We start from the raw sequence: 54373 nt of genomic DNA, 5'->3' as shown, positions 1-54373 counted from the left end.
ATGTTCTTGCTCGGTGCGGTGTACGCCGTGCCCGCGATGATCGTCATGCCGTTCAGCCCAACAGCGGGGCTCGCTCTCGCGGTCGGGGTCATCCCGGTCGCCGCATTCGATCTTCCCGGCTACCGCAGAGGTCGACGCATCATCCCCCTCGTGGGGCTCCTCAGCGCTGTGGGGTTCCTGACCGGCTCTCTCTTGACGCAGGTGCCGTTCCTTGCGGTTTGCGCCATGTTCGGCCTCGCCGTCGGCTGCACCTGGTGGGCGCGGCAAGCTCGAGCGGGCGCGCTGGCGCTTGCGGTGGTTCTTCCACTCACGGGCATCGCGTTGTCCTATCGCGATCTCGCGGAAGGTGCCCTGATTGCCGTCCTCATGCTCGCTGGATCTCTCTACGCATGGGGCGTGGCGATGCTCTGGCCGGAGAGGCAGGTCGCCCCTCCTGCGCGTCCACCTACCCCGACGCGGCAGGAGGCGCTCACATACGGCGCCCTTCTCGGTATGGCAGCCGCGATCGCCGCGCTCCTCGGATACGTGCTCGAACTGGAGCACGTCGGCTGGGCGACGGGAACTGTCCTGCTGGTGATGCGACCCGGCCGAGAGCAACTCGTCTTGCGTGGTGTCGGGCGAGCAGCGAGCGTCGTGGCCGGAGCCTTCGCTGCGGCATACCTGGCCGGACTTGATCCCCCTGCCGCAGTCACGATCGCCACCGTCGGACTGGCGATCGCTGCCCTCGCCGCAACACAGGGCAGCCGGTGGTACATCGCTCCGGCGTTCACCACCTATCTCGCGCTCACGCTCATCTTGCAGGGCGCTGGAGAACGACCAGGACTCCGCTTTGCCGAGCGGGCACTCGAAACACTCATCGGCGTCGCCCTGGCACTGCTGTTCGGCGCCGTGATTCCCATCCTCATTCGAGCGGCGCGCACCGCTTCACAGAAGCAGGTCTCCGACGGTCAAGGGTCAGGTGCCTAGCTGGCGATCACTCAGTGAGCAGATCAGCTTAGAGCTGGGCGGCGCCCGCGGCGTCAAGCGCGAGGATCTCGTCTTCGGGCACCTTCCGCAGCCGCTTGCTGAACGCCGCTTTGGCCAGGAGGACTGCCTCGCGCTCGTTGTCGTTGATGACCTGACGCAGAGCGACCAGCTCGTCGGTGTCGTGCGGGGTCGTGCTGTAGGTGGGAGCCAACGGTGTCTCCTCGAGGTCGTGTGTGGGGTGAGCGTCGAGCGCAGGTCAGTCGATCTCGCCTGCCTTCAGCGCGCGCTTGATCGCTTTCATCGACCGCCAGGGTCGACCCTTCAGTGCGTCGTCCTGCGTGATGACGAGGGCGCGGATGTGCCGGGCGGTCTTCTTGCCGATCGGTTTCGGTTCAGGCATCGGGTCACTCATTCGAGGTCAGGGGGCGGTCGTAACGAGCGGGGTGGAGGCTCGCTGAGCAACTGAGGTTTGTGAGGTTGAAAACACGAAACCCCCCGAATCACGCGGATCGACGTGGACGCCGCATAGTGAGGTTTCTGAGGTTGGCGCGCGCTACCGAGGGCGGATCGCGCCCCTCGGATGCGCTCGAAATCCCCGAGATTCCGCGGAAGTCGGATCGGGGGTCATAAGGAGTGACGCCCCGACGGCGCTTGTGACTCCCGCGCTGGCGCGTGGCTAGCCTCGAGCGGTCATCCGGCGGATCTGCTCGGCGTATCCGTCGAGGACGTCAAAGATCCCGCGGTGCTGCCAGACGCGGTTGCGTCCCTGACCGGTCGTCTCGGTGAGCACCCCGCGATCGGTGAGTGTGTCCAGCGCGCGCAGCGCCGCCATCTCGCCGAGTCCGAGCGCGCTCATGAGGTACTTCGTGTTCACAGCCGGCTGGCCCACGAGCGCGGGAAGGACCTTCCAGACCGCAGCGTCGGAGCGGACGCCCTGGAGTAGAGCGCGGGACTCGTCCAGCTGCGCGACGAGATCGTCGACCAGCTGCGTCCCCGTGGACGCGGCGATGCGACTCGCCATGGCGAACTCGCGGATGATCGGGGCAGCGTCGCCGGCTCGGAAGGCGGTCAGCGCCTGGAAGTAGCGCCCGGAGTTCACGAGCAGTCCTGCAGAGATCGGTACGGCGGTGGAGCCGACGAGACCCTTGTTGCGCAGGATCGACTGCGCGAGCGCGCGGCCGGTGCGGCCGTTGCCGTCGACGAACGGGTGGATGGTCTCGAACTGGGCGTGCGCGACAGCGACCTGAACAAGCACGGAGATGTCCTGGCGCTTCACGAATCTGACCAGGTCACCGATCGCACCGGGAATCCGGTCGTGGTGGGGAGCTATGAACTCCGCCTGGCGGGGGCCGGCGTTGCCGGGGCCGATCCAGACCGGTTCTTGGCGGTAGAGACCTGCTTCGTGCTCGAGGCCGGGTTGGTGGCGCAGCAGAGCGTGGTGCATCTGCAGGATCGACTCCTCGGAGATCTCGTCCGAGAGCGCGAGGGCTGCCTCCATGGCGCGGACGTTCCCGATCGCCGTGAGCGCATTGGCCTTGTCGCCTTCATCGATCTCGGCGAGAGCGAGCTGCTTCGCCGACGTCGTCAGCTGCTCGATCTGTGAGCTGGACGCGGACTCTGTGCGCAGCAGGATCGCCGTCATCGGGCCCAGGGCCGGATTGTCGGTGCCCAAAGTGCGCCGCGCATGCTCGTCGAACGCGACCAGCTGGCGCGTGGCGTCTTCGACATCAGCGGTGTCTTCGCTGGGAACCTGCGGGCTCCACTCGGCGATCGGTGCTGTGACCGTCGCCTCATACGGCCCGGTCTGACGCACAACCTCGGCCCGCGAGAACATCTCCGGTGCCCGCGGCTTCCAGTCCAGGGTCTCGCTCGAGATGGCATCGATGGGGATGCGGGTGCTGGGCGAAGACGTGGGCATCACACCATGATACCAACACTTATGGAACTAGGTGTTGGTAGGGGGTGGCTCAACCCGCGTCTGGCGCGAAGAGCTATCTGCGGCGAGATCATCTCGCCGGATGAACTCGAGCGTCCCTCGGTCGTGAAGGTTCTACCTCGACGTTCGGCGAGAGCCTCGATCCGAAGCTCCTCCATGCCCTGTCGGATCTCCTGGAGACGTGCGAGACGCGCCTGGTCTGGTGGGTCGATCATGGTGCCTGTCGATGACCTTGAGCGGTACAAGCCCGCGATGCGCGGCAACGCGGAGTACCTCGTCACTCGATGTCTAGTTGAGTCTTGTGGGAATGGACTCGAGCGGGGATCCTGAATCTGCCGGATGGCGCCGGGGGCGATCATCTGGCCGGAGTGACTCCGGCGGGCATCGGCGTCACTCGGGGCGCCTCGCATCAGCGTTCCTCCCTCGCGCGAGGCGTCCCACATCCGTCCTCCGCGACGAGAGGCCCGGGAGGTCACAGCGGTGATGCCGTGTGTCGACGAAGCCAGCGGATCGCTGAGCTGTCGCCGCACCCAGATCGCACCGTCGAACAGCGCCACGGGCCGAGAGGCGGCGCTCGATCGAAGAAGAGCTGGGCCGGCCCCGACTCTCCGTAGTCGCGCCAAACTGATGTGGTCTCTGTGGCGACACAAAGGCCAAGGCCGGGTCTACCGGCTCGATCGGGTGAAGGGGCGGCGGACTGTGCTGACGCGAAGATTGACCGCAGATGAAGTGCGCAGTCACGCGCCGCGCCTCCTTGAGCTTCAGCACGAGGCGTACGCTGTCGAGGCTCGGCTGATCGGTGACGACCGCATTCCGCCGCTCCATGAGACGGCGTCCGACCTGCTTTCGGCTGGCTTGGAGTGGCTGGTCTGCGTCGACGAGAATCACCAGATCGCCGGCGCGGTGGGATACGTGATCGAGAATGACGTCGTCGACCTCGACCGTCTCATGATCGACCCCACCCATCACCGGAAAGGCCTGGGCGCCGCGCTGGTGGGGAAGGTCATGTCGCTCGCGCCCCAGACGGTCGTCGCGACCGGGCGCGACAATGCGCCAGCTCGAGCGCTGTACGAGTCCCTCGGCTTCGTGCACCAGTCGGATGCCGAGCCGATTCCCGGCCTCTGGGTCAGTCGCTACTCTCGCACCGGAGCGTGAGGCAGAGGCTCGTTCCGAGCCGTCAGTCGTCGGATGGCTCCGGGCGAGTCGACGGAGGTTCTCCGCGCGGCTCGTGAGGAGAACCCGGACGACGTGGGACTGGCGCTGGGGCGGCGTGCACGGCAGCCGCCCCAGCGGGTCACTGCCGGAGCATCGCCTGGTTGACGTGCTGTTGGGCGTGGTGGTCGGCATGATCGGGATGCAGATCCGGCTGCGAGTCGAAGTCGACACGGACGATCTTGCCGGTGAACTTCGCGATCGGTCCGTACTCTTCGGAGACCGGTGAACCTTTGTCCCATCCGATGTCGAACGTCTCGTCCATCGAGTACCCCACCGTGCACGTTCGGGGGATCTCTCCCTCGCCGACGACTGTGCCGTCGACCGTGATCCGACCGGAGCCGCCGGCGCCCAATGGCTCAGGCCCTGTCTTGTCGAAGACGTAGTCGATCGTGTGGCGGCCAGGACTGAGCGCTTCTGTTCCGCGGATGTACGTGAGCTCCGGCCCGGGGAAGTTGTAGCAGAACGTCGGAACCCCGTCGTTCAGATAGAGGCTCCAGCCCGAGGAGTCGCCGCCCATCGCGGCGATGGGGCCCGTCGCGCCACCTTCGGGGATCTCGACGACCGCGCTCATCGACCACGATCGGCTCAGGGTCAGCGGCGCCTCGAACGGTTGAACACGCACGGCCCCCTCGTACCAGGTGGTCTTCGGGCTCGCCGCGTAGAGTGCCTCCCGGTCGAGTGCGCGCGCCTGGAACCGGTCATCCAGCGGGAGCACCTGGTATTTGCCGGCCTCGGCCCACCACAGCGAAACCAGGTCGATGCACTTGCGGACATCGGGGTCGTCGAGGTTGCTGGCGTCTTTCCCCTCCATGAGGTTGTGCGCCTCCGCCGGGTCTTCGGCGACGTGGTAGAGCTCCCACTTGTCCTCATCGAAGGACCAGGCGGCGGCGTTCTCCCAGGGCTTGCGGCCGTGGTAAGTGACGACCTTCCAGCCGTCGTGATAGAGCCCGCGGTTGCCGAGCATCTCGAAATACTGGGTGACGTGCGTCGACGGTGCGTCCGGGTCGGCGTCGAAGGTGTACTGCATCGACTCGCCTTCGATCTCCGCCTGTTGCACGGTGTTCACGTAGCGCGGCGCTTCGACCCCGATGGCGTCGAGGATCGTCGGCACGATGTCGGTGACGTGATGGTATTGGTGCCGCAGCTCGCCGGCGGCGCTGATGCCTGCGGGCCAGTGGACGACCATGGGGTTCCGCACGCCTCCCCAGTGCGTGTACTGCTTGCACAGCTTGAATGGGGTGTTGCCGGCGAACGCCCACCCCACGGGGTAGTGGTTGTAAGACCCGGGTTGGCCGAGTTGATCGATGCGCTCGAGGTTCCGTTCCACCGTCTCCGGCGGTTCACCACTGAAGATCGTCACCGACTGCTCGTTGAAGAGACCGTTCAGAGTTCCTTCCCCGGAGGATCCGTTGTCGCCGACGAAGACGAACAGCAGAGTGTTCTCGAGCTGCCCTGTCTCCTCGAGGAAGTCCACCAGACGCCCGATCTGCTCATCGGTGTGCTCCATGTATCCGGCGTAGACCTCCGCCATCCGCGCGAAGAGCTTCTTCTCGTCCGCAGAGAGTGTGTCCCACTCGGGTACGCCCTCCAGCATCGGGGAGAGCTCGGCGGACTCGGGGACGATGCCCATGGCCTTCTGCCGCGCGAGAGTCTCCTCGCGGTAGGTGTCCCAGCCGGAATCGAACTTGCCTTTGTAGCGGTCGGCCCACTCCGGCCAGATGTGGTGGGGGGCGTGCATCGCCCCGAACGCCAGATACGTCAACCACGGCTTCTCCGGCGAGAGCGACTTGTGCTGGGCGATCCAGCTCATCGCGCGTTCGGTCAGGTCCTCGGAGAGGTGGTAGCCCTCTTCCGGCAGCTTCGGCTGGTCGATGGCTTCTCGGTCGATGAAGAGCTTCGGGTACCACTGGTCGGAGTCGCCGCCCATGAACCCGTAGAAGCGGTCGAACCCGAACACCGGGCCCGTCGGCCACCGGTCATAGGGGCCTGAGATTCCCGTCTCCTCGGACGGGGTGTTGTGCCATTTGCCGATGCAGAAGCTCGTGTATCCGTAGTCATGCAGCATCGCGGCGATCCCGGCCTTGTTCTGCGGCTGGCGGGCGTTGTATCCGGGGAAGCCGCTGGCCAACTCAGGGATGTTCGCCATGCCCACAGAGTGGTGGTTGCGGCCGGTGAGAAGACACGAGCGCGTCGGAGAGCAGAGCGCGGTCGTCGTGAAGGAGGTATACCGCAGCCCGCCGTCGGCGAGGCGGGAGATGTTGGGCGTGTGAATGAGACCACCGAAGGCGTCGATCCACCCGAACCCGATGTCATCGATCACGATGTACAGGACGTTCGGTGCCCCATCCGGAGCAGTCGGCGGCATCGGAAAGGCCGCCTCCGACTCTTCGTACGTCCGTCCGATCCGGCCCGGGAATCGCTCGCCCTCGTGATACGTCTTCATCGTGCTCTCCGATCGTCAAGATGCCGCCGAGCGCCGCTGGCATGTGACACTCGATCCCCCGACGGTCAGCGGCAGTTCAAGTTCTACCGAAGCGACCCGGGGCGATGGGAGGACGGTCACCCCAAAGGGGTGACGACCACCGTCGTGAAGACTTCACGCGGGCCGAGAGGGCTCTGACGCTGCGGTCCCGCGCTCACGCGCAGGATTCGTACGGCGGCTCGTCGAGGGTCGTCGCCGTCACGCCCCAGATGATGTCGGTTCCGGCGGTATAGGTCAGGAAGACCGAACCGGTGCCGGCTTCCGACTCGATCGCGAGATAGCGGCGATCGCCGACGCTCTCGACTTCGACCGCGTCGGGGTAGACGGCCAGCGCCTGGTCGAGCCGGGAACCGAGACCGATCCCCTCAGCGGTCAGCGGGCCGACGGCCGGCTTGCCTTCGAGGTCGACGGGTGAGGCGGACACCTGCACGAGGTCGACCACCGCGGGGTCCTGTTCTGAGACCTCGGGGCGCTTAACGGTGAGCATGTATCCGTCGGCCTCCGTGGACGCGAGCCACGGGCAGGCGTCAACCGGAGCGGCACCCGCCGCCGCCACGGCTTCGTCGTAAGGCGCGCCGAGTTCCACGTCTCCGATGCCCGATGGGCTGACGCCCGCGGCCGGCGTGGAGGATGCGCTGGGCGACGGACTCGGCGTCGGATCAGCGGATGCCGTCACCGTCTGCGTGACCGTCGGGGTGGGGGACGCGGGGGCTGCGCATCCGGCCAGCAGCGCAGCGACGACCGCCATCCCGAACACGGGCGAGAGGATGCGTGCACGGCGAACCTGGGGTCGTCTGGTGTCGATATCCATGCTTCGACGCTATCGGCGCGGTCGCGACCAGCCCGTCGATTCTCACGGGATTCCCAGATGCCCCGGCATCCGAAAGGCGCAGGCCTTCTGCTGTCCCCCTGAGCCCGTTCAGCGCTGAGGTCCGGGTCTCCTGCGGGGCGGCGTGGGCTCGGGAAAGTAGTGCACCTCTGTGGGCTCGCCTTCGGTGTGCGCCCGCGCGGTCGCCTGGATCTCACGGTCGCGACCGGTCAGTCTCTGGGTCTGCTGTCGTCGGTACTCTCCCCAGGAGGGGACCATGAAGGACTCGAGCAGCAGGTCCTGCTCTTCGCCGCTGCGGAGGAGCGTCCATCGATACCCGCCGGTTCGCCGCCGCGAACTCTCCACCAGTCGCATGGATTCTCGGAACGCGTCGATGCTGTCGGGTCGCACGGTGTAGGTGATCTGCACGAGAACGGGGCCGTCCGTCGGCTGGGGGTCGAGGACGAGAGTCGGGGTGGGCCATGACATCGAGACGGTCCGGTCGACGGTGCTCGTGCCCGGCAGCAGCGGCAGCCACATCACACTGGCTGCGATGACGACGAGCAGCGCCGCGGCCACGGCCAGCGACGTCGCCGTGCCGACTGCTCCGGCCAGGGCACCCCAGCCGAACGACCCGACGGCCATCGTTCCCATGAAGACGAGGATGTAGATCGATGCTCCTCGCGATCGCACCCACTGCGGGAGGGTCAATTGCAGTGCGGCGTTCAGCACGGTGAGCGTGCCGATCCAGGCGACCCCGGCGAGAACGAGCAGCGGCAGCATGGGGACGAACGGCAGCCATGCCGCGGCGAGCGTGCCGGCTGCGAACAGCACAGCGCTCACCGCGATCACCGCGTTGTCCGAGAACCTCTTCCGGGCGATGGGCAGAACGAAGATGCCGAGCACGGACCCGGCGCCGAGCGCTCCGAGCAGGAAGCCGTATCCGCTCGCTGTGAGGTCGAGCCGTTTGGCGGTCACGGGAAGCAGCGCCCACAGTGCGCTGGCGGGCAGGGCGAAGAGAGCGGACCTCAGAAGGATGCGGCGCACGAGGTGGGCGGATGAGACGTACCGGACTCCTGCCCGCAGCGCGGCCGTGAAAGGTTCCCTGTCGTCGAGTCCGCTCTGCGGCGGCCGTCGCCACCACAGAAGGGCGACGACTGCTCCGATGAAGCTGAGCGCGTTGATGCCGAAGACGACGGGCGCGCCGAACAGCGACAGCAGCACGCCAGCGAGCGCGGGGCCGACGGCGCGGGCACCGTTCACCGTGACGCCGCCGAGCGCGGAGGACGCGCCGATGAGCGGGCGGGGCACGAGTTCCGGTTGGATCGCCTGCCAGGCCGGGGACGTCAGCGTGGAGGTGATACCGAGCAGGAACGTGAAGCCGAGGATCGTCCACGGAGTGAGCTCGTTCAGGGCGGCGATGACGGTCAGCGCCGCGGCGATCACGGCGCTCGCCACCGACCCCCAGATCAGCAGTCTGCGGCGGTCGAGGGAGTCGGCGAGCACCCCCGCGGGGAGGGAGAACAGCACGGCCGGGGCCAGACTCGCCGTCTGCACGAGGGCGATGATGGTCGCGCTGGCCGCGGCGTCGACGAGGTACCACTGTGCGCCGACGGTCTGCATCCAGGTGCCGATGTTGCTGCCCAGCTGCGCGAACCACAGCACCCGGAATGCCGGGATGGCCAGCGGCGCCCAGGCGGAGACGGCGGCGGATCTCGGTGCCACAGGTCGAGAGGTCATCGGGTCTGCTGACATATCCGGCTGTCCTTCCGCAGAGCACATCGAGCCTGGCGCCTCGATGCAGATCGTATAGCCGGAGAACGCAGGCGGAGGTCGATCGGTCGATCTTTCGACTTTCGTCCGAAGGTCGGCACGCAGCGTTCCTATGCGCGGTCGAGCGGCCTCAGCCCTCGGCATCCGTCGCGGAGCCGAGCTCGGACGGGTGGGTGAGCCGCCACCACTCGGTGGGCGGATCGATGGTCCCTGCGATGGTCACCGGGGCAGTGACGGTGTTCGGTCCCGCAGTCCAGGTGACGGTCCCCACGGCCGTGCCGTCGCGGTAGGTGGGAGGGGTGTCGATGTCCATCGTCAGCTCGATCGGCGTGTCCGACCAGGTGAAGATCGATGCGTCCTCGCCGATGACCAGGGTGGCGGTAGACCCCCAGGGTGTCGAGATCGTTCCGATCTCCTGGCCCTCGCTCGCGACGGGCACCTGATGGAAGCCGGAGCGGATGCTCTCGAGCTCGGCGATCACGGTGGCATTCACCGACTCGCGCGATGATCCGCCGAGGACGACGCCGGTGATCGCGAGCGGATCGGGCGCGCCCACGTCGAGCGTCGCCGTGTACAGCAGGCTGTGCGTGCCCTCGCCGAGGTTGCCGGTCTTCAGTCCCGTGATCCCGGCGGTGCCGAGGAGGGCGTTCGTGTTGATCAGCTGACCGGCGCCGGGGATCGAGACCGAGGGGGTCGCGACGATCCGAGCGATCGCCGGATGCGCGGCGGCGAGCTTCGCGATGGCCAGCAGATCGGCGGGCGTGCTCGTGTTGCGCGGACTGATGCCAGTGGGCTCGGTGACCGTCGTTCCGGTGAGGCCGTGGGATGCGAGCCAGGCGCGCGTCGCACTGAGGAAAGCGCTCCGCGACCCGAAGATCCGGGAGGACAGCGCGTCGGCGTAGTTGCTCGCGGAGGGGATGAGCATGACGGCCAGGGCATCATGCAACGACATCGAGGTGCCGGTGGGCATCGGAGCGATGGTCGCGCCCTGCACGTAGTACTGGTCGTAGAGGTCGTGATCGGCCTTGCCGAAAGTGATGGTCGGTCCGGGGTCGTCTGCGGAGGCGAGCGGTGACGCATCGAGGATGACGAGGGCGGTGATGAGCTTGGTGATGCTCGCGATCGGGAGCGGCTCGCCCGTCCCCGTCGCCGACCACGTGCCGCTCGCCCCCTCGCCCAGGTACGCGTCGGCGCCGGACACGCTGATCGCCGATGCCGCAGCCGTATGCGTGGCGACGGCAGCCGCGTCGCCGACAGGGACCTGCGGTGCGCGTGCGGTCACGGCCGGCGGATCCACCGGAGCCGTGAGTGCCCACCCGACGTACCCTCCGGTCACGGCCAGCACCAGGACCACGCAGACGGCGGTGATGATGAGTCCTCGTCGCCGGCGTCTTCTGTGCACCGCGGGGTCGACCCGATCACCGCTGAACTCCTGCTCATGCGCCATGAGCTCCGCGAAATCGGACAGCCCATCCACCGGCTGCCCGGGTGCCGTCATCGAGAGCCCCTCATCGCGTCCACCCGTCGCTCGCATTCCGCAGAAAAGGCCATCCTCTCGTATGCCGGCATCCTCCGGTATCCGCCGTTCGGGGGACAGCAACCGGTTGAAAGCCGAACGGCGATCCGATGGACTGACGGGATGCGATCGACGACTCCGATGCCGGGCAACCCCTGGCCGCACGACATGTCCATCACCGTGGAGGACAGGCCACAGCTCCTGCTCGAGTTGCTCTGGATTCGAGAGGCGCACGATCTGCGTCCTGTCGGCGAGACGCTGCCGCCGAGGCTGATCGAGACGCCTGCGGCTGCGGCGAACCCGGTGGATGCCGTCACCCGCGACCGCTGGTCGGCAGCCTGGTCGCGGATCTGGGAGGACGTGCTCGCTCACGCCGCCGTCGAACCCGACCGGGGGCTGCTCGACGCGGTGTTCAGCTCAGACCTGAGCTCGACGGAGCGGGAGCGCCTTCTGCGCGAGCTCGTCGGGCCAGCATGGCGAGACGACTTCGGCGGCGATGTCTTCGACGATGAGGCATATCGGGACTGGGAGCGGCGCGGCTTCGATTCTCACGTCGAGACACGACCGACGACGCTCGCCGAGAGTCCCGAGCATCGATGCGTCGAGGCGCTCGCGGATGCCTGGCGTCGCGGCCTGCTGAAGGTCGTGACCATCCCGTGCCGCGAGTTGCACGTGCGACAGATCGGCCCTCACGCGCTGTTGGTCACTGATGAGGTGCGCAGCGACAGCGCGTCGTATCGGTCGGCTCTGGGCTCGTTCGCTCCGAAGAGGTGAGCGACCTCTCTGCGTCAGTCGGGAAACGACGAGCGGAGGTTCCGCAACCCTAGGATTGCCAAGGAGACCGGAAGCTCGCTCTCATGCGGCGCCGACGGGGCGCCGTCCGACGAATCAGGGGAGCCTCAGGATGAAGACCGCAATCGAACGTCCCCGCAGCATCTGGCTCGCCCTCGGGGTCGTGGTGTTCTACGTGCTGTGCGCGTGGGGGCTCGGGAACCTTCTCGGCGGACTGGCCAGCGAGGACGATCCTCTGGCTGAGTTCTCCCTCGGCCACTTCATCCCGCTCGCCGTCGCAATCGGCGGCATCCTGCTGTTCCTGCGCTGGACCCGTTGGGGTGCTGACGTGTGGCGAGAGCGCCCCACCCCGACGCTCACCCCGCGCCGCTGGTGGCTGATCGCCATCCCGGTCCTTGCCGTCGCCATTCCGGTGATCGAGATGTTCGACGTGCCCTGGGCCGAGCGCTCGCTCGGACTCCTGATCGTGCTGGCGCTCGGCACGCTGATGGTCGGCTTCGGGGAGGAGCTCGCGATCCGCGGTGTCCTTCTCGCGGCCGTGCGAGCACGCTTCGGAGAATTCTCGGTGTTCTTGATCACCTGCTTCGTGTTCGCTCTCGCCCACATTCCGGGGTACCTGTTCATCGATCTGCCGCCCTTCATCATCGCCTTCAACGTGATCGCGCTCATGTCCGCCGGTGCGACGTACTACTGGATCCGGCGCGTCACCGGACGCATCTGGGTCGCGATGATCGTTCACGCACTCACCGACTGGGTCCTCTACGTCGGGGACGCGGACGGGCCGCCGTCCGCATCGGTCCCCGTGCAGCATTCGCCTGCGGACGACTCGGGGACCGGAGCGCTCGGGTACGTGGAGAGCCTGCTTCTGATCCTGCTGGCGATCAGCGTCATCAGCGTCATTCGGGAGAGCCGACGCGACAAGCGCAACGCGCTCAGCGACGGCACGGGGGTCTAGGCAGCGACGGATCTCACGTCGCGTCCCGCGCTCTGGCAGGCTTCTGGCATGCATGTGACGATCACTCCGGCGCCCTCTGCGACGTGGGAACGCTACCGAGACCTTCGGCTGGCCGCGCTCGCAGAGTCCCCGGAGATGTTCGGGTCGACGCTGCAGCGGGAGTCCGCGTTCGGCGACGACGTCTGGCGGAGCCGTTCGACTCATCCCGGAGCATTCATCGCGAGCATCGATGGCGAGGACGTCGGGATCGGCGGCGTCTACGACATGAGTGGCCGCTGGGTGGTCAACGGGGTCTGGGTCGCACCGGCGCGCCGGGGTCAGGGAGCCGTCGACGCGCTGATGGTCGCCTGCGTGGACTATGTCTCCTCCCGCGGAGCGGACACGATCCATCTCGGTGTGATGGAGAGCAACCCCCGGGGGATCGCGGCGTATACGCGCCTGGGATTCGCGCCCGATGGGACGAGCGAGACGCTCCCCGACGGACGGATCGAGATCATGATGTCGCGGCCCGTGGTCACGGGCGGGGCCGAACATCCCGGCAAAGGGTCGCCTTCGGACTGAGGTATCGGGAGTCCGAGCTAGTCGCGGTCGGCGTCGATCAGCTCGAGGAGTTTGCGCAGCTCGTCGCGGATCTCGGTGTGGTCGTACTGCCCGGCACGGCTCTCACCGGAGATGACTCCCGAGCGGCGTACCGAGCGGAGATCCCCGAAGGGGAAGGAGTACGCCTTCTTCGTCTCGGGGTTCTCGCTCTTGTCGATGCCCAGGTGCCAGTGGGAGAACTCGGTCCATCCGTGCTGCTCGATGAAGCGGTTCTCGTCGTCAGCGCTGGGCGCGGCCTCCGACCAGTCGTCGCGCTCGTCGCGGACGACCTTGCCGTCGCGGACCAGCGAGCGGGCGTGTTCGAGGGCGGGGTGATTCAGTTCAATAGCCATGCGCAGACGCTAGGACGGAGAGCGGCACCGTCGAACCCCCTTGACGCACCGGGCGGGAGCATCCTCCTCAGTCGGCGTCGGCCGAGAAGACGGGGCTGAGGAAGCGGCGCTCGTAGCGGCGGATGCATTGGGTCCTGCGCGCGAACTCGAAGGCCTCGATGCACTCGGGGTCGGTCTTCGATGCCGTGCGGTAGACCTCGTACTCGGCCAACGAGGGGAACGTGAACAGCGCGAACGCCTCATCGCTGTCGCCTTCGCTCGGCATGAAGTAGCCGTGGTGGGTTCCGCCGTGCTTCGCCACCAGACGGATCCATGCCCTGCCGTACTCGGTGAAGTCGTCGAGCTTGTCGGGGTCGATCTCGTAGCGCAGGTGAACCGTGATCATGTCCTTGATCTTGCCAGAGCCGGACCGCGCGTTCCGATCGTCACTCCGCCGCCGCTGCGGCGCTCCGCTCCTGTTCTGAATTCGGCGTCCAGCCGAACCAGCCGTCAGCGCTCTGCACCACGCTCCAGTCGCCGCAGGCGAAGACCGTCTTCACCGTGTACGGGTCCGGGGCGTCGTCGAGCACCCAGGCGGGGGCCGACTGCCGCTCCACCTCGACGCAGTCCTCGCCGAGCGCGGAATCGCTGGTGAGCAGGATGACGGCATCCGGGGCATCCTCGATCGTCGACGTCCGCACGGTGATCGCGGTGCCGTCCGCAGGCAGCCAGTCCACGTCGACCTCTGCGCCGTCGTCGAACGCTGCGACGTCGTCGAAGGTCGACGTGGCCTGCTTGTGGACGATGCTGTCGTACGCGGCGCATCCGGAGAGAGTGAGCGCCCCCGCGAGGAGCAGAGCAGATGCGGCCAGTGCGATTCGTGCGTTCATGTCTCCAGCCTCGCTGGATCGCCGCGCTGCGGCATCGTGCAAGCGAGGTATCGGCATCCGCCTGGAGGATGATCCGGAGCCCGCCCGGAATCTCGAAGGTACGCTGAGGGCATGGGTGATCAATCGCCGACGCCTGTTCGCCCGCTCTGGGCGAGCGTGGCAGACGGCTTCTACGTGGGCAGCCAGGACGGCTCCTTCCTCGGCTACGTCGACCGTCTGTCCGACGGCGTCTGGCGCGCATTCGATGCGGCCTCGCGCTCCATCGGCGACTTCGCGGACCACCATCGAGCGATGGCGGCGGTGACGGCCACCGTCGAGGTCGGCGCGCATCGGTCGGCTCACCACGGCGGGGACGGGGTGCGGAATGACTGAACAGAATCCGCTTGTCTCGCTCGTCTACTGCAGCAGCGCCACGCAGCCGTTCGGCGAACACGAGCTCGGTGAACTGCTGGCAGTGAGTCGCGCCCGCAACAGCGACCGCGACATCACCGGCATGCTGCTCTACCGCGGCGGAGAGTTCGTGCAGATCCTCGAGGGGCCCAGGTCTGACGTCGAAGCGTTGATGGAGACGATCGGCCGCGACCCGCGCCACACGGATGTCCGCGTGCTGATCGAAGAGCCGCTGCACGAACGGCGCTTCCGGGACTGGACGATGGGATATCAGTCCCTCGTCGCTCCCGAGCCTGGAACGGCCTCGGGATATCGCGACTCGTTCGACGATCTCCGCATGGGCGATCACGACATGATCGGTCGCGCGATCATGGAGCTGACGCTGTGGTTCCGAGTGCGTGAGTCGGCCAGTCGGCAGCCCGTCGAGAGCGAAGCCCGGTCGCGCTAGCCGTCATCTGAGGCGGATGAGCACGCTCGCCGCGCCACCACCCGGTGTCACCCCGGCAGGGTGAGGTCGTCAGGACCGCGTTCGACGTGCCGATGCTCCAGTTCCTCGGACGCCATGACTGGACGACTCCCACGCCACCCGTCGAACGGTGGATCGAACGCGTGTCCACTCCGTCGACGCACGTCGTCTGGTTCGAGAACTCCGCCCACCTCTGCATGCTCGAGGAGCCGGGGAAGTTCGTCGTGAGCCTCGTGGAGCTGGCACTGCCGCACGCGGACACCGCCTGATCCGGCGGGCGGCGCTCGCCGCGGAATGATCAGACCCCGTGCGGCCATCCGGTGTATGCCTCTGCGAGGAAGGTGCGACCTGCCTCCGACTCGACGACCGAGCGCAGCTCCCCGACCTGTCGACGCTGATCGAACGCGGATGCATCCGACGCGGTGTGCAGCATGCTCGTCATCCACCACGAGAAGTGCTGGGCCTTCCAGATGCGGCGCAGTGCGGTGTCGGCGAACGCATCGATGAGACGCGTGTCGTTCTCGAGCAGCAGGGCCCGCAGCGCCCGGTCGAGCAGCACGACATCGGCGACGGCGAGGTTCATGCCCTTGGCGCCGGTCGGGGGCACGGTGTGCGCGGCGTCGCCGACGAGCACGGCGCGTCCGTGGCGCAGCTCGTGCGCGACGAAGCTGCGGAAGCGCAGAACGTCCCTCTGGAAGATGGGACCCTCGGTCAGGGCCGTCCCGGGAACGCGCGCCTGCAGGGTGTCCCAGATCTCGGCTTCGGAGACGGCATGCGGGTCGGCTTCGGGGTCGCACTGGAAGTACATGCGCTGCACGGTCGCGCTGCGCTGACTGATCAGCGCGAATCCGTCGGGGGAGTTGCTGTAGATCAGCTCGTCGGAGCTCGGCGGCGCTTCGCACAGGATGCCGAACCACGCGAACGGGTACTCCCGGAAGGATCCGCCGGAGGAGGAGCCTGTGACAGCGGGGCGCACGACGCTGCGCGAGCCGTCGGCTCCGACCACGAACTCGGCCTCGATGCGCAGATCGGTGCCGTCCGCTGAGGTCGCGGTCACCCAGGGGTGATCGCTCTCGACGTCGCCGACGGCAGTGGCCTCGGTCTCGAATCGGAGATCCTGACCTGCGGCGAGCCGCGCGGCGATCAGATCCTTCAGAGCCTCGTGCTGCGGATACAGCCAGACGCTGCGGCCGGTGAGGGAGGGGAAGTCGATGCGATGACCTTCGCCCTCGAAGTGAAGCTCGATGCCGTCGTGCCGGTTGCCGACCGTCAGCACCCGGTCGCTCGCCCCGGTCTCGCTGAGCACCCGGACGGTCTCCTGCTCGAGGATGCCGGCGCGGATCGTGGACTCGATCTCGTCGCGGCCGCGTCTGTCGAGGATGATCGACTCGATGCCGGCATCGGCCAGCAGGTGCGAGAGCAGGAGCCCGGCGGGGCCGGCGCCGACGATGGCGACCCGGGTGCGGACGGTGATGGTCATGGCGTCTCCTTCGACGGATGTGTCGCCAGCCATTGTGGGCGCCTGGGCGCGGCACCCAGCGAGTTCTACCGTTGAATGGGATTCCGCCTCAGCGGCGCCCGCCCAGTGCGCGCTCGATGTCCCGCGCCGCCGCGAGCAGTTCGCGCAGTGCCGGCTCGATCGGAGCCTCGCGGCGCAGCACGACCGAGAGCGCCGCCGCGACGCTCCCGGTCTCATCGTGCACGGGCACGGCGACACCCGTGGATACGGCCTCGATGTATCCGGGTGCCGCTGCATGCCCGACCGCCCTGACCTCGGCGAGCTTGCGACGCAGCGCGGCCGGGTCGGTGATGGTCTCAGCGGAGACCGCGGGCAGCGGACCGGCGAGGACGCGCTCCTGCACCGCCCGGTCGGCGTATGCCAGCAGGATGAGCCCCGATGACGACGCATGCAGGGGAAGGCGCCCCGCCACCCGGGTGACGTTCGAGCCGGATTCCGGGCTGCTGAGGCGTTCCAGGAACAGTGCTTCGTCCTGCTCCAGAATCGCCAGCTGGGTGTGCTCGCGCACCCGCGACTGCACTCGCTCCATGAAGGGCAGCGCCGCCTGACGAAGACGCAGGGCATGGGACGACCGCGTGGCGAGCTCCCACAGACGCATCCCGATGCGGATCCTCCGGTCGTCGTCGCGTTCGAGCATTCCGGCATCGACGAGCTCGCCCACGATGCGATGCGCGGAGGACGCGGGCAGCCCGGCCCTGCGGCCGATCTCGGCGGCGCTCTGCACGGTGCGCGCGGGCGTGAACGTCTCGAGCACGCGGATCAGTCGTTCGGTGACGGAGTCGCCCGAGGAGGAGTTGGCCATGCGTCGATGATCGCACGCAGCGCGCCTCGTGTCTCATTGGATGGGAATCGGACACCATTCGTCCGACCCGGGGATCAGGATGCTGTGAACGCAGCCCGCCGTGTCGAAGGAGACACCCATGACCGCCTCATCCGGAACGATCGCCGCCGCGCCCGAGTCGCTGCTCGCATCGCCCGTTCAGGTCAGTCAGGCCGAGATCACGCAGGAGATCGTCGACCTGCACGCGTCACTCGAGCGCCGGGAGGCCGCGGGTGAGGTGCTCCCCGCGACGATGCACGACTTCGCGCCGTATCGCTCGAGCCTGCTGCGGCATCCGACGAAGAACCCGCGCCTCGTCGACCCCGAGACCATCGAGCTGCTGTCGCCCGCGTTCGGACAGCGCGATGTCGCGGCGATCGAGTCCGACCTGACCATCCAGCATGCGGGGGAACCCCTCGGCGAGCGGATGACCGTGCGCGGGCGGCTGCTCGACTCCTGGGGCCGTCCGATCGCCGACCAGCTCATCGAGCTGTGGCAGGCGAACTCGTCGGGCCGGTACATCCACCAGCGCGATCAGCATCCGGCCCCGCTCGATCCGAACTTCACCGGCGCCGGTCGCGCGATCACCGATGCCGACGGCGAGTACCACTTCACCACGATCAAACCGGGGCCCTATCCGTGGAAGAACCACGCGAACGCCTGGCGGCCCGCGCACATCCACTTCTCGGTGTTCGGCTCGTCGTTCACCCAGCGGCTGGTGACGCAGATGTACTTCCCGGGCGATCCCCTCTTCGCCCTGGACCCTATCTACAACACGATCTGGCGGCAGAAGGACCGCGATGCCCTCATCGGCGTCTACGACCACGATCTGACATCGCCGGAGTGGTCGACGGGCTACCGCTTCGACATCGTCGTCGACGGCCCCGACGCCACGTGGTTCGAGCAGGAGGAGGCGTGAGCATGTCCGTTCCGACCAGGACCCGCCGACCGACGCCCGGACAGACCGTCGGTCCGTTCTTCGCGTACGGGGTCGAGTACCCCAAGATGCACGAGATCGCCTCGCCGCACTCACCAGGCGCCATCCTGCTCGCCGGCACCGTGCGCGACGGAGCGGGCCACCCGATCCCGGATGCGTTCATCGAGATCTTCGGAGCGGATGCCGACGGCGCCGTGCCCCGCGCCCGCGGATCGTTCCGCCGCGACGACCACACGTTCACGGGATTCGGCCGTGCCTTCACGAACGACGAGGGCCGCTACGAGTTCTGGACGCGCAACCCGGGCCCAGCAGGCGCGCGCGCACCGTTCTTCGCGGCGATCGTCTACGCCCGAGGCCTGCCCGACAAGCTGCACACGCGCATATACCTGCCTGAGGACTCGGCAGCTCTCGATGCCGATCCACTGCTCGCCTCGCTGTCGGCGGAGGAGCGTGCGACCCTGATCGCGACGCGCACCCCCGACGGCTGGCTGACACACGACATCCGCCTGCAGGGCGACGGGGAGACGGTGTTCCTTGTCTACTGAGGCGATCGGCGGCGTCGCGCGCGTCGAGCAGGAGGAGGCGAGTCATGACGGCATTCGATGAGGGGCTGCTCTCGCCGGTGACGGCCGGGCACGACGAGGCGGTGAGCGATGCGGCCGTGCTCGAGGCGCTGGTCTGTGCCGAGCAGGCGCTGGTCACGGCCTATCGCGAGATCGGGATGCTGCCCGAGAGCGAGCATGAGGTGATCGTGCGCGTGTTGCGCGGGGATGCTTCCGCGACCGATGCGGTCGATCTGCCCGCCCTCGTCGCGGCGTCGGTCGACGGAGGGAATCCGGTCATCCCCCTCGTCGCGCAGCTGAAGGACCGCGTGCCGGAGCCTCTGCGTCCCTGGGTCCACCGCGGCGCGACGAGCCAGGACATCGTCGACACCGCGATGATGATCATCGCCCTCGCCGCGGTCGAGCGCGTGCGCGAGTCTCTGACCGGGGTCGTCGACGGGTTGCGCGGAGTCGCCGAGCGGCACGGCCGCGATGTCGTCGCGGCGCGCACGCTGACCCAGCACGCTCTGCCGATCACCCTGGGAGCTCGGGTCGCGACCTGGGCGCGAGGCGTCGACCGGGCGATCACCCGACTCGCTGCGCTGGAGTTCCCGGCGCAGCTCGCGGGAGCGGCGGGCACCCGCGCGTCGTTCGTCGAGATCACGGGCTCCGTCGACAGAGCCGAGTCGCTCGTGGAATGGTTCGCGCGGCACGCTCGGCTCGAGACTCCCGCCGAGTCGTGGCAGGTCACACGCTGGCCCATCACCGAGCTCGGCGACGCCCTGGTGCAGACCATCGACGCGCTCGGCAAGATCGCGAGCGACGTGGCGACGTTGAGCCGCACCGAGATCGGCGAGCTGAGCGAGGGACGCGGCGGCGGGTCGTCGGCGATGCCGCAGAAGCAGAATCCCGTCGCATCGACGCTGATCCGCTCCGCCGCCCTGCGGGCGCCGCACCTGGGAGCGACACTGCACCTCGTCGCAGCGCTGGCCGTCGACGAGCGGCCCGATGGCGCATGGCACGCCGAATGGCCGACGCTGCGCGAACTACTCCGACTCGCGCTCGGCGCCTCGGCGCACGCGTCCTCGCTCGCCCGGAGCCTGCGCGTCGATCCGAGTGCGGCATCGCGGAACCTCGCGCTCACCGGCGCCCTGATCGTCAGCGAGCGGCTCGCGATCGTGCTCGTGCCCCTGATCGGGCGGGCGAGATTCGACGAGCTCATCGCGTCGGCCGCCGAGGGCGCCGATCTCGGAGAGTTCGTGCGCGCGCTGCCCGAAGCCGTGGATCTCGACCTCGACGGCCTGCTCGACCCGGCGTCCTACACGGGCGCCGACGGATCGGAGGATGGCCGATGATCGAGCTCGCGTACACCGAACCGATCGGACCATCCGGCGCCCCGCTGCTCATCCTCGGCCCGTCGCTGGGCACTTCGACGATCCTCTGGGAGTCGGTCGCCACGACGCTCGCGACGTCGCACCGTGTCGTCGCCTGGGACCTTCCGGGGCACGGAGCCTCGACTCCCGCGACCGTGCCGTTCTCGGTGGCCGACCTCGCGGATGCGGTCGCCGCCGCGGTTCGGGATCGGGGAGCCGACAGCGTCCGCTACGCCGGCGTCTCGCTCGGCGGAGCAGTCGGCCTGGAGCTGCTGCTGCGGCATCCGGCTCTCGTCGAGAGAGGTGCGATCCTCTGCTCGGGCGCGGTGATCGGCGAGGCCGCGGCCTGGCGCGAGCGCGCCGCGAGAGTGCGTGCCGAGTCCACGTCGGCCCTGATCATCGCCTCAGCGCAGCGCTGGTTCGCGCCCGGCTCCGTCGCCGCGCATCCTGATCTCACCGGACGACTGCTGCACGCGCTGCAGGACGCGGACGACGAGAGCTACGCACGATGCTGCGAGGCGCTGGCCGAGTACGACGTGCGCGCGCGACTGCACGAGATCGACGCCCCGGTGCTCGCGATCTGGGGCGAGCACGACCAGGTGACGCCTGAGAGCTCCGCGCGAGAGATCGCCGACGGCGTGCGCGACGGACGGACTGCCGGTGTCGCGTCCGCGTCGCACCTCGCACCGGTCGACGCCCCTGCCGAGATCTCCGCCCTGCTCGATGACTTCCTGAACGAGAGGAGCCGGCGATGACCGGTCTCAGCGATGACGAACGTCGGACCCAGGGGTTCGCGGTGCGGCGAGCGGTGCTCTCGGATGAGCACGTCGACCGTGCGATCGCCGCCACGACCGACCTGACCGCCGACTTCCAGGACTTCATCACGCGCGTCGCCTGGGGCGAGGTCTGGTCGCGTCCAGGGTTGGATCGTCGCTCGCGGTCGATCGCCGTGCTCTCGTCGCTCATCGCGCACGGTCATCACGAAGAGCTCGCGATGCATCTGCGCGCGGCTCTGCGCAACGGTCTGACCGTCGCCGAGATCCGCGAGGTGATCCTGCAGTCCGCGGTCTACTCGGGGGTCCCCGCGGCCAACACCGCGTTCCGCATCGCGGGCGAGGTCTTCGCCGCCGAGGGGGCATCGTGATCGACAAGACCGTGCCGGATGCCGCGACCGCGGTCGCCGGAATCGCCGACGGTGCCACGGTGATGATCGGCGGCTTCGGGCGCGCGGGGCAGCCGGTCGAACTGATCGACGCCCTCATCGCGCAGGGTGCGGGCGACCTGACGATCGTCGCCAACAATGCGGGCAACGGCGACACCGGGCTCGCAGCGCTGCTCGCCGAGCGGCGGGTGCGCAAGATCATGTGCTCGTTCCCACGGCAGCACGACTCCTGGGTGTTCGACGGCCTCTACCGCGCAGGTGAGATCGAACTCGAGATCGTGCCCCAGGGCAATCTCGCCGAGCGCATCCGGGCAGCCGGCGCGGGCATCGGGGCCTTCTTCTCTCCGACCGGCGTCGGCACCCAGCTCGCCGAGGGCAAGGAGGAGCGGTCGATCGAGGGTCGGCGCTACGTGCTCGAATACCCGATCGCGGCGGATGTCGCGCTGGTCAGCGCCCGCGCCGCCGATCGATGGGGCAACCTCGTCTATCGCGAGACCGCCAGGAACTTCGGTCCGGTCATGGCATCGGCGGCAGCTACGACGATCGTCCAGGTCGACGAGATCGTGCCCCTCGGGTCCATCGATCCCGAGACCGTCGTCACCCCCGGTCTCTTCGTCGATCGTGTCGTCGCCGTCGGGCGTCGTGCCTGGCTCGGCGACGCGGGGTTCATCGGCGGTGTCGACATCGAGGGTCGGCCGCTGGATGCCGCCGCCACCGGCACCGCCGGCGAAGGAGGCGTGCGATGACCACCCGCGTCACGCGTGACGAGCTCGCGGCACGGATCGCCGCCGACATCCCCGAGGGCGCCGTGGTCAACCTCGGCATCGGGGCCCCGACCCTGGTCGCGAACTTCCTGCCGGCCGACCTCGAGATCATCCTGCACACCGAGAACGGCCTCCTCGGCATGGGGCCTGCGCCGGTCGCGGACCGGATCGACCCCGACCTCATCAACGCGGGCAAGCAGCCGGTCACTGCGCTCCCCGGGGCCGCCTACTTCCACCACGCCGACTCCTTCGCGATGATGCGCGGCGGGCACCTCGACGTCTGCGTGCTCGGTGCCTTCCAGGTCGCCCAGAACGGGGACCTCGCGAACTGGTCGACAGGTGCACCGGGTGCGATCCCGGCCGTCGGCGGGGCCATGGATCTCGCGATCGGCGCGAAGCAGGTGTTCGTCATGACCGACCTGCTGGCGAAGGACGGCTCGTCGAAGCTCGTGACCGAATGCATTTACCCTCTCACCGGTGTCGGCTGCGTGACCCGCGTCTACACCGACCATGCGGTCTTCGACGTCGTCGACGGTCGTTTCGTCGTGCAGGAGGCCTTCGGCGACAACACCGTGGAGACGCTGCGCGCACTGACCGGACTGGAGCTCTCATGACCGCCTCCTTCATCTACGACGCGGTCCGCACGCCGTTCGGTCGAGCGGGAGGGGCGCTGGCGGGCGTCCGGCCCGACGATCTCGCGGCTGTGGTGCTCGCCGCCGTCCTCGAGCGCACGGGAATCGACCCCGCCCGCATCGACGACGTGCTCCTGGGTGATGCGAATCAGGCGGGGGAGGACAACCGCGACGTCGCCCGCTTCGCCGCCCTGCTCGCCGGCTTCCCGACGACGGTGCCCGGGGCGACGGTGAACCGCCTGTGCGGGTCGAGTCTCGAAGCTGTCATCCAGGGCTCCCGGGCGATCGAGACGGGCGACGCCGACATCGTGCTGGCCGGCGGGGTCGAGTCGATGAGTCGCGCACCGTATGTCGTCGAGAAGTCGCCGAAGCCGTGGCCGGCGGTCGGCAACCCGACGATGTGGAACACCGCGATCGGGTGGCGGATGACGAACCCGGCCCTGCCGAAGGACTGGACGATCTCGAACGGCGAATCGGCTGAGAAGCTCGCCACGGTGTTCGGGATCACGCGCGACGCGCAGGATGCCTTCGCGCTGCGCAGTCATCGGCGCTCCGCCCAGGCGTGGGCGGACGGTGTCTTCGACGGCGAGATCGTCGCTGTGCCCGGCATCGATCTCGCGCGGGACGAAGGCATCCGCGACGACACGACCCTCGAGAAGCTCGCGGGCCTGCGAGCGCTGTTCGCCGCCGACGGCACCGTCACGGCTGGCAACTCCTCGCCGATCAACGACGGCGCCTCTGCGGTCCTGCTCGGGGCCGAGGGCGTGATCGACGGCGAGCCGCTCGCGCGCATCGCCGGGCGAGGAGTCTTCGGCAACGACCCCGATGTGTTCGGCATCGCGCCGGTGGAAGCCGCGAATCGCGCGCTCACGCGGGCCGGGCGCACATGGGACGAGGTCGACCTCGTCGAACTCAACGAGGCGTTCGCCTCGCAGTCGCTCGCGTGTCTGGCCGGATGGCCGGACCTCGACCCCGACCGACTCAACGTGCACGGAGGCGCCATCGCGATCGGTCATCCGCTCGGTGCATCCGGGGGCAGGGTCGTGGCGCGAGCGGCGCACGAGCTCGTGCGCCGTGGCGGAGGCGTTGCGGTGGTGGCGCTGTGCATCGGCGTCGGCCAGGGGCTCGCGCTCGTCCTGGAGCGATGAGCACGGGCCGCTGTCGTTGCTTATGCGCGTATCAGTACTACTTATGACGAAAGCACGCATAAGAGGATAGATTCGTCCTGTCGCGACGACGCGGCACGACAAGGAGACCCAGTTCCGATGCTGCTCGAACGAGACATCCTCCAGGCCACCGGCTTCCGCAACGTCAGCGATGAGAGCGGAGCGACGACCGGATTCCAGATCAGGCTCCGCATGCCGTCGTATCGCGGCATGTCCGCGTCGTTGATCGACGGGGTCGCCGTGCGGGTGGGCGATGTCGTCGATGTCCCTGCCGAGGTGCCACTGTGGACGCTCGGCGGTGCGACGTACACGCTGCAGCAGCTGTGGGACGGCGACGGGGTGCGCTGGCCGCTCGAGGAGGCCGCGGTCGTGACCGTGCCGCTCGCCGGCGGGCTTCCGGACGGCATCCACGAGGTGTCGATCGAACTGCGTCTGCGGATGTCGTACATCCCGATCGAGCACCAGCCGTCGACCTACCGCGAGACGCGGCACATCACCCTCACCTCCGACAGAGACGGCGGCCCGTTCCAGTACGGCGTCTCGCTCTACAGCTACATGACCGACTTCGGCACCGTGCTCGACCTCGAGACCGCCTTCCGCCACGTCGCCGACGTCGGCGCCACGGGCATAGAGATCCTCGGCGAAGGGCACGTCGCTGGCTACCCGACCCCGTCGACGGCCTGGCTCGATCGCTGGTTCGAGCTGCTCGACACGTATCGCCTCGAGCCGACGAACTACGGATCCTGGATCGACACGCGACTGCACTCGAGCGGCCGCAACGCCCGTGACCTGACCGGTGCGGAGGGCGCCGAGATCCTGCAGCGAGACCTGCGACTCGCGAAGCAGCTCGGCTTCCGATTCGTGCGCCCGAAGATCGGCGTCGTATCGAGCGATCTGGTGCCGCATCCGGCATGGACCGAATCGGTGGAACGATCGCTCGACCTCGCGGCCGAGCTCGACGTGATCATCTGTCCCGAGATCCACTCGCCCACGCCCATCAAGCATGAGGTCGTCGACGACTACATCGACCTCATCGAGCGCACGGGAACGGCGCACTTCGGCCTGCTGCTCGACACCGGCATCTTCCAGGACCGACCGATCGCGCTGCGCCCCGGTGAGCTGCCGGGCCAGCGTCCCGCCTTCATGGACGGCATCGCCGTCGACCCCGCCGACATCGCCGACATCGCGAAGTACGTCGTGTTCATCCAGGCGAAGTTCCACGACATCGACGAGAACCTCGACGATCAGCAGATCCCGTGGGAGCCGGTGCTGCGGGCGCTGAAGGACTCCGGGTACACGGGCTACCTCTCCAGCGAGTACGAGGGCGCCCGTGACCCCTGGCGCTCGATCGAGCAGATCCGCCGCCAGCACTCCCTTCTGCGACGTGTCGTCGCAGGGCTCGACTGACATCTCACGAAGGACGCATCATGCCCAATGGACTCATCCAGCAGGACAGCCTGCGCGCGCACCCCGACGGCGTCGCCCTCGCCCTCACCCTGCCCTGGTACCGCAGCCTCTGGCTGTCGTCGGTCAGCACGATCTCCGTCACGGTGGACGGAGAGGAGGTGCCCCCTGAGGATCTGCGCGTCGAACTCGACGGTCGCACCTATCGGATCGACGAGCTGCCGGAGCAGAGTGAGACGCTCTGGTTCCTGCAGCAGCATCCGCTGCTCGTGGTGCGTCGTGACCGGCCGCTCGCCCTCGGCGAGGCGCATCGCATCGGCATCGCCGGCGACCTGCGGCTGCCGTACATGCAGATCGCGCCCGGCGCGGACGGCGGCCCGGGGATGTACGTGCCCAACGTCGTGCGGCAGTCGCTCGACCTGACCGTCAGGCAGGGGCCGGATGCCGCGCCCGCGCTCGTCTCCGAGGCCGCGCCACCACCGCCGGCCACCGAGTCCGACCCCTTCCGCCTCGGGCTGACGCTGTACTCCGCCAGTGCGGAGTTCCGCGCCGGCTGGTTCGACTTCGACGGCCTTCTCGATCGCGTCGCAGAGCTGGACATCGGCCCCGGCATCGAGATCGTCGCGTCGCAGATGGTGCCCACGTATCCCGTGGTCTCCGACGACTTCCTGCGCACCTGGCGTGCGGCGTTCGATCGCCACGGGTTCGACGCGAGCTCGTTCGGCGCCAACCTCGACATGGGTCGCCGACGCGATCGCGACATGACGCCCGACGAGGAGTTCGAGTTCAGTGAGCTCCTGTTCGAGGGGGCCAAGAAGCTCGGCTTCCCGCTCGTGCGCATCCAGAGCGCGAAGCCCGAGCTGCTGCGACGGCTGCTTCCGGTGGCCGAGCGGCTCGAGCTCCAGCTCGCGTACGAGATCCATGCGCCGATGGGTCCGAACTCCGAACCGATCCTCCGCGTGCGCGAGACGTATGCCGAGCTCGACTCCCCGCTGCTCGGGTTCGTGGCCGACTTCTCGTCGACCATGCACTCGATGTCTCCGACCCTGCTCCGAGCGGTGCGACGAGCGGGTCTCGATGACGAGGCGGTCGGACGACTGCAGGAGATCTGGGCGACCGACGCCACGATGCGCGAGCGCCAGGAGGAGTTCATCGGCTACCTCCGCGGACGCGACTTCGACCCGGGTCGGCTGGGATCCTTCGCGCACCTCGCCTTCAACATGCACGGACACGTCGCGCCGTCCGAATGGGCCGACATCATGCCGCAGATCACCCATGTGCATGCGAAGTTCTATGACATCGACGAGCAGGGACAGGAGCCGGCGATCGACTATCCCGAGCTCGTGCGGGTGTTCGTCGAGGGCGGCTACCGGGGCTACTGGTCGAGCGAGTGGGAGGGCCATGCCTTCGCCGAGCTCGGTGAGGTGGATCCGCTCATCCTCGTGCGTCGCCAGCACGACCTGATCCGGGAGAGCATGCGCAGCGTCACGGCCGTCGTCTGACGCGCTGCGGGCGCGGTCAGTCGTCGGCGTGAGCGCCGGACTCCACGATGCGTCCCGCCTCCTGGAAGAGCTCCACCATCCATGCGTGCTCGGGGTCGCGAGCATGCACCGGATGCCACCACAGCGCGTGCACGAGCGGAGTGGGCTCGAAGGGGAGCTCGACGATCCGCACGCCGCCGAGCCGTGCGGCGAGGGGCGCGAGCGCCCGCTGGATCAGGCCGATGCGACGCGTGCCCGCCACGTAGAGGGGGAGGGCGAGGAAGCTCTCGACGACGGCGTCGACGCGCGGTTCGACGCCGAGCTGCTGGATCTGCCGGCTCGCCGAGGTGAACGCGGTGCGCGACTGGTAGGTCATCACGTAGGGGCGTTCGGCGAGGTGCTCCATCGTCAAGTCGCCGTCGATACCGTGCTCGCCGTCGGCGACGAGGGCCACCCATTCGTCGCGCCAGAGGTCGGCGTAGGCCAGGTCCGAGAGGAAACCGTGGGGGATGATCATCCCGTCCACGGAACGCAGCCGGTTCGGTGCGTCCTCGACCACGGTGGGGTTGTGCAGCATGAACCGGAAGCGCACCCCGAGCCCGCGCTCGGCGGCCAAGCGCGAGACCACGGCGCCGATGGTGGCGAAGCCGTAGTCCGACCCGTAGATCGAGAACTCACGCGTCGACTCGGCGGGGGTCCAGGTCGCCTGGCTCTCGAACACGCGTCTGGCGGCTTCGAGGGCGGTCGTGGTGTGCTCGGCCAGACGCAGGGCGAACGGCGTCAGCTCGTACGTGTTGCCGCGTCGAGCGAGGATCTGGTCGTTGAAGTGGGTCCGCAGGCGTGACAGCGAGGCGCTCAGAGCGGGCTGGCTGAGGTGCAGCCGTTCCGCCGCCCTGGTGACGCTGCGCTCGGTGAGCAGAGCGTCGAGCGACACGAGCAGATTGAGGTCGAGTCGGGACAGCAGGGCATGGTCGGTCACCACAGTGTGATCCTTCGGCATCGGGTTGCGTTGCCCCATCCTATCGACCGAATCTATCCGGCAGGGGGCGACCATCGGTGCGCTGGATGGGTTCCTGGCCCCGTTCAGGCGGACTTATGCGATGCATCCAAAGCACTTATGTGTGTTTCTGACCAATCGGGTCGATACTGGCAGAACAGCACAGGACTCAGGCCCCTGAGTCCCCGACAACGTAGTCAGAAAGGCTGGACATGTCACAGCACTCTCGATCTCGCGTCCTCCGCACAGGCGTTCTCGCCGCGGCGACAGCGGGCATCGTCATCCTCGCCGGATGCTCCGGATCCGCCCCCGAAGGCGGCACCGGCGACTCCGGCGGAGACCAGGCATTCAGCTTCACCTTCGCGACCTCGAACAACCTCGAGAGCCCGTACGAGTCCCTCGCCAAGGCGTACATGGACGCGAACCCCGACGTGAAGATCACGCTCAACCCGACGCCGAACGACAAGTACGGCGAGACCATCCGCACCCAGCTGCAGGCCGGCAACGCCTCGGACGTCATCCAGACGACTCCCGGCTCGGGCGATGCGCGCGGTCTCATCCCGCTGGCCGAGGCAGGATTCCTCGAGCCGCTGGGCGACACCGCGACGGGCCTCGTGCCGGCGGGAAGCGAGCCGATCTTCGAGATCGACGGCGAGACCTACGGCCAGCCGATGGACTTCACCATCGCGGCGGTCGTCGCCAGCATGGGCACGGCCGCGATGAACGGACTGGACGAGTTCCCGACCGACGAGGAGTCGCTCTACGCGGCCTGCGACGCTCTCGCGGCCGACGGCAAGTCACTGCTGGCCCTCGCGGGTGCAGCCGGACCGAACGCGGGACTCACCGCCCAGGGCATCGCCGCCACGCGCGTCTACGCCGAAGACCCCGACTGGAACACCAAGCGCGCCGACGGCGACACGACGTTCGCCGAGTCCGACGGGTGGAAGGACACCCTCCAGACCCTCATCGATCTGAAGGACGGCGGCTGCTTCCAGCCCGGCGCCGAGGGCGGCGGCTTCGACGCCATCACCAACGGTCTCGCCCAGGGCACCTCGGTCGGCAGCTTCATCCCCTCGGGGTCGGCGGTCGAGATCGCGACAGCCGCTCCGGCGGAGGCCGACTTCAAGGTGCAGCCCTTCCCGGCCGCGGATGGCGGAGACCCGTACATCCTCGCCAGCTCGAACTACACGATCTCGATCAACGCGGCCTCGAAGGTGAAGCCCGCGGCGGAGGAGTTCGTCGAGTGGCTCGCCACGGACGAGGCTCAGGAGCTGTACTACGAGAAGTCCGGCCTGCTGCCCATCTCGGGCTACGAGAACCTCGACCTCTCGGACACCATCTACTCGCCGGTGGTCGACCTCATCGCAGACGGCTCGTACGCCACGCTGCCGAACAACATCTGGCCCAACCCGTCGGTCTACGAGGCGCTGCAGGTCGGTGTCCAGGGACTGCTCACCGGGCAGAAGACGATCGACCAGGTGCTCCAGGACATGGACAACGCCTGGGGCGACTGACGACGAGGGCCGTCCGGGTGTCGCGCACGCGCACCCGGGCGGCCGCTCCCATAACTCGCACGACGACGTACGAACATGAGGGAATCATGAGCCTGAGGACAGAGTCCGAGACCGAGCTGGTGATCGTGCCGAAGAGCTCGCAGAACGGACGCCGCCGCCCGCCCGCTCCGCGCAGGCCCGGTCTGCTGAAGTTCGGCCACTGGTGGTGGGCGCTTCCCGGGATCATCCTCGTGCTCGCGGTGCACTACGTGGCCACGACGATCGGCGGCTTCTTCGCCTTCACGGACTGGTCGGGAATCGGCACGTTCGCCTGGATCGGGTTCGACAACTTCGTGAAGATCTTCGGCGATCCGACGCAGATCGGCTCCCTCGGCAACACGCTCTTCCTCGCGTTCGTGTCGGTGATCCTCAGCAACATCGCCGGCCTCGCGCTGGCTCTGGGGCTGAACCGAGGCCTGAAGACCCGCTACGCGCTCCGCGTGCTCTTCTTCATGCCGGTCGTGCTCAGCCCGCTCGCGGTCGCCTACGTGTGGAAGTTCATCTTCGACTACAACGGGCCGATCAACGCGTTCCTCCGGGCACTGGGACTCGACGAGTTCGCCCGTGCCTGGGTCGCCGACCCGATGTGGGCGATCTGGACGATCCTCGTGGTGGTCGTCTGGCAGAACATCGGCTTCGCGATGGTCATCTACATGGCGGGCCTCGCCGCGGTGCCGGTCGAGATCGAAGAGGCCGCCGCGATCGACGGCGCCAACCTGTGGCAGCGCTTCTGGCACGTCACGCTGCCGTCGATCCGCCCCGCCGTCGCGATCGCGACGACACTCGGTCTCGTCAACGGGCTCCGCATCTTCGACCAGATCATGGCGATGACCGGCGGGGGACCCGCGGGCGCGACCGAGACGCTCGCGACGCAGGTCTACAAGGAGTCGTTCGCCCTCGGCAACTTCGGATACGGTGCCGCGCTCGCGCTGCTGCTCACCGTGATCATCCTGGTGTTCGCCATCATCCAGCAGCGTCTGACCAACGGTCGCCCCGAGGAGGACTGACATGTTCCGCTACACGAAATTCACCGCGCTGCGCGAGGTACTCATCTGGATCATCGCGATCGTCTTCCTGGCCCCCTTCTACTTCCTGATCACCACGGCGCTGAAGTCCGACCAGGAGGTCATCACCTCGTCGAACCTCGCGCCTCCGACCAGCCCCGACCTCGGCAACTTCGTCGAGGTGCTGACCGCTCAGGGAAACTCGAACGTCGTGCTCGGACTGGTGAACAGCATCATCATCACCGCGGGCAGCATCCTGTGCCTCGTGCTGCTCGGAGCGATCACCGGCTACGTGATCTCCCGCAGCACCCGCCGATGGAGTCGCACCGCCTACATGCTGTTCCTCATCGCGATCGTGCTGCCGACCCAGCTCGGCACCGTGCCCCTGTACATCGGCGCCCGCACGCTCGGCCTCACCGGATCGCTCTGGGGGATGGTCATCCTCTACACCGGGATGCTGCTGCCGCTGTCGATCTTCCTCTACGCCGGCTTCTTCCGCAGTCTCGGCACCGAGTACGAGGAGGCCGCGACGATCGACGGAGCGTCTCGCACGCAGATCTTCTTCCGCATCGTGCTGCCGCTGATGTCGCCGGCCACGGGAACGGTCGCGATCCTCGCGGGGCTGATCGTCTGGAACGACTTCTTCACCTCGCTGATCTTCCTCGGCGGCTCCGCGAACCAGACCCTCCCGGTCGCGATGTACTACTACATCGGCTCGCTCGTCTCGTCGTGGAACAAGATCTTCGCGATCGTCATCGTGTCGATGATCCCGATCCTCGTGTTCTACCTCTTCGCCCAGAAGCGCTTCATCCAGGGCTTCGCGGGCGGTCTCAAAGGCTGACCGCCCGGCGGTGCTCCGGCACTCGCCGTCCTCCACCGACCCCTTTCACCGCCTCCTCTGCACCGACGTCCCGTCGAGAAACGAGCATCATGTACCTTCTTGCGCCCAATATCGAGCTCCTCTTCACCGAGGCCGGCGACTACCACGACCGGGTGAGGGCCGCCGCGGCCTCGGGATTCACCGCCGTCGAGATGTGGGGGCCGACCGGAGCCGACGCCCCCGCCACCCCGAAGGACATCCCGGCACTCAAGGCAGCGCTCGAGGAGACCGGCGTGCAGCTGACCGCTCAGCTGGCCGAGCCCCGCACGCAGTTCATGATCCCGCCGTGGGACCACACCGAGTTCTTCCGCAAGCTCGACGAGGGCGTCGACATCGCCAGGGAGCTGGGCACGCCGCGCCTCGTGGTGGGCAGCGGCACCGGTTTCGGAGGCTGGAAGCGCCAGGTGCAGCTCGACAAGCTGATCGAGATCTATCAGAAGGCGATCGCGCAGATCGGCGGGTCGGGGGTCACCCTCGTGCTGGAGCCGGTGAACGTGCGCGTCGACCACCCGGGCTCGCTGCTCGATCGGACGGCCGAGGCCGTCTACGTCGCCCGAGGCGTCGACTCGCCCGACTTCGGGGTGCTCTACGACATCTACCACTCGGCGGTCGAGGGGGAGGACATGGCCGCCGAGCTGGAGAACGCGGGCGACGTCATCAAGTACGTGCAGCTCGCCGACGCGCCCGGTCGGGGGGAGCCCGGCACCGGGTCGCTCGACTGGGCGGAACGCTTCGGCATCCTCCGGGCCTCCGGATACGACGGGCCGATCGGCCTGGAGTACTACCCGCAGACCGCCTCCGTGGAGTCGGTCCGACTCATCCGAGAGGTCGCGGCGGCAGCATGAACCCGCGTGACTACCCCGCATCGGTCGACGTCGTCATCGTCGGCAGCGGGCCCAACGGCGCCGCCTACGCGCGTATCCTGAGCGAGCTGGCACCGGACGTCTCGATAGCGATGTTCGAGGTCGGTCCGACCGTGTCGGATCCCCCGGGATCTCACGTGAAGAACATCGAGGATGCCGAGCAGCGGGCTCTCGCCCAGGCGCGGTCTGAGGGGCCGGGCGAGCGCGCGGCGACGATCTCCGATCCCGGTGCGGCCAAGTCGGGGCAGCGCCGCGGACGTGCCGGAACCTACCTGCTGCCCGACGGCTATCGCGTCGAGGGCGAGGACGGCATGCCCGTCGCCGCCTTCTCGAGCAACGTCGGCGGCATGGGCGCGCACTGGACCGCCGCGTGCCCTCGGCCCAACGACAGCGAGCGCATCGACTTCCTTCCCGATCTCGACGAGCTGCTCGCCGAGGCGGAGAGACTGCTGGGGGTGACGACCGACGCGTTCGACTCGTCGCCCTTCGCGACCATCGTGCGGGAACGGCTCTCCGCCGCGGTCGACGCGGACCGCGACCACGCCCATCGGGCGCAGCGGATGCCGCTGGCCGTGCATCGCCGCGACGACGGTCGCCTGGTGTGGTCGGGGTCGGACGTCGTGTTCGGTGACGCGACGCGGACGAATCCGCGCTTCACCCTCTACGACGAGTCGCTTGTCACACGCGTGCTGACCGAGGGCGGCGCCGCGTCGGGGGTCGAGGTCCGTGATCTGCGCAGCGGAACGCTGCAGTCGGTCGCCGCCCGGTGCGTGGTCGTCGCCGCCGACGGACTGCGCACCCCGCAGGTGCTGTGGGCGTCGGGAATCCGTCCGGAAGCACTCGGGCGCATGCTGAACGACCAGACGCAGGTCGTGTTCGCCGCGCGTCTGCGTGACGTGCACGCCGGGTCCGAGGATGCTGTCGCAGCGTCGGGCGCGCTGAGCGAGCAGAGCGGCGTCACCTGGGTGCCGTTCACCGATGCGATGCCGTTCCACGGCCAGATCATGCAGCTCGACGCCTCGCCGGTGCCGCTCGCAGAGGACGATCCGATCGTCCCGGGCTCGATCGTCGGTCTCGGCCTGTTCTGTGCCAAGGACCTGCAGTGGGACGACCGCGTCGAGTTCTCGGACGATGTCGTCGACGGCTACGGGATGCCGGCCATGACCATCCACTACACGCTCACGCCGCACGATCACGCGGTGATGGATCGTGCCCGTGAGGAGATCGTGCGCCTCGGTCGCGCTGTGGGGGACCCTCTCGACGAGCGTCCGTTCACGATGCCGGCCGGGGCCTCGCTGCACTATCAGGGCAGCACGCGCATGGGCCAGACCGACGATGGTCGCAGCGTCTGCTCGCCGGACAGCGAGGTGTGGGGCATCCCGGGCCTCTTCGTCGCGGGGAACAACGTGATCCCCACGTCGACGGCCTGCAATCCGACGCTGACCTCGGTCGCTCTCGCCGTGCGCGGGGCGAGGAAGATCGCCGGATCTCTGCGCTGACTCTTGCTTATGCAGGAAAACGACATTAGTCTGTTTAAATCAAGACAAAGTAGTCAAGGAGAAGCACGTGATCCCCGATCGCATCATCGAACAAGGCACGCTCGCCGTCGACGGCACACGCGCGTCGGTGGAGGTGCGCCTCCCCTGGTACCGCGCTCTGCCCGGCAGCTGCATCGCCGGAGCGACGCTCACCATCGACGGCGTCGAGGCGCCGTCCGACTCGCTGCGCTGGCGCATGAACGGTCGGGAGTTCCGCTTCGACGAGCTCCTCGATGAGACAGGGGAGTGGTGGTTCCCCGTCGACTCGGCGGTGCTCTCGGGCCACCTGCCGATCACGGCGGACGACGAGCACGAGGTGCGGGTCGACCTGACGCTGTACATCCCCTACATCATCATCTCGGACACCGAGACGCTGCACATCGAAGAGCACGACACCAAGACCATGACCGCGCGTCAGGCACAGGAGGTGGCGGCATGACCGCTCAGGGCACACCCATCCAGGGCGTCACGCTGTACAGCTTCACCCGCGCCTTCCACGGTCGCGAATACGACCTCGAGCAGCTGATCCGCAAGGTGGCGGACGAGGGCTACGGGCCCGGTCTCGAGATCATCGGCTTCTCGAGCTTCCGCGGCTTCCCGCACATCGAGGACTCCTTCGCCGGGTGGTTCCGCGACCTGATCGACGAGGTCGGCCTGGTCACCACCTCGCTCGCCGTGAACGCCGACATCGGCATCCATCGCGATCGTCTGCTGACGCAGGACGAGCTCATCGACTACATGACCCTGCAGATCAAAGCGGCGGCGAAGCTCGGCTTCCCGATCGCCCGCGTGCAGATCTCGATCACCCCGGACTCGATGGAGGCGCTCGCGCCGATCGCCGAGGAGCACGGGGTGACGCTCGCCCTCGAGGTGCATGCCGATCAGTACGCCTCGCATCCGCGCATCCTGGCGCTCCGCGACCGCTACGAGAAGGTCGGATCGCCCTTCCTCGGATTCACCATGGACTGGGGCGCCACGGTCTCGGGCTTCGCGCCCTCGCTCATCGAGGCCTACCGCCGGCGTGGTGCGTCGGAGGAGCTGCTGGGCAAGGTCGTCGACCTGTGGAACACCTACTACGAGCAGGGCCCGCCGGCGGATCAGGCGGTGCACGGGCAGCGCTTCGGATCCTTCATCGGACTCGCCGCCCAGAACGGTCGACCCGACCTCGGCATCGACTTCGGCATCAACGGCACCGGCCTGTTCGGACCCGCGCGCGTCGACGACTGGCTCGAGATCATGCCGTGGGTGAAGCACGTGCACGGCAAGTTCTTCGGAATCGACGAGAACGGCGAAGAGCCGTCGGTGCCGGTGCGCGACCTCATCATGCTGCTCGTCGAGAACGGCTACTCCGGTGCCGTGTCGAGCGAATACGAGGGCTGGCACTGGAACCACTGGCAGAGCCCGTTCGAGATCATCGCCGGCGAGCAGGCCGTTCAGCGCTCCGCGGCCGAGAACGCCGGCAGCCGCATGATCACCGACGCGGCCGAGGCGCACCGCGCGCTCGCCGCCCACCTCCCGCACGCTCTCACGAAGGGACTCCGCGCATGACCGACGGAATCGCCGGCACCGGCATCAAGCTGGGCATCACGCTCTACTCGCTCACCTCCGAGTTCGCCGCGGGGCTCTACACGCCCGAGACGCTCATCAAGGCCGCCGCAGACCACGGCCTGGGCCCCGGGATCGAGTTCAACATCGCGCAGATGCTGCGCACCTACCCCGATGTCGACGACGACTTCGTGCGGCTCTGGCGCGACAGCATGGACCGCTACGGGTTCGAGCCGAGTGCGATCGGCACGAACCTCGACATGGGCCGCCGCAAGGATCGCGACATGACCCCCGACGAGGAGCACGACTTCCTGGCCCGACAGCTCAAGACCGCGCACACGCTCGGCTTCAAGAAGGTCGTCATCCGCTCGCACGGCAAGGAGCTGCTGCGCAGTCTGCTGCCGTTGGCGGAGAAGTACGACCAGAAGCTCGGCTACGAGATCCATGCGCCGTCGGGTCCGAACAACCCGCAGGTGCTGCAGATGCGCGAGATGTACGACGAGCTGCAGTCCGATCGACTGGGCTTCACCGCCGACTTCTCGTCGACCATGCACTCGCTCTCGCCCACCCTTCTGCGCACCATGCGGCAGATGGGCATGCCCGAGGAGTACTTCGCCGTCATGGACGAGATCTGGCATGAGCCGACGCCCATGCACGTGCGCAATCAGAAGTTCGAGGACTTCCTGACGTCGGAGAACTTCGACTTCGCGCGCCTCGGACCCTTCACGCGCCTGGCGTTCAACATGCACGGCCTTGTGCCGCCGGAGGAATGGCTCGACATCATGCCGCAGATCTTCCACGTGCACGCCAAGTTCTACGACATCGGCCCCGACGGGGAGGAGCCCGCGATGGACATCCCCCGCATCGTGCGCCAGTTCGTCGAGGGCGGATACCAGGGGTACCTCTCGAGCGAGTGGGAGGGTCACGCGTTCTCGGACCTCGGCGAGAGCGACCCCATCGACCTCGTCAAGAAGCAGCACGACCTCATGCGTCGTGCGATCGAAGAGACCGCAGTCGCGGTCTGAATCGGAGACACTCATGGCCACTCACAACTCCCTGTTCTCCGAGAAGGACGTCCGCCGCACCGACACCGGCATCGCCGTCGCGGTGCAGCTGCCCTGGTACCGCAGCCTATGGCTGTCGGCCGTCGACGGCGTCGCCGCCCGTGTGAACGGCGTCGACATCCCGACCGAGTCGCTGCGGTTCGAGCTCGAGGGGCGCACCTACCGCGTCGATGAGCTGCCCGAGCAGCACGAGACGCTGTGGTTCGTCGCCGAGCGCCCTGAGGTCCTCATCGACCTCGACCCGGTGCCGCAGGCGGGCGACGCCCTCACCGTCGAGGTCGTGCTGACCATGCGTCTGCTCTACATGCAGATCATGCCGGGCGTCGACGGCGGCCCCGGGCGCTACGTCACCAACCGCGTCCCGGTGCAGCGCGAGGTCGTGCTCGCATGACCCGAGAGCCGGCGACCGGCCGCGCGCTGCGTGTCGCGATGATCGGCCACGGCTTCATGGGCGCGGCCCACTCGGTGGGCTGGCGTCAGGCGCCGCGGATGTTCGACCTGCCTGATGACGTGGAGATGGCGGTTCTCGTCGGTCGCACGGCCGACTCCGTGCAGCGAGCCGCCGAGCAGTGGGGGTGGGCCGAGACGTCGACGGACTGGCGCGAGGTCATCGCCCGGCCCGACATCGACATCGTCGACATCGTCACGCCCGGTGACTCGCACGCCGAGATCGCGATCGCCGCGCTCGATGCGGGCAAGCACGTGCTCTGCGAGAAGCCCCTCGCCAACACGGTCGAGGAGGCTGAGGCGATGGCGGATGCCGCCGCACGCGCGGCCGAGCACGGCGTGGTCTCGATGGTCGGCTTCACCTATCGGCGCGTCCCCGCTGCCACCTTCCTGCGCGATCTGATCGCGGAGGGGGTGATCGGGCGCGTGCAGCAGGTGCGGGCCGCCTACCGGCAGGACTGGCTCGTCGACCCCGAGATGCCGCTCGCCTGGCGTCTGCAGAAGGAGCACGCGGGTTCCGGGGCGCTGGGAGACATCGGCGCCCACATCATCGACCTCACGCAGTTCGTCACGGGGCAGACGGTGGAGGCCGTGACCGGCGTCACCGAGACGATCGTGTCTCGACGTCCGCTGAGCGCGGGGGGATCCGGGCTGTCCGGCACTGCCGGGGCGGGCTACGGCGACGTCACCGTCGACGATCTCGCGCTGTTCACCGGCCGGCTCTCGGGAGGGGCGCTGGCCTCTTTCGAGGCCACGCGCTTCGCGACCGGCCGCAAGAACGCGCTGACGATCGAGGTGTCGGGAGACCGGGGCGCACTGGCGTTCGACCTGGAGGACCTCAACAGTCTGCAGTTCTACGACCGCACCCTTCCCGACGACCGACAGGGCTTCACGAAGATCATCGTCACCGAGGCGGCGCACCCCTACGTCGCCGCGTGGTGGCCCGCGGGCCACATGCTCGGCTACGAGCACGGCTTCACGCATCAGGTGGTCGATCTGGTGCGCGGGATCCACGACGGCACCGCGCCGCATCCGAGCTTCGCGGAGGGCCTCGGAGTCCAGCGGGTGCTCGATGCGGTCGAGCGCAGCGCGGCAGACGATGCGGCCTGGGTGCGCGTGCGCACCGAGGCGCCGGTCGGCATCCGCTGAGTCCTCCACCCACCGCAGTCACACATCGCCATCCGTTCTACGAAGGAGTCGTTCATGGCACGTCCGATCACGCTGTTCACCGGTCAGTGGGCCGACCTCCCGTTCGAGGAGGTCGCGCGCCTGGCGGGGGAGTGGGGGTACGACGGACTCGAGATCGCCTGCTGGGGTGATCACATCGATGTCTCCCGCTGGGACGACGACGCCTATGTGCAGAGTCGTCGCGACATCCTCGAGCGCAACGGCCTCGGGGTATGGGCGATCTCGAACCATCTCACCGGGCAGGCGGTGTGCGACGATCCGATCGACGTGCGCCACCGCGACATCCTGTCGGACCGGGTCTGGGGTGACGGAGACCCCGAGGGCGTGCGTCAGCGGGCCGCGGAGGATCTGAAGGACACCGCCCGGTTCGCGGCGAAGCTCGGCGTCGCCACGGTGAACGGCTTCACGGGATCGAGCATCTGGAAGGCCGTGGCGATGTTCCCCCCGGCATCCGACGAGTTCATCGCCGCCGGATACCGCGACTTCGCCGACCGCTGGAATCCGATCCTCGATGTGTTCGAGGAGGTCGGGGTGCGCTTCGCTCTCGAGGTGCACCCCTCGGAGATCGCCTACGACTACTGGACCGCGAAGGCGACCCTCGACGCGATCGGGCATCGCAAGAGCTTCGGGTTCAACTTCGATCCTTCGCACTTCGTCTGGCAGCAGCTGGACTCCGTCGCGTTCGTGCTCGACTTCGCCGAGCACATCTTCCACGTCCACGTGAAGGAGTCGATCACCAACCTCGACGGCCGTAACGGCGTGCTGGGCTCGCACCTCGCGTGGGCCAACCCGCGCCGCGGCTGGACGTTCGTGTCGACCGGCCACGGGGCCGTGAAGTGGGAGCCGCTGTTCCGTGCGCTCAACGCGATCGGCTACACCGGCCCGACGAGCGTGGAGTGGGAGGACGCCGGCATGGACCGCCTGCACGGCGCACCGGAGGCGCTCGCGTTCGTTCGCGGGCTCGCCGCGATCACGCCTCCGGATGCCGCCTTCGACTCGGCGTTCTCCTCGAAGGTCGACGAGACCGCCTGATGGCCGACGTTCTGAACGTGCTCATCCTCTCGGGGCACATGACGATCGAGCACGACAACGAGCACCGCAGCTTCCGCACCCACAATCAGTGGCTGACGACGCTGCTCGAAGACACCGGGCGCTTCCGCGTGCGCGTGATCGAAGATCCGCGCGGCCTCGGCGCCGAGATCATCGACGAATACGACGTGATCATCGTCGTCTTCGAGGGGCGGGACGGCTACCACGACAGGGCCGTCGGCTTCGGGCCGGAGACGGATGCCGCGCTGCTGCGATTCGTGCACGACCGGGGCAAGGGCATCGTGTGGTTCCACGGCTCGGCGGTGCAGGAGGATGACTGGGGCTACCCGGAGGAGTACAACGTCATGCGCGGTGCGAAGCTCAGCGTGCCGACCGGCATCCGTCCCCGTCCGTGGGGTGAGGCGCTGCTGCGCACGACGGAGCCACGTCACGCGATCACCGACGGCATCACTGAGACGTGGACCGTGACGGGCGACGACATCCTCGTCGGGGTCGAGCTGTATGAGGGTGCGCAGGTTCTGCTGACGACCTTCGACGATCTCGAGTCGTACGAGAAGGCGCCCGTCTGGCCGATGTCGCACTATCCCGTCGCGATTCCCGCGGAGGGCATCGCAGCGCTGCCCGGGATGAACACCGATCAGCCGATCGCCTGGATCAACGACTACGGCTCGGGCCGCAGCTTCACGATCACCATCGGTCACGACATCGACACGTTCCGGCGCATCGAGTTCATCAGGATGTTCCCGCGCGGCGTCGAGTGGGCGGCCACGGGCGAGGTGAGCCTCGAGGGGCCGGATCGGCGCGGCGACCGTCGATTCCTGCCTTGGCCGTACTACAACCGCGAGGGCTGACCGCGACCTCGAACAGGCGACGGCCTCGAGCCTCCGATCAGGAGGCTCGAGGCCGTGTTCGTGCGCCGTGTTCGTGCGCCCGTGTTCGTGCGCCGGTCAGACGCGTGCCGACGAGACGCCGATCCCGAGCGCCGTGCGGGCCAGTGCCAGGTGTGCGCGGGTCATCCCGGCCGCGTCGTCGTCGAGCCATTCGAGCCCGCCCCACTCGCTCGTGAAGGTGCCGCGGAAGTCGCGCCCCGCCAGCTCGGCGCCCAGAGCCTGGATCGGCGCGGAGATGCGGTGATCCGCGTCGTCCAGATCCCAGAACTTCAGATGGAAGGCGCCGACGAGGGGAACGATGCCGCGCAGCTCCGCGGCATCCGAACGCCCGAAGCGCACGAGCATGTCCATGTAGAGCGTGTGCACCGGACCGGGCACGCCGCCCGACCGCAGCAGATCCATCACGGCGTCATGCGTCTCGGCCTCGCGCCAGTCGTGGGTGAGCCGGGAGATCAGCTCGGGCGGGATCCCGCCCGAGCTCAGGCGCTCGAGGTAGGTCGTGGGCAGCGCCGGCATGAGCATGCTGATGTCGATCAGCAGCCGAACGCGAGAGTCGTCGATCGTCGCGACGGTGTCGTAGTCCGCAGTGTGGGCCGACGGGGTCTGGCGGCCCTGCGCTTCTTCGAACAGCACGAGGTCGAGCTCATGGAGGTGCGGCAGCAGGTCGGCCAGCAGCGCGGGACCCGCCTGTCCGATCGGCAGACGGAGTCCCGAGGCGCCCAGTCGATGCGCGGCCCGCAGCTGAGGCAGCAGGAACGCGAGTCTCTCGGCGTCGCTGCGCCGTCGGGCAGGCAGGTCCCAGTCGTCGATGCTCGCGCCGACGATGCTCACCCGACCGCCCACTGCGGCGAGCGACTCGCGCAGCGCTTCGGCCTCGGCGTCGGTCGGCACCGGATAGGAGCGCCACAGCTGGCCCAGCTCGACCTCGATGACCGAGGCGATGCCCTCCGCCACGATTCCGATCGCGATGTCCGGAGCGGTGCGCTCTGCACGCACGATCTCGGAGGACCAGTTGAAGGCGCTCGCAGAGAGCGTCCAGTCGGAGGGGAGTGCGGTCGTCATGTGCGGTCTCCGGGTCAGGCGACGTCGCGTGCCGCATCGGCGCTGGCGCCCGGGGTCACGGTGTCGAGGTCGCGGGCGAAGTGGAAGGGAAGGATCAGAGGACCGTCCGGGCCCGTCTGCAGGTAGGGGACGGCCAGACGGAAGGAGACCCGCACCGAGTGCGTGCCCGCGGAGAGACGCCGTCCGAGCCGCAGCGCGAGCCGGTCCTGCACGAACCACCAGCCGTCCTCGTGCGCGAGGTCGGCGGGTGCGATGTCGCGCTGACCGAGAACGACACGGAGGTGCGGAACCGGCACGCCGTCGATGTGCACCTCGACGTCTCGCACGGCGGCGAGGGGCAGCGCCCGGATCCACGGCAGTGCGAGCCTGAGGACAGCGCCGGTCGCATCCTCGACGAGTGAACTCGCCGTCAGCGCGTCGAGCACGGTGCGCCTCTGTGGTCTGCGGCGGCATCCGAGCACTCGCCCGGCATGGCATGCATCATCTTCGACGCCTCTCGTTCGACTTCAGTTCAGAACATACCTGCTTATGTCTGAAATAGGAAGAAGTGCGAGAGTGAGGGACTCAGTCCACCGAGTGGATGCGCGCGACCGTCGGCGCCCCGTCGGCGAACCACCGGGGGAAGGTCTCGTCGAACAGCTCTTCCCGAGCGAGCGCGGCGCCACCGCGCAGGGGCTCGCGCTGGTCGTTGAGCGAGTTCACGATCGACAGGTCGCGCGTCGCGAGAGGCAGGGAGAGCTCGTAGACCCGCTGCCGCACCTCCGCCAGGAAGAGCTCGCCCGCGGCGGCCACGGCGCCGCCGATCACGATGATGCTCGGGTTGAACACGTTGACCAGGGTCGCGATCGATTCGCCCGCCACCCGCGCGGACTTGCGGATCAGGGAGATCGCGAGGGCGTCGCCGCCCTCGGCGGCGCGGGAGATCGACTCCGGCGTGATTGCCTCTCCGTCGGCGACCCGCTTCGCCAGAGCTCCACCGCCGCCCTCGTCGAGCGCCCGCTGAGCGTCGCGCACGAGCGCCCAGCCCCCGGCCACGGCCTCGAGGCAGCCGACCTTGCCACACCGGCACAGCTCTTCGGAGTCGAGGACGCGCACGTGACCGATGTCACCGGCCGCGCCGTTCGCGCCGCGATGCACGCGCCCACGAGAGAGGAGCCCGGCGCCGATTCCTGAGCCGATCTTGCAGTAGATGAGGTCGATGCTGTCGTTCTCGCGACGCTCGCGCTCACTGAAGGCGAGGATGTTCACGTCGTTGTCGACCCATGTCGGGGCATCGAAGCGCTCCTCGAACCGGGTGCGGATGTCGAAGCCGTTCCAGCCGGGCATGATGGGCGGCGCGACCGGGCGGCCGGAGGTGAAGTCCACGGGGCCCGGAACGCCGACGGTGATGGCCCAGACGGGCGTGCCGGGCGCGGCGTCCTCCGCGACCAGGCGGTCGATCATCGACATCGCCTCGTCGAGGGTCTCCTCGGGTCCCCGGGCGATGTCCCAGGCGCGATGCGAGTCGGCGAGGATCGCGCCGTCGAGGTCGGCGAGACCCACGTGGATGTGCAGGGCTCCGAGCGCGCAGACGATCACTCGCCCGCGTTCGGCGCGGAAGCGCAGCGTGCGTGGCGCTCTGCCGCCGGACGACGGCGCGAACTCCCCGTCCTGCAGGAACCCGACTTCGATCGCGTGGTCGACCCGCTGGGCGACGACGCCTCGCCCCAGTCCGGTCAGGCGACCGATCTCGGGTCTGGTCACCGCCTCGCCCGTGCGAACGAGGTTGACGATGCGCAGGAGACTCGTCATCTCATCGGTCTGCGCGCCGAATCGGAGGGTGGACTCACTAGCCATACCCGATTTTCACACAGGGTCTGCCGGATTCCGCGTTCATCGCGTCATCTATTGTCGTGCGCGGACAGACTTAGGTACAGTTTCAACATAAGCCGATGGAGGCCTGATGCTTCCCGAGAGGAACGATCTCATGACGAGAGGCGTCGGAATCATCGGAGCGGGCCCGGGGGTGTCGGCCCTGCATCTGCCCACCCTCGATCGCCTCCCGGAGCTGTTCCGCGTCGTGCACATCGCCGACGGCGGCAGCGGACGAGCCGAGGCCCTCGCCGAGCGCACAGGAGCGCGGTACTCAGTGGGCACGGCGGCGCTTCTCGCCGATCCCGAGGTCGAGGTGGTCGCGATCTGCTCGCCCCCGGAGCAGCATGCGGCTCAGATACTCGATGCGGTGGCCGCCGGCGTGCGCGCGATCCTGTGCGAGAAACCCATCGCGCTCACCAGAGACGACGCTGATGCCGTGATGGACGCATGCCGTCGAGCCGGCACGGCGCTCGTCGTCGGGACGAATCACCTCTTCGATCCGGCATGGGGCAGGGCTCGGCATCACATCGCCGCCGAGCAGGCTCCGGTGCGCGCGGTCTCGATCACCGTCGCGCTGCCGCCGAACGGCCGATACCACGACGTCGTCACGGAGTCACTGCCGGGTGCCGCACCTGCCCGACCCGCGCCGGACTGGAAGGATCCGGGGTTCTCCTCGGCCGTGGTCCGGCAGCTGATCCTCGGCCTCGGCATCCACGATCTCCCCCTGCTGCGAGACCTCGCGCCGCGTGTCGATCGGGTGGTGTTCGCGCGTCCCGTCGCCCCCATCGGGTACTGCGTGGGATTCATCGCCGGCGACGTGCTCGTCCGCCTCACCGCGGTGATGCTGTGCGAGGGGGCGGAGGCGCTCTGGCGCTTCTCGGTCGCGACCGGACGCGATCTGATCGACATCGAGTTCCCTCCGGCTTTCGTGCACGACGGCAGCGCGCGAGCACGAGTGCGCCATGTCGACGGCCGGGTGTCGGAGTACCCGCCGCTGCCCGATGACGGCTATCTGGCCGAGTGGCGGGCGATGGCGTCGCTCGCCGCGGGCGCCGACGCGGTCGAGTACGACGAGATGCTCGCCGATGCGCACTACGCGATCGACCTGGCGGATGCCGCAGCCACCGCCGTGCGCGAGGGGATGACGCGATGATCGGGGTCACCGGAGCGACGGCCGGATATGCGGCGGCACTCGCCGAGCTGCCGCTGCGAGCGCGTGCGACCTCCACGGCCTCCGGTGCGGTCGTCGTGGTCGACGGCGCCTCGGGGTGGCCGGGGCGGGCGGTCGAGGCCGTGCGCCGGGGCGCGGCCGCGGTGCTCGTCGGGAATCCGGTCTCGACGGATCCGGCGGAGATCGGCGATCTCGAGGCTGTCGCCGAGGGCGCACCGGTGGTGCTGGACCGTCCGTGGCTGCGGGCCGACGTCGTCGCCGACGCGGCGGTCGCCGTCCCGGCGCGTCAGCTGACCGTCGATGCAGCTGGAGCGGCGCCAGCGATGGGCGAACTGACGAGGGATGCGGTCGGCTGGCTGCGGGTGCTCGGCGGAGGCGATCTCGTGCTGCGGACGGCAGCGGCGCTGCCGCACGGGCTGATCGCCCTGCTCGAGGAACCGACGTCGGGAACGGCGGCCGCGCTGACGGTCTCGGCGCTGGTCGGCCGAGGGCGACCGCGGCTCCGGGCACTCGCCGTCGGAGAGACGCGCATCGAGGTCGATCTCGACGCGGCGACCGATGTGAGAAGCGTGGAGTCGAGCAGCGCCGACGGCGTGCTGCGCCTGCCTCGGCGGCATGAGTCGGGTGAGCGGCTCGCACTCCGTCGAGCGATCCACGCAGCGCTGCAGGGCACGCTTCCGGCGGATGTCCGGGAGTTCCGGCACGACGTGCAGCTCGCTGAGGGGATGTGGGGAACGGATAAACGAGGCTGATTCCGCGCATAGCCACATCGGGATTCCTGAATAGCCGATATCCGACAAAAGTAGATGGCGGGGCAGGTCCCAGAGCCCCCACGAAAGGATCGAAGATGATCAAGCTGCTTTCCCACCTGTCCTACGTGGCGATCACGTCGCCGGACGTCGAGGCATCGGTGGAGTTCTACAAGACCCAGGTCGGTCTCACAGAGGTGGCCCGCGAAGACGGTCGCGTCTACCTGCGCTGCTGGGGTGACTACTACGCCTACTCGGTGGTCGTCGTCCCCGGAGACGAGCCGTCTCTCGAGACCATGGCCTGGCGCACGTCCAGCGCCGAGGCGCTCGAAGAAGCCGCGAAGCGCATCGAGGCCGCGGGGATCCAGGGCGAGTGGATCGACGGATTCAAGATCGGCCGTGCCTACCGCTTCACCGGTCCCTTCGGCCACGACATGACCCTCCACTGGGACGTCGAGCGCCACCAGTCGACGACGGACGCCGCCTCGATCTACCCCGACCGTCCCGAGAAGCGCAGCAAGATCGCCGGCGCACCGCGTCAGCTCGACCACGTCACGGTGGCGACGAGCGATGTCGACGCCTTCGTCGCCTGGTACGTCGACGTGCTCGGCTTCCGCTTCATGGCGCGCACCGTGCTCGACGAGGCGCCGATCTCGGTGTTCTCGGTGCTCACGACCAACGAGAAGTCGCACGACCTCGGCGTCGTGCTCGACGGATCCACGCGGGCCGGTCGGGTCAACCACTACGCGTTCTGGGTCGACACCCGCGAAGAGCTGCTGATCGCCGCCGACACCCTGATGGAGAACGGCATCCCGATCGAATACGGCCCCAACATCCACGGCATCGGGGAGCAGACGTTCCTCTACTACCGCGAGCCGTCGACGCTGCGCATCGAGCTGAACACGGGCGGCTACCGCAACTACGTCCCGGACTGGGAGGCGAACACCTGGAAGCCCTCGCTCGGCTCGAACAACTTCTACCGCAACGGCGCGATGCCGATGTCGATGACGGAGTCGTTCCCGCCGGCGGACGGCCCCTCCGCCACCGAGGAGGGCGTGCCCGACGAGATCAAGGAAGCGCTCTTCAACCCGTACGCCAAGCACGGCCAGGGCTGAGCGCCCGTCCGGGGCGGACGTCGACGTCCGCCCCGGAACCTCCGTGACGCCATACTGAACGACAGAGGATCGACCGACGATGACGACGACGACAACAGCACCCGACGCACCCTTCGCACTGGCGCGCTATCGCGACGACGGGCGCGTGCGTCTCGGCCTCGCGGTCGGCGAGCGCATCCGCCCGCTCTCATCCGAGGAGCTCGGAGCCGACGGGCTCAACCAGTTCCTCGCGGCCCCCGACTGGGACAGACTGCACGCGATCGCCCGAAGCGACGGGCCGTGGATCCCGCTCGCGGAGGTCACCCTCACCGCTCCCGTCGAGCCGCGTCAGGTGCTGCAGACCGGCGCGAACTACCGCGAGCACGTCATCGAGCTCGTCGCAGCCGGCCTGACCCAGAACTCCGATCGCACGCCCGACGAGGCGCGGGAGTTCGCCGCCACCATGATGGACGACCGCAAGGCGAACGGCGAGCCCTACTTCTTCATCGGCCTGCCCGCCGCGGTCGTCGGGGACGACGTCCCCCTCGTGCTGCCCACGTACAGCGAGGTGCACGACTGGGAGCTCGAGCTCGCCCTCGTGATCGGCAAGGAGGCCTTCCAGGTCTCGCGCGAGGACGCCTGGGAGCACATCGCCGGCTACACGATCGTGAACGACGTGACGACCCGCGATCTGGTCTTCCGCAAGGACATGAAGGAGATCGGCACCGACTGGTATCGGGCCAAGAACGCACCCGGATTCCTGCCGACCGGTCCGTTCCTCGTACCGGCACCGTTCGTCTCGGCGAGTGACGCGGCGGTGCGCCTCGACCTCAACGGGCAGACGATGCAGGACGCATCGACCAGCGATCTGCTGTTCGACATCCCGGCGCTGCTCTCGGCCGCGTCGCAGACCCACCCGCTGTACCCCGGTGACCTGCTGCTGACGGGCAGCCCTGCCGGCAACGGCCAGCACTGGCGGCGGTTCCTCCGCGACGGAGACGTCATGACCGGCACGATCGCCAATCTCGGCACCCAGGTCGTGCGCTGCGTGGCCCAGAAGACGGACGGGGCCTCGTGATGGGGACGCCCTCCGAGAATCCGGCCGATCTCGACCGCGCCGACCCCGAGTCCGAGATCGCGGCCCGGGCGACGGCCTATCGCAACTGGGGGCGCTGGGGGAGCGACGACGTGCTCGGCACCCTCAACTTCATCGACGACGCCGTTCGGGTGAAGGCCGCGTCGCTCGTGTCCTCCGGCCGGGTGGTCTCGCTCTCGCAGCGCTTCGACACCGACGGCCCGCAGAAGGGGTGGCGCAGGCGTACCAACCCGGTGCACACCATGACCGACACCGGTGTCGACGCCGAGCGCGGCAACCAGGGTTTCCCGCACGGCATCGGCGGGGCGGACGACGTGATCGCGATGCCCCTGCAGTGCTCGACGCAGTGGGACGGCCTCGGCCACATCTTCGACCACGGCAACGCCTGGAACGGGCGACGGGCGGGCGACGTCGTGACCAGCGAGGGCGACCTCGTCACGGGCATCGAGCACGCGGCATCCGTCATCGTCTCGCGCGGGGTGCTGCTGGACGTCGGCCGACACCTGTTCCCCGAGACCGGTGAGCTGCCGGACGGTCACGCCATCACGGTCGCGGATATCGAGGCGACGATCGCCGCGCAGGGCGCTTCCAGCGTCGTGGGGCGCGGCGACATCGTCGTGGTCCGCACCGGACAGTACGCACGCACCCGCCGCGAGGGCTGGGGCGACTATGCCGGGGGACCGGCGCCCGGACTGTCGCTGACCACCGCGGGGTGGCTGCATCGCACGGAGATCGCGGCCATCGCGACCGACACCTGGGGGTTCGAGGTGCGTCCGAACGAGTTCGACGTGCCGGCCTTCCAGCCGCTGCACCAGGTCGTCATCCCGAACCTCGGCCTGACGATCGGCGAGATGTGGAACCTCGATGAGCTCGCCGAGGCCTGTGCCGAGCGCGGCCGGTGGGACTTCCTCCTGTCGGCGCCGCCGCTCCCGATCACGGGGGCCGTCGGCTCGCCGGTCAACCCCGTCGCCATCCTCTAGTCCACTCACACCCGCACGATCACCCAGAACAGAGAGGTTCTGCTCATGACCGCAGTTCGCAAGGTCGCGATCGCCGGCACCGGCGTCGCCGGACTCGCCGCCGCCATCCAGCTCGCCAAGGCCGGCGTCGAGGTCGACGTCTTCGAGGCGAAGGACGCGCCGTCCACCCTCGGGTCCGGCATCTCGCTGCAGGGCAACGCCCTGCGCGTGTTCGATGCGCTCGGCGCGTGGGACGACATCCGCGCGGCGGGATTCCCGTTCGAGGGACTCAATCTGCGCGCACCCGGTCCCGGCGCCCCGATCGTGGCGGCGCTGCCGGACGTCAAGACCGGAGGCCCCGACTACCCGGCCGCTATGGGCATGCCTCGCGCCGAACTGACGAGCATCCTGCTCGAGCACGCGCGCGCGGCCGGAGCCGACGTGCGCTTCGGTGCGAAGGTCACCGGAGTCGAGCAGCATGGTCCCGACTCCGTCGAGGTCGTCGTGAACGGAGGGTCGGCAGGCGAGTACGACCTGCTGATCGGCGCGGACGGGCTGCACTCCGCCGTGCGGGACCTCGTCGGGATCGAGACCAAGCCGGAGCCGACCGGGATGGGCATCTGGCGCGCGTTCGTCTCGCGCCCCGCCGACGTCGAACGGTCCGAGCTCTACTACGGCGGGCCCATGTACATCGCGGGGTACACGCCGACCGGTGAGGACACCATGTACGCGTTCCTCGTGGAGGACGCGCAGGATCGCTTCGGGGTCTCCGGCGAGGAGGCCACGCAGATCATGCTCGAGGCGTCGCGTGCCTACGACGGTCCGTGGAACTCGATCCGCGCCGATCTCGAGGCGGGCGCCGTCGCCAACTACACCTGGTTCACCCAGCACGTCGTGCCCGCGCCGTGGAACCGCGGGCGGGTGATCGTGATCGGCGACGCGGCGCACTCCTGCCCTCCGACGATCGCCCAGGGCGCTGCGCAGGGGCTCGAGGACGCCTTCGTGCTCACCGAGCTGCTGACGACGCGGGATGCCGTGGACGACTCGCTGTTCGACGAGTTCCACGCGCGTCGCCTGCCTCGTGCGCAGGCCGTCGTCGAGGCCTCGGTGCAGCTCGGTCGCTGGCAGCTCGAGCACGATCGCGACGCCGACGCCGGCGGACTCATCTTCGGCATCGCGCAGAAGATGGCGGCACCGGCATGACCACCGACGTCCATGCTCACGTCCTGCTGCCGTCGCTGCAGGCCGAGGTCGAGCGACGCGTGCCCGACCTCGTGCGCGAGGCCGCCGCACTCGAGCTGACTCGGAACGGTGCCGAGAGCCTGGCTGTCTCGGGCCCGATGGTGGGCGCGCGCATCCCCCAGCTCACGTCCGTGCCGGTGCGTCTCGCCGACATGGATGCGCAGGGCGTCGACGTGCAGTGGGTCAGCGCCTCACCCAACCACTTCTACCCCTGGGCTCCCGAGGGACTGGCCGTGTGGGCGGCGAACGAGGCCAACCGACTGGTCGCCGAGCACGTGGCGCAGGCGCCCGAGCGGCTCATCGGTCTCGGACTCGTTCCGCTGCAGCACCCGGAGCGCATCGTCGAGTGCCTCGATGACGCGGTGCTCGGCCGGGGTCTCGCCGGTGTCGAGATCTCGTCGTTCGCCGGCGACGTGGAGCTCTCGGATGAGCGACTGGAGCCCTTCTGGGCGCGGGCTGCCGAACTGGGCGCCGTCGTCTTCCTGCATCCGTTCGGCTGCAGCCTCGACGAACGACTCGATCGGTTCTACCTGTCGAACACCGTCGGGCAGCCGGCCGAGAACGCCGTCGCGCTCTCGCACCTGATCTTCGCGGGTGTGCTCGACCGGCATCCGCAGCTCACGATCGTCGCGGCCCACGGCGGCGGCTACCTGCCGCTGTCGATCGGGCGCTCGGACCGCGCATGGACGGTGCGTCCCGAGGCTCAGCGCTGCGCGCACGCGCCCTCGACATATCTCTCGAAGATCTGGTTCGACACCGTGGTGCACGACCCCGACGCGCTGCGGCGACTCATCGAGGTCGCGGGGGAGTCGCGCGTGCTGCTGGGCAGCGATTATCCGTTCGACATGGGGCTCGACGACCCGGTCGAGTTCGTGCGGGGGTCGGGGCTCGAAGCCGCGGTCGTCGACCGCATCCTCGAGGAGAACGCCGCACAGCTGCTCGGGCGGCGGGTGCGGGCATGAGGATCGCCCGCTGGAGCGTCGACGGCGAGGTCGGCGAGGGCTTCGTCGAGGGCGATCGGGTGGTCTCCTTCCCGCGCCGGCTGCGTGTGGCCGATGTGCTCGCGCTCGGGCTGGACGCCGCGCGCGACCTGCACCGCGAGGTCGAGGGCGAGACGGGAGCGGCGCTCGCCGAGGTGACCCTGCTCGCTCCGGTCGCGCCCGCGTCGGTGCGCGATTTCGTGGCCTTCGAGGAGCACGTCGAGGGAGTGAGCGCCGGCGTCGAGGGCAAGAGCGACGTGGCGCCGGAGTGGTACGACGCGCCGACGTTCTATTTCGGCAACCCGCACACGATCTTGGGGCCTGCGGATGTGCTGCATCCGCCGGTGACCGAACGACTCGACTTCGAACTGGAGGTCGCGGTCGTGATCGGAGGCGCCCCGGGGGTCGGGGAGTCGAATCTCGACGCCGGGGCGGCGGCGTCGCTGATCTTCGGATACACGATCATGAACGACTGGTCGGCCCGCGACCTGCAGGCCCGCGAGATGAAGGTGCGCCTCGGTCCGTCGAAGGGCAAGGACTTCGGAATGAGCCTGGGGCCGTGGATCGTCACGGCCGATGAGCTCGAGCCGTATCTCGACGACGACGGTTTCCTCGCGATCCGCGCCGAGGTCTTCGTGAACGACGAGCTGATCGGCAAGGACCTCGTCTCGAACGCCGGCTGGCCGTTTCCCGAGTTCGTCGCCTATGCCTCGCGGAACTCGCGGGTCGTGCCGGGCGACGTCCTGGGCAGCGGCACGGTCGGCAACGGCGGGTGCCTGGGCGAGCTGTGGGGGCGCAACGGCGCGCTCACGCCACCTCCGCTCGTCGACGGCGACGTGGTGCGCATGGTGGTGGAGGGGATCGGTGAACTCGTCGGGAGAGTGGGCGCGCCCGTCACCGCGCCCGCGGTGCCGCGTGCCAGGAGCCGATCCCGTGCGCGTCGGCGTGCACTTTAGTTGAAAACCGACTAAAGATCCCGTATGCTGAACTCGGCGCCGGGGTTCCTCGAACCCGTTCCCGCTCGTGACGTTGCGAGCGGGGCACACGAAGTCGCGTCGACTGCCCGATCGATCGGGTCATCGGTCATGCCTCCACTCTCGACGCTGCGTCTGCGTCTCCTCGTCGTCTCGCTGCTCACCGTGTCCTTCCTCGGTGCGCTCGACCACACGATCGTCTCCACGTCCCTCGCCACCATCGCCGGTGAGCTGGGCGCCCTCGAGCACATGGGGTGGGTGGTGGTCGGGTACACGCTCGCGAGCACCGTGCTGCTTCCGGTGCTCGGCAAGCTCGGCGACGTGGTCGGCCCCCGAGCGGTGTTCCTCACCTCGCTCGTCGTGTTCCTCCTCGCCTCACTCGCCTGCGGCTTCGCGCAGACGATGCCCTGGCTGATCGGGGCACGAGTGCTGCAGGGCATGAGCTCCGCCGGTCTGCAACTGATGTCGCAGACGATCATCGCCCAGGTGACCTCGCCGCGGGAGCGTCCGAAGTACATGGCGGTCATCGGGGCCGCCTTCCCCATCGCGATCCTCGTGGGTCCCGTCCTCGGCGGGCTCATCACCGATTTCTGGGGCTGGCAGTGGGTCTTCTGGGTCAACATCCCCGTCGGTGTGGCGGCCCTCGCGCTCGCTCTCGTCGCGGTGCCGCGCATCGCACCGGGCGCGCTGCGCCGGTTCGACATCGCCGGCGCCGTCTCTTTCACGACCGCGCTCGTGGCCCTCGTGCTCGCCGTCTCGTGGGTGGCCGACCCGGCGCTGCGCACCGCCACGGTCGTCGCCTTCGCCGCGGCCCTCGTCGCCTTCGCCGCGTTCCTGCTCGCCGAGCTGCGGGCGGAGGAGCCGATCGTGCCGCTGCGCTTCTTCGCGAATCGGACGATCGCGGTCGGCACGGCGCTCTCGGCGATCATCGGCGTCGGCCTCTTCTCGATCACCGCCTACCTGCCGACCTACGTGCAGATGGCGTACCAGGCGACGGCGACCGTCTCAGGGCTCGTGCCCATCGCGACCGTGTTCGGGATGCTGCTGAGCAACCTGGCATCCGGCTTCCTCGCGAGCCGCACCGGCCGCTACCGGGTCTACCCGATCGTCGGCACCGCTCTGGGCGCCGTCGGCCTGACCGTCATGGCGCTGCTGCCGGTCGGCCTGCCGCTGTGGGCGCCGATGGCCGTCATGTTCGTGGTCGGCATCGGCACCGGCGCGTTCATGAGCCTGATCGTCACGGTCGTGCAGAGCGCCGCACCGCGCAGCGCGACCGGCACCCTCACGGCGACCGTCAACATCGTGCGACAGGTCGGCGCGACTGTGACCACCGCCGTCATCGGCGGCGTCGTCGGCTTCGGCGTCGCAGCGCTCCTGCCGTCGGGGCTCGACGCGACAGCGCTGACCCCGCAGCTGGTGCAGGTGTCGGACCCGGCCCTGCAGATCGAGGTCGCCGGCATCTACCACGATGTCTTCGCACCGGTGTTCGCCGCGCTCGCCGTCGCCTACGCCATCGGATTCGTCGTCGCGCTGCTCATGCCCCGAGGACGTCTGGCCGACGAGCACGACCCCATCGCCTCCGTCGAATCCGTCACCGCCTGAATCCGCACGCACCGGGAGAACAACCATGTCTGAGAACACCGCCTCCGAGCATCCGACCGTCGCGATCGTGGGCAGCGGACCCATCGGCTCCGCCTACGCGCGCGTGATCCTGCAGAGTCATCCGACCGCGCGGGTCGTGATGTTCGAAGCAGGACCGCAGATCACCGAGCGGCCGGGCGCCAGCGTCCGCAACATCGCCGATCCCGAGGAGAAGGCTCGCGCGCGTGAGATGGCGCAGGGTCCGCAGGCGGGCGCCTTCCGCGAGTCTCTGGGCATCCCCGCCGGAGTCGTCGTCGAGGGCATGTTCACGGCGCGGCAGGGGACCCACCTGCTCGACTTCGGCGGAGAGGGATCAGCCCACGCCCCGACGTTCCCGGCTGTCGCGGCGGCGACGAATGTCGGGGGCCAGGGATCGCACTGGACCTGCGCGATCCCGCGTCCGGCATTCAGCGAGAAGCTCCCGTTCATCGACGACGAGGAGTGGGAAGAGCTGATCACGACGGCCGAGGAGCTGCTGCATCACCAGGGTGCGGCCTTCGCTGACTCGCCGATCGGCGGTGCCATCCGCGCACTGCTCGAGGGTGAGTTCGCCGCCGAGCTCCCCGACGGATACGGCGTGAGCACTCTGCCCATCGCCGGCGACCCCCAGCCCGACGGCACGATGGTGTGGGCGGGCGCCGACATGGTGCTCGGTCCGCTCATCGAGCCGAGCACCGACGAGAGCGCCCGTTTCGCACTGCGCGACCTCTCGCTGGTGCGGCGGATCGAGCACGACGGGAGCCGCGCGACCGGAGTCGTGGTCGAGGACCTGCGCACCCGGCAGACGTCGTCCTTTCCCGCGGACCTCGTCGTGGTGGCCGCCGACGCCTTCCGTTCCCCGCAGCTGCTGTGGGCATCGGGCATCCGCCCCACGGCCCTCGGCCGCTATCTCACCGAGCACCACGTGGTGATCTCGACCGTGTCGCTCGACGGCGACCGGATGGCCGACCTCGTGACGGACGACGAGCTCGAGCGCGAGCTCGCCCGCCGCGCGACGAACCCGGCGGATCCCGTCGCCGCCGTGAACCGCATCCCGTTCTCGGAGCCCGACCATCCCTTCTCGCTGCAGGTGATGTATGCCGAGAACCCGCCCTTCCCGCTCGACGCGTCGCACCCGCACGCAGGCAACCGCTGGGGATACGTCAACATGGGGTACGGAGTGCGCAAGCATCCGCGGATCGAGGACGGGGTGCGCTTCGACGACGACGAGCTCGATTACCGCGGTCTGCCGAACATGACGATCGAGTACGCCCTCACCGACGTCGAGGAGGCGGAGATCTCGGATGCCACGGCGCATCTGCGTCGCGCCGGTGCGGCCCTGGGCACGTTCATCGCCGAGCCGCGGCTGCTGCCGAACGGGTCGAGCCTGCACTACATGGGAACCATGCGAGCGGGCACCGACGACGACGGCACCAGCGTCGCGGATCCGTATTCGAGGGTGTGGGGCTTCGACAACCTCGTGGTCGGCGGCAACGCTCTCATCCCCACCGCCAACACCATGAATCCGACCCTCACCAGCGTCGCGATCGCGGTGCGCGGTGCGCGCGAGGCGGCGTCGCGGCTCTGAGCGCCGGCGATGACCGTTCGGTCTGAGGACCGCCCGGTCATCCGTCGACGACTCTGTCTTCGCGT

General features: G+C 68.6%; 58 protein-coding genes (2 of these 58 only partly in view). 40 read left to right on the top strand and 18 right to left on the bottom strand.

Features of this window, described 5'->3' with window-relative positions; translation table 11 throughout:
• Nucleotides 1-47: the beginning of a hypothetical protein gene (locus tag SOM10_RS14100; RefSeq protein WP_320490613.1), read on the bottom strand. It extends 79 nt beyond the left edge of the window; 47 of the gene's 126 nt are visible here — the first part of the coding sequence; the start codon lies at nt 45-47; its stop codon lies off the left edge, out of view.
• Here SOM10_RS14100 and SOM10_RS14095 point away from each other — a divergent pair.
• On the top strand, nt 46-966 hold the full coding sequence (locus SOM10_RS14095; protein ID WP_320490612.1) for an FUSC family protein: 921 nt from the start codon (nt 46-48) through the stop codon (nt 964-966). The two genes, SOM10_RS14100 and SOM10_RS14095, sit on opposite strands and share 2 nt — an antisense overlap.
• A gap of 28 nt (nt 967-994) precedes the next feature.
• Here SOM10_RS14095 and SOM10_RS14090 read toward each other — a convergent pair whose 3' ends face one another.
• The 3 genes from SOM10_RS14090 to SOM10_RS14080 form a co-directional block, all read right to left on the bottom strand.
• The gene (locus SOM10_RS14090; protein WP_320490611.1) at nt 995-1177 is read right to left on the bottom strand and encodes a hypothetical protein; all 183 of its coding nucleotides are present in this window, start codon (nt 1175-1177) and stop codon (nt 995-997) included.
• Nucleotides 1178-1222: 45 nt separating this feature from the next.
• On the bottom strand, nt 1223-1366 hold the full coding sequence (locus SOM10_RS14085) for a hypothetical protein (RefSeq protein ID WP_320490610.1): 144 nt from the start codon (nt 1364-1366) through the stop codon (nt 1223-1225).
• Nucleotides 1367-1642: 276 nt separating this feature from the next.
• Nucleotides 1643-2884, bottom strand: a complete 1242-nt coding sequence (locus SOM10_RS14080; protein WP_320490608.1) for a Fic family protein — start codon at nt 2882-2884, stop codon at nt 1643-1645.
• A 645-nt stretch (nt 2885-3529) separates the two neighbouring features.
• Here SOM10_RS14080 and SOM10_RS14075 point away from each other — a divergent pair.
• Nucleotides 3530-4057, top strand: coding sequence for a GNAT family N-acetyltransferase (locus tag SOM10_RS14075; RefSeq protein ID WP_320490607.1), 528 nt, complete (start codon nt 3530-3532; stop codon nt 4055-4057).
• Nucleotides 4058-4196: 139 nt separating this feature from the next.
• Here SOM10_RS14075 and SOM10_RS14070 read toward each other — a convergent pair whose 3' ends face one another.
• The 4 genes from SOM10_RS14070 to SOM10_RS14055 all read right to left on the bottom strand — a co-directional run bounded on the left by SOM10_RS14070 (nt 4197) and on the right by SOM10_RS14055 (nt 10678).
• A complete protein-coding gene (locus tag SOM10_RS14070; RefSeq protein ID WP_320490606.1) occupies nt 4197-6560 on the bottom strand; it encodes an arylsulfatase in 2364 nt (787 codons plus the stop codon).
• A 193-nt stretch (nt 6561-6753) separates the two neighbouring features.
• Nucleotides 6754-7410, bottom strand: a complete 657-nt coding sequence (locus tag SOM10_RS14065) for a hypothetical protein (RefSeq protein WP_320490605.1) — start codon at nt 7408-7410, stop codon at nt 6754-6756.
• Between the two features lie 108 nt (nt 7411-7518).
• Nucleotides 7519-9147 carry an MFS transporter gene (locus tag SOM10_RS14060; protein WP_320490604.1) on the bottom strand — a complete coding sequence of 543 codons (1629 nt, stop codon included), beginning with the start codon at nt 9145-9147 and terminating at the stop codon, nt 7519-7521.
• Nucleotides 9148-9310: 163 nt separating this feature from the next.
• On the bottom strand, nt 9311-10678 hold the full coding sequence (locus SOM10_RS14055; RefSeq protein WP_320490603.1) for a D-alanyl-D-alanine carboxypeptidase: 1368 nt from the start codon (nt 10676-10678) through the stop codon (nt 9311-9313).
• Between the two features lie 141 nt (nt 10679-10819).
• On the opposite strand from SOM10_RS14055, the gene SOM10_RS14050 reads away from it, so the two are divergent.
• From SOM10_RS14050 to SOM10_RS14040, 3 genes are all read left to right on the top strand, one after another.
• Entirely contained in the window at nt 10820-11470 is a 651-nt protein-coding gene (locus tag SOM10_RS14050; RefSeq protein ID WP_320490602.1) for a hypothetical protein, read from the top strand.
• Nucleotides 11471-11600: 130 nt separating this feature from the next.
• A complete protein-coding gene (locus SOM10_RS14045) occupies nt 11601-12443 on the top strand; it encodes a type II CAAX endopeptidase family protein (RefSeq protein ID WP_320490601.1) in 843 nt (280 codons plus the stop codon).
• A 48-nt stretch (nt 12444-12491) separates the two neighbouring features.
• Nucleotides 12492-13004, top strand: a complete 513-nt coding sequence (locus SOM10_RS14040) for a GNAT family N-acetyltransferase (RefSeq protein ID WP_320490599.1) — start codon at nt 12492-12494, stop codon at nt 13002-13004.
• A gap of 17 nt (nt 13005-13021) precedes the next feature.
• Here SOM10_RS14040 and SOM10_RS14035 read toward each other — a convergent pair whose 3' ends face one another.
• The 3 genes from SOM10_RS14035 to SOM10_RS14025 all read right to left on the bottom strand — a co-directional run bounded on the left by SOM10_RS14035 (nt 13022) and on the right by SOM10_RS14025 (nt 14244).
• Nucleotides 13022-13375, bottom strand: a complete 354-nt coding sequence (locus SOM10_RS14035) for a hypothetical protein (RefSeq protein WP_187250164.1) — start codon at nt 13373-13375, stop codon at nt 13022-13024.
• Between the two features lie 67 nt (nt 13376-13442).
• Nucleotides 13443-13760, bottom strand: a complete 318-nt coding sequence (locus SOM10_RS14030; protein ID WP_053097674.1) for an NIPSNAP family protein — start codon at nt 13758-13760, stop codon at nt 13443-13445.
• Nucleotides 13761-13800: 40 nt separating this feature from the next.
• Nucleotides 13801-14244 carry a hypothetical protein gene (locus SOM10_RS14025; protein ID WP_320490597.1) on the bottom strand — a complete coding sequence of 148 codons (444 nt, stop codon included), beginning with the start codon at nt 14242-14244 and terminating at the stop codon, nt 13801-13803.
• Between the two features lie 111 nt (nt 14245-14355).
• On the opposite strand from SOM10_RS14025, the gene SOM10_RS14020 reads away from it, so the two are divergent.
• Genes SOM10_RS14020 through SOM10_RS14010 form a run of 3 tightly spaced genes read left to right on the top strand, consistent with a single transcriptional unit; the run spans nt 14356 to nt 15369 of the window.
• A complete protein-coding gene (locus tag SOM10_RS14020; RefSeq protein WP_053097671.1) occupies nt 14356-14616 on the top strand; it encodes a hypothetical protein in 261 nt (86 codons plus the stop codon).
• Nucleotides 14609-15082, top strand: a complete 474-nt coding sequence (locus tag SOM10_RS14015; RefSeq protein WP_320490596.1) for a BLUF domain-containing protein — start codon at nt 14609-14611, stop codon at nt 15080-15082. Before SOM10_RS14020 ends, SOM10_RS14015 begins: the two co-directional genes overlap by 8 nt.
• Before the next feature lie 44 nt (nt 15083-15126).
• Nucleotides 15127-15369, top strand: coding sequence for an alpha/beta hydrolase (locus tag SOM10_RS14010; protein ID WP_320490595.1), 243 nt, complete (start codon nt 15127-15129; stop codon nt 15367-15369).
• A 29-nt stretch (nt 15370-15398) separates the two neighbouring features.
• On the opposite strand, the gene SOM10_RS14005 is transcribed toward SOM10_RS14010, so the two are convergent.
• Together SOM10_RS14005 and SOM10_RS14000 are read right to left on the bottom strand one after the other, a co-directional pair.
• Nucleotides 15399-16580: a 4-hydroxybenzoate 3-monooxygenase gene (locus SOM10_RS14005; RefSeq protein ID WP_320490594.1), complete on the bottom strand. Its 1182-nt coding sequence runs from the start codon at nt 16578-16580 to the stop codon at nt 15399-15401.
• Nucleotides 16581-16668: 88 nt separating this feature from the next.
• Nucleotides 16669-17421 (bottom strand): IclR family transcriptional regulator, encoded by a 753-nt coding sequence (locus SOM10_RS14000; protein ID WP_187250171.1) that lies wholly within the window; start codon nt 17419-17421, stop codon nt 16669-16671.
• A gap of 118 nt (nt 17422-17539) precedes the next feature.
• Between SOM10_RS14000 and pcaH the strand changes: the two genes are divergently transcribed.
• The 10 genes from pcaH (at nt 17540) to SOM10_RS13950 (ending at nt 26921) form a co-directional block, all read left to right on the top strand.
• Complete coding sequence (gene pcaH / locus SOM10_RS13995) at nt 17540-18358, top strand: protocatechuate 3,4-dioxygenase subunit beta (protein WP_320490591.1); 819 nt, start codon at nt 17540-17542, stop codon at nt 18356-18358.
• A 2-nt stretch (nt 18359-18360) separates the two neighbouring features.
• Nucleotides 18361-18921 (top strand): protocatechuate 3,4-dioxygenase subunit alpha, encoded by a 561-nt coding sequence (gene pcaG, locus SOM10_RS13990; protein ID WP_320490589.1) that lies wholly within the window; start codon nt 18361-18363, stop codon nt 18919-18921.
• 44 nt (nt 18922-18965) lie between these two features.
• On the top strand, nt 18966-20273 hold the full coding sequence (locus tag SOM10_RS13985) for a lyase family protein (protein ID WP_320490588.1): 1308 nt from the start codon (nt 18966-18968) through the stop codon (nt 20271-20273).
• On the top strand, nt 20270-21046 hold the full coding sequence (locus SOM10_RS13980) for an alpha/beta fold hydrolase (protein WP_320490587.1): 777 nt from the start codon (nt 20270-20272) through the stop codon (nt 21044-21046). The genes SOM10_RS13985 and SOM10_RS13980 overlap by 4 nt, the downstream gene beginning before the upstream one ends.
• Complete coding sequence (gene pcaC, locus SOM10_RS13975; protein WP_187250176.1) at nt 21043-21435, top strand: 4-carboxymuconolactone decarboxylase; 393 nt, start codon at nt 21043-21045, stop codon at nt 21433-21435. Before SOM10_RS13980 ends, pcaC begins: the two co-directional genes overlap by 4 nt.
• Nucleotides 21432-22199 (top strand): 3-oxoacid CoA-transferase subunit A, encoded by a 768-nt coding sequence (locus SOM10_RS13970; protein ID WP_320490586.1) that lies wholly within the window; start codon nt 21432-21434, stop codon nt 22197-22199. Before pcaC ends, SOM10_RS13970 begins: the two co-directional genes overlap by 4 nt.
• Nucleotides 22196-22831, top strand: coding sequence for a 3-oxoacid CoA-transferase subunit B (locus SOM10_RS13965; protein ID WP_187250178.1), 636 nt, complete (start codon nt 22196-22198; stop codon nt 22829-22831). The genes SOM10_RS13970 and SOM10_RS13965 overlap by 4 nt, the downstream gene beginning before the upstream one ends.
• Nucleotides 22828-23997: a thiolase family protein gene (locus SOM10_RS13960; protein ID WP_320490585.1), complete on the top strand. Its 1170-nt coding sequence runs from the start codon at nt 22828-22830 to the stop codon at nt 23995-23997. The genes SOM10_RS13965 and SOM10_RS13960 overlap by 4 nt, the downstream gene beginning before the upstream one ends.
• Before the next feature lie 117 nt (nt 23998-24114).
• Nucleotides 24115-25422 carry a C-glycoside deglycosidase beta subunit domain-containing protein gene (locus SOM10_RS13955; RefSeq protein ID WP_320490584.1) on the top strand — a complete coding sequence of 436 codons (1308 nt, stop codon included), beginning with the start codon at nt 24115-24117 and terminating at the stop codon, nt 25420-25422.
• 20 nt (nt 25423-25442) lie between these two features.
• On the top strand, nt 25443-26921 hold the full coding sequence (locus tag SOM10_RS13950; RefSeq protein ID WP_320490583.1) for a C-glycoside deglycosidase beta subunit domain-containing protein: 1479 nt from the start codon (nt 25443-25445) through the stop codon (nt 26919-26921).
• Between the two features lie 16 nt (nt 26922-26937).
• Here SOM10_RS13950 and SOM10_RS13945 read toward each other — a convergent pair whose 3' ends face one another.
• Complete coding sequence (locus tag SOM10_RS13945) at nt 26938-27879, bottom strand: LysR family transcriptional regulator (protein ID WP_187250182.1); 942 nt, start codon at nt 27877-27879, stop codon at nt 26938-26940.
• Between the two features lie 230 nt (nt 27880-28109).
• On the opposite strand from SOM10_RS13945, the gene SOM10_RS13940 reads away from it, so the two are divergent.
• From SOM10_RS13940 to SOM10_RS13885, 12 genes are all read left to right on the top strand, one after another.
• Nucleotides 28110-29411, top strand: coding sequence for an ABC transporter substrate-binding protein (locus SOM10_RS13940; RefSeq protein WP_320490582.1), 1302 nt, complete (start codon nt 28110-28112; stop codon nt 29409-29411).
• 86 nt (nt 29412-29497) lie between these two features.
• Nucleotides 29498-30457: a carbohydrate ABC transporter permease gene (locus SOM10_RS13935; protein ID WP_187250184.1), complete on the top strand. Its 960-nt coding sequence runs from the start codon at nt 29498-29500 to the stop codon at nt 30455-30457.
• A 1-nt stretch (nt 30458) separates the two neighbouring features.
• Nucleotides 30459-31295, top strand: a complete 837-nt coding sequence (locus SOM10_RS13930) for a carbohydrate ABC transporter permease (RefSeq protein ID WP_187250185.1) — start codon at nt 30459-30461, stop codon at nt 31293-31295.
• 89 nt (nt 31296-31384) lie between these two features.
• Nucleotides 31385-32179, top strand: a complete 795-nt coding sequence (locus SOM10_RS13925) for a TIM barrel protein (RefSeq protein WP_320490581.1) — start codon at nt 31385-31387, stop codon at nt 32177-32179.
• The gene (locus SOM10_RS13920; protein ID WP_187250187.1) at nt 32176-33696 is read left to right on the top strand and encodes a GMC oxidoreductase; all 1521 of its coding nucleotides are present in this window, start codon (nt 32176-32178) and stop codon (nt 33694-33696) included. Before SOM10_RS13925 ends, SOM10_RS13920 begins: the two co-directional genes overlap by 4 nt.
• A 67-nt stretch (nt 33697-33763) precedes the next feature.
• Entirely contained in the window at nt 33764-34174 is a 411-nt protein-coding gene (locus SOM10_RS13915) for a C-glycoside deglycosidase beta subunit domain-containing protein (protein ID WP_320490580.1), read from the top strand.
• The gene (locus SOM10_RS13910) at nt 34171-35283 is read left to right on the top strand and encodes a sugar phosphate isomerase/epimerase family protein (RefSeq protein ID WP_320490579.1); all 1113 of its coding nucleotides are present in this window, start codon (nt 34171-34173) and stop codon (nt 35281-35283) included. The genes SOM10_RS13915 and SOM10_RS13910 overlap by 4 nt, the downstream gene beginning before the upstream one ends.
• Nucleotides 35280-36305 (top strand): sugar phosphate isomerase/epimerase family protein, encoded by a 1026-nt coding sequence (locus SOM10_RS13905; RefSeq protein WP_120493742.1) that lies wholly within the window; start codon nt 35280-35282, stop codon nt 36303-36305. Before SOM10_RS13910 ends, SOM10_RS13905 begins: the two co-directional genes overlap by 4 nt.
• A 13-nt stretch (nt 36306-36318) precedes the next feature.
• Nucleotides 36319-36735, top strand: coding sequence for a C-glycoside deglycosidase beta subunit domain-containing protein (locus tag SOM10_RS13900; protein ID WP_120493741.1), 417 nt, complete (start codon nt 36319-36321; stop codon nt 36733-36735).
• Nucleotides 36732-37940, top strand: a complete 1209-nt coding sequence (locus SOM10_RS13895; protein WP_320490578.1) for a Gfo/Idh/MocA family oxidoreductase — start codon at nt 36732-36734, stop codon at nt 37938-37940. Before SOM10_RS13900 ends, SOM10_RS13895 begins: the two co-directional genes overlap by 4 nt.
• A gap of 54 nt (nt 37941-37994) precedes the next feature.
• Nucleotides 37995-39011: a sugar phosphate isomerase/epimerase family protein gene (locus SOM10_RS13890; RefSeq protein ID WP_187250191.1), complete on the top strand. Its 1017-nt coding sequence runs from the start codon at nt 37995-37997 to the stop codon at nt 39009-39011.
• Complete coding sequence (locus SOM10_RS13885; protein WP_320490576.1) at nt 39011-39880, top strand: ThuA domain-containing protein; 870 nt, start codon at nt 39011-39013, stop codon at nt 39878-39880. The genes SOM10_RS13890 and SOM10_RS13885 overlap by 1 nt, the downstream gene beginning before the upstream one ends.
• A 96-nt stretch (nt 39881-39976) precedes the next feature.
• Here the strand turns inward: SOM10_RS13885 and SOM10_RS13880 are convergent, their stop codons facing one another.
• From SOM10_RS13880 to SOM10_RS13870, 3 genes are all read right to left on the bottom strand, one after another.
• Entirely contained in the window at nt 39977-40981 is a 1005-nt protein-coding gene (locus SOM10_RS13880) for a restriction endonuclease subunit R (RefSeq protein WP_320490575.1), read from the bottom strand.
• 14 nt (nt 40982-40995) lie between these two features.
• Complete coding sequence (locus tag SOM10_RS13875) at nt 40996-41406, bottom strand: hypothetical protein (RefSeq protein WP_315985309.1); 411 nt, start codon at nt 41404-41406, stop codon at nt 40996-40998.
• A gap of 139 nt (nt 41407-41545) precedes the next feature.
• Nucleotides 41546-42817: an ROK family protein gene (locus SOM10_RS13870; RefSeq protein ID WP_187250194.1), complete on the bottom strand. Its 1272-nt coding sequence runs from the start codon at nt 42815-42817 to the stop codon at nt 41546-41548.
• 130 nt (nt 42818-42947) lie between these two features.
• On the opposite strand from SOM10_RS13870, the gene SOM10_RS13865 reads away from it, so the two are divergent.
• From SOM10_RS13865 to SOM10_RS13820, 10 genes are all read left to right on the top strand, one after another.
• A complete protein-coding gene (locus tag SOM10_RS13865) occupies nt 42948-43988 on the top strand; it encodes a Gfo/Idh/MocA family oxidoreductase (protein ID WP_320490574.1) in 1041 nt (346 codons plus the stop codon).
• The gene (locus SOM10_RS13860; protein ID WP_320490572.1) at nt 43985-44758 is read left to right on the top strand and encodes a hypothetical protein; all 774 of its coding nucleotides are present in this window, start codon (nt 43985-43987) and stop codon (nt 44756-44758) included. The genes SOM10_RS13865 and SOM10_RS13860 overlap by 4 nt, the downstream gene beginning before the upstream one ends.
• Before the next feature lie 95 nt (nt 44759-44853).
• Entirely contained in the window at nt 44854-45870 is a 1017-nt protein-coding gene (locus SOM10_RS13855) for a VOC family protein (protein ID WP_120493734.1), read from the top strand.
• 79 nt (nt 45871-45949) lie between these two features.
• Nucleotides 45950-46927 (top strand): fumarylacetoacetate hydrolase family protein, encoded by a 978-nt coding sequence (locus SOM10_RS13850; protein ID WP_320490570.1) that lies wholly within the window; start codon nt 45950-45952, stop codon nt 46925-46927.
• Nucleotides 46927-47925, top strand: coding sequence for a cyclase family protein (locus SOM10_RS13845; RefSeq protein WP_320490568.1), 999 nt, complete (start codon nt 46927-46929; stop codon nt 47923-47925). The genes SOM10_RS13850 and SOM10_RS13845 overlap by 1 nt, the downstream gene beginning before the upstream one ends.
• 45 nt (nt 47926-47970) lie before the next feature.
• Nucleotides 47971-49107 (top strand): FAD-dependent monooxygenase, encoded by a 1137-nt coding sequence (locus SOM10_RS13840; RefSeq protein ID WP_120493731.1) that lies wholly within the window; start codon nt 47971-47973, stop codon nt 49105-49107.
• Nucleotides 49104-50108 carry an amidohydrolase family protein gene (locus tag SOM10_RS13835; RefSeq protein ID WP_320490564.1) on the top strand — a complete coding sequence of 335 codons (1005 nt, stop codon included), beginning with the start codon at nt 49104-49106 and terminating at the stop codon, nt 50106-50108. The genes SOM10_RS13840 and SOM10_RS13835 overlap by 4 nt, the downstream gene beginning before the upstream one ends.
• Nucleotides 50105-51082, top strand: coding sequence for a fumarylacetoacetate hydrolase family protein (locus tag SOM10_RS13830; protein ID WP_320490563.1), 978 nt, complete (start codon nt 50105-50107; stop codon nt 51080-51082). The genes SOM10_RS13835 and SOM10_RS13830 overlap by 4 nt, the downstream gene beginning before the upstream one ends.
• A 129-nt stretch (nt 51083-51211) precedes the next feature.
• On the top strand, nt 51212-52702 hold the full coding sequence (locus SOM10_RS13825; protein ID WP_320490561.1) for an MFS transporter: 1491 nt from the start codon (nt 51212-51214) through the stop codon (nt 52700-52702).
• A gap of 25 nt (nt 52703-52727) precedes the next feature.
• Nucleotides 52728-54308, top strand: coding sequence for a GMC oxidoreductase (locus SOM10_RS13820; RefSeq protein WP_320490559.1), 1581 nt, complete (start codon nt 52728-52730; stop codon nt 54306-54308).
• 37 nt (nt 54309-54345) lie between these two features.
• Here SOM10_RS13820 and SOM10_RS13815 read toward each other — a convergent pair whose 3' ends face one another.
• Nucleotides 54346-54373: the final stretch of an MFS transporter gene (locus tag SOM10_RS13815; RefSeq protein ID WP_320490557.1), read on the bottom strand. It continues 1592 nt past the right edge of the window; 28 of the gene's 1620 nt are visible here — the last part of the coding sequence; its start codon lies beyond the right edge, outside the window; its stop codon occupies nt 54346-54348.

This window comes from Microbacterium sp. CFBP9023, from assembly GCF_034045055.1.
GTDB lineage: Bacteria > Actinomycetota > Actinomycetes > Actinomycetales > Microbacteriaceae > Microbacterium.
Note: the sequence above shows the minus strand (reverse complement) of the source record. Positions and strands in the feature narration are given on the sequence as shown.

Excerpts from the sequence above, each read along its gene's own strand:
- SOM10_RS14065 (WP_320490605.1), bottom strand. The coding sequence starts at position 7,410 with ATGGATATCGACACCAGACGACCCCAGGTTCGCCGTGCACGCATCCTC.
- SOM10_RS13985 (WP_320490588.1), top strand. The coding sequence starts at position 18,966 with ATGACGGCATTCGATGAGGGGCTGCTCTCGCCGGTGACGGCCGGGCAC.
- SOM10_RS13830 (WP_320490563.1), top strand. The coding sequence starts at position 50,105 with ATGAGGATCGCCCGCTGGAGCGTCGACGGCGAGGTCGGCGAGGGCTTC.
- SOM10_RS14025 (WP_320490597.1), bottom strand. The coding sequence starts at position 14,244 with ATGAACGCACGAATCGCACTGGCCGCATCTGCTCTGCTCCTCGCGGGG.
- SOM10_RS14040 (WP_320490599.1), top strand. The coding sequence starts at position 12,492 with ATGCATGTGACGATCACTCCGGCGCCCTCTGCGACGTGGGAACGCTAC.
- SOM10_RS14075 (WP_320490607.1), top strand. The coding sequence starts at position 3,530 with ATGTGGTCTCTGTGGCGACACAAAGGCCAAGGCCGGGTCTACCGGCTC.
- SOM10_RS14045 (WP_320490601.1), top strand. The coding sequence starts at position 11,601 with ATGAAGACCGCAATCGAACGTCCCCGCAGCATCTGGCTCGCCCTCGGG.
- SOM10_RS13910 (WP_320490579.1), top strand. The coding sequence starts at position 34,171 with ATGACCGCTCAGGGCACACCCATCCAGGGCGTCACGCTGTACAGCTTC.
- SOM10_RS13870 (WP_187250194.1), bottom strand. The coding sequence starts at position 42,817 with ATGGCTAGTGAGTCCACCCTCCGATTCGGCGCGCAGACCGATGAGATG.
- SOM10_RS14020 (WP_053097671.1), top strand. The coding sequence starts at position 14,356 with ATGGGTGATCAATCGCCGACGCCTGTTCGCCCGCTCTGGGCGAGCGTG.
- SOM10_RS13855 (WP_120493734.1), top strand. The coding sequence starts at position 44,854 with ATGATCAAGCTGCTTTCCCACCTGTCCTACGTGGCGATCACGTCGCCG.
- SOM10_RS13895 (WP_320490578.1), top strand. The coding sequence starts at position 36,732 with ATGACCCGAGAGCCGGCGACCGGCCGCGCGCTGCGTGTCGCGATGATC.
- pcaC (WP_187250176.1), top strand. The coding sequence starts at position 21,043 with ATGACCGGTCTCAGCGATGACGAACGTCGGACCCAGGGGTTCGCGGTG.
- SOM10_RS13860 (WP_320490572.1), top strand. The coding sequence starts at position 43,985 with ATGATCGGGGTCACCGGAGCGACGGCCGGATATGCGGCGGCACTCGCC.
- SOM10_RS13820 (WP_320490559.1), top strand. The coding sequence starts at position 52,728 with ATGTCTGAGAACACCGCCTCCGAGCATCCGACCGTCGCGATCGTGGGC.
- SOM10_RS13900 (WP_120493741.1), top strand. The coding sequence starts at position 36,319 with ATGGCCACTCACAACTCCCTGTTCTCCGAGAAGGACGTCCGCCGCACC.
- SOM10_RS13955 (WP_320490584.1), top strand. The coding sequence starts at position 24,115 with ATGCTGCTCGAACGAGACATCCTCCAGGCCACCGGCTTCCGCAACGTC.
- SOM10_RS13935 (WP_187250184.1), top strand. The coding sequence starts at position 29,498 with ATGAGCCTGAGGACAGAGTCCGAGACCGAGCTGGTGATCGTGCCGAAG.
- SOM10_RS14030 (WP_053097674.1), bottom strand. The coding sequence starts at position 13,760 with ATGATCACGGTTCACCTGCGCTACGAGATCGACCCCGACAAGCTCGAC.
- SOM10_RS14070 (WP_320490606.1), bottom strand. The coding sequence starts at position 6,560 with ATGAAGACGTATCACGAGGGCGAGCGATTCCCGGGCCGGATCGGACGG.
- SOM10_RS14035 (WP_187250164.1), bottom strand. The coding sequence starts at position 13,375 with ATGGCTATTGAACTGAATCACCCCGCCCTCGAACACGCCCGCTCGCTG.
- SOM10_RS13845 (WP_320490568.1), top strand. The coding sequence starts at position 46,927 with ATGGGGACGCCCTCCGAGAATCCGGCCGATCTCGACCGCGCCGACCCC.
- SOM10_RS13950 (WP_320490583.1), top strand. The coding sequence starts at position 25,443 with ATGCCCAATGGACTCATCCAGCAGGACAGCCTGCGCGCGCACCCCGAC.
- SOM10_RS13890 (WP_187250191.1), top strand. The coding sequence starts at position 37,995 with ATGGCACGTCCGATCACGCTGTTCACCGGTCAGTGGGCCGACCTCCCG.
- pcaG (WP_320490589.1), top strand. The coding sequence starts at position 18,361 with ATGTCCGTTCCGACCAGGACCCGCCGACCGACGCCCGGACAGACCGTC.
- SOM10_RS14095 (WP_320490612.1), top strand. The coding sequence starts at position 46 with ATGCCGTTCAGCCCAACAGCGGGGCTCGCTCTCGCGGTCGGGGTCATC.
- SOM10_RS13980 (WP_320490587.1), top strand. The coding sequence starts at position 20,270 with ATGATCGAGCTCGCGTACACCGAACCGATCGGACCATCCGGCGCCCCG.
- SOM10_RS14050 (WP_320490602.1), top strand. The coding sequence starts at position 10,820 with ATGCGATCGACGACTCCGATGCCGGGCAACCCCTGGCCGCACGACATG.
- SOM10_RS13960 (WP_320490585.1), top strand. The coding sequence starts at position 22,828 with ATGACCGCCTCCTTCATCTACGACGCGGTCCGCACGCCGTTCGGTCGA.
- SOM10_RS14000 (WP_187250171.1), bottom strand. The coding sequence starts at position 17,421 with ATGGCCAACTCCTCCTCGGGCGACTCCGTCACCGAACGACTGATCCGC.
- SOM10_RS14055 (WP_320490603.1), bottom strand. The coding sequence starts at position 10,678 with ATGACGGCACCCGGGCAGCCGGTGGATGGGCTGTCCGATTTCGCGGAG.
- SOM10_RS14085 (WP_320490610.1), bottom strand. The coding sequence starts at position 1,366 with ATGCCTGAACCGAAACCGATCGGCAAGAAGACCGCCCGGCACATCCGC.
- SOM10_RS14005 (WP_320490594.1), bottom strand. The coding sequence starts at position 16,580 with ATGACCATCACCGTCCGCACCCGGGTCGCCATCGTCGGCGCCGGCCCC.
- SOM10_RS13925 (WP_320490581.1), top strand. The coding sequence starts at position 31,385 with ATGTACCTTCTTGCGCCCAATATCGAGCTCCTCTTCACCGAGGCCGGC.
- SOM10_RS13825 (WP_320490561.1), top strand. The coding sequence starts at position 51,212 with ATGCCTCCACTCTCGACGCTGCGTCTGCGTCTCCTCGTCGTCTCGCTG.
- SOM10_RS13880 (WP_320490575.1), bottom strand. The coding sequence starts at position 40,981 with ATGACGACCGCACTCCCCTCCGACTGGACGCTCTCTGCGAGCGCCTTC.
- SOM10_RS13905 (WP_120493742.1), top strand. The coding sequence starts at position 35,280 with ATGACCGACGGAATCGCCGGCACCGGCATCAAGCTGGGCATCACGCTC.
- SOM10_RS13835 (WP_320490564.1), top strand. The coding sequence starts at position 49,104 with ATGACCACCGACGTCCATGCTCACGTCCTGCTGCCGTCGCTGCAGGCC.
- SOM10_RS13850 (WP_320490570.1), top strand. The coding sequence starts at position 45,950 with ATGACGACGACGACAACAGCACCCGACGCACCCTTCGCACTGGCGCGC.
- SOM10_RS13930 (WP_187250185.1), top strand. The coding sequence starts at position 30,459 with ATGTTCCGCTACACGAAATTCACCGCGCTGCGCGAGGTACTCATCTGG.
- SOM10_RS14015 (WP_320490596.1), top strand. The coding sequence starts at position 14,609 with ATGACTGAACAGAATCCGCTTGTCTCGCTCGTCTACTGCAGCAGCGCC.
- SOM10_RS13865 (WP_320490574.1), top strand. The coding sequence starts at position 42,948 with ATGACGAGAGGCGTCGGAATCATCGGAGCGGGCCCGGGGGTGTCGGCC.
- SOM10_RS13920 (WP_187250187.1), top strand. The coding sequence starts at position 32,176 with ATGAACCCGCGTGACTACCCCGCATCGGTCGACGTCGTCATCGTCGGC.
- SOM10_RS13840 (WP_120493731.1), top strand. The coding sequence starts at position 47,971 with ATGACCGCAGTTCGCAAGGTCGCGATCGCCGGCACCGGCGTCGCCGGA.
- SOM10_RS13885 (WP_320490576.1), top strand. The coding sequence starts at position 39,011 with ATGGCCGACGTTCTGAACGTGCTCATCCTCTCGGGGCACATGACGATC.
- SOM10_RS14060 (WP_320490604.1), bottom strand. The coding sequence starts at position 9,147 with ATGACCTCTCGACCTGTGGCACCGAGATCCGCCGCCGTCTCCGCCTGG.
- pcaH (WP_320490591.1), top strand. The coding sequence starts at position 17,540 with ATGACCGCCTCATCCGGAACGATCGCCGCCGCGCCCGAGTCGCTGCTC.
- SOM10_RS13965 (WP_187250178.1), top strand. The coding sequence starts at position 22,196 with ATGACCACCCGCGTCACGCGTGACGAGCTCGCGGCACGGATCGCCGCC.
- SOM10_RS14080 (WP_320490608.1), bottom strand. The coding sequence starts at position 2,884 with ATGCCCACGTCTTCGCCCAGCACCCGCATCCCCATCGATGCCATCTCG.
- SOM10_RS13940 (WP_320490582.1), top strand. The coding sequence starts at position 28,110 with ATGTCACAGCACTCTCGATCTCGCGTCCTCCGCACAGGCGTTCTCGCC.